This window comes from Pseudomonas pichavaramensis, assembly GCF_050473265.1.
Lineage (GTDB): Bacteria > Pseudomonadota > Gammaproteobacteria > Pseudomonadales > Pseudomonadaceae > Aquipseudomonas.
This window is the reverse complement of the sequence record NZ_JBJKFJ010000019.1, coordinates 1-57,671: the sequence shown is the minus strand read 5'-3', so window position 1 is coordinate 57,671 and position 57,671 is coordinate 1. Positions and strand designations below refer to the sequence as shown.

Here is a 57,671-nt window from a genome sequence, read left to right as displayed (position 1 = left end):
CTGTCGAACGGCTTGCTGATGTAGCAAATTTAAGTCTGCGACAATTTGGACGAGCATTTCGCCGAGAAACTGGCGAAACACCTGCCAAAGCAGTCGAGCGTTTGCGCGCTGAAGCGGCACGACTGCGTCTGCAGAATGGTAGTGAACCAATCGAGCAGGTCGCTCTAGCTGTGGGATTCATCGATCCAGAGCGAATGCGGAGAGCCTTCGTTAAACTGTATGGACATCCACCGCAGTCAGTTCGTCGAGAGAGTAGACTTGTTCGTAACTATTGATTAATAGTCGGCCTATTACTTGGCAGACTGATGACTTGCAATTTAATTCTGTGCAGGCATACGCAGTCGAGCATGCGCTATTGTCAAGAGTTGCTTCTAATTGAGATGGAATGTTAGCCAGCAGCGCCGTGGAGTACAACGCGCAGCAATTGGTCTGGGCGGCCAGCTATCTCATCGCTAACCATTGCACCATCAAAGTGGAATGCTCAGAGGATGAGAATGCCCATAGCTCACCAATCCCTCATCCCGCGAGGTCATACCAACATAGCCCAGCTCCCGTCGGGCAGCAGCATCGCTCACAATAAACTCTTTACCGATCATGCGCACCATAGAACGGGATAACGGCGGATCATCGTCTCTGTGGAGAATGGCCCAAGTGGTGTCCATCAACCGTCCTGCGATCGACGCCAGCCAATAAGGCATCGAACGCAAGCCCTCGACGGACAGACCTTGCACGCTGGCAATGGACGCGACGAACTCACGGAAGGTTTGCACCTGCTGATCGGAAATAAAGTAAGCGCGCCCCCCCTCGCCGCGTTTAAGAGCGCACTGAACTGCCTCAACGACATTGTCAACGTGGCAAGTAGAGAACGCATAGTTGCCGCGATCGATAAAGGCAAACCGGCCTGACTGAATCGCGCGAGGAATCTCGCGGCTAAACGGATCTCCCGGCCCCCAGAGCGCCGGTGGACGCAGAGCAATAGTACGAAAAGTCGGGTTGTTAGAGGTCAGCACCATTTGCTCAGCCTGTGCCTTACTTGCTAGGTACGCGGAAAAATGTCGTGTATATATCGGAGCACTCTCATCTGCATGGCGGACGATGGAGCCCGATTCGTCCATGATGACGCCTGCCGCGCTCATGTGAATAAAATGCGCAGCCCCAACTCTCTCTGCTGCTGCCAGCAGCTTTGCTGTGCCATCCACATTGGTACGAAAAATTGGCTCAGACGGCCCTGAGAATCGAAACAGCGCCGCTGCATGCACCACAGCATCAAGCGCTGGCAGTACCAGTGGCGCGCTACTTTCTAAGTCACCATCGATCGGCTGTGCGCCGAGGTGTCGTACTTTTCCACAAGCCGATGCCGAGCGCGCAAGTGCATATACTTGGTGGCCAGCTGCTAGAGCAGGAATCAAGCGACTACCCAGTAGGCCGGTGCCTCCAGTAACGAGGATATTCACGGTTAATCTCCTATCTCTAGAGAGCATACGGTGGCAGTGATTCCTTGTGCTGGTGCACGGACTATTCTCACAAGATCTGCAGGGGCCTTCATTGGCGATCCTGAAGCAAAAGGCGGTTGAGGATCGTACGCCATGTAGAGTTGGAGTTTTTGTGCTATCTGGTCACCGAGAAGAAGAGCAGCAACAATAATACTCCCAACAATGCCCGAGGTAACCCCCCCCCCCACACACACTCACGAAACGACAGTCAATAATGACACGATCATTATAAAAGGCACCTGGTTCAAATTCTGTGCTGGTCATTTATCGCACTCTTTATTTTGAACCTCACCGAATAGTGGTTGTTGACTTGCAAGCAAGGTGGCCACTATTCGGTGGGTGTTAGAGGTCGTGCGCGACAGCAGCGAAGTTGTGCCTGCGTTTGACCTGCTCAAATTAAGTTTATGGAGCAGATTCATTCCAGATGTCGCGATGCAGCTTCCAAGTTTCGTCCTTTTTCAAAAAGATAAGTATCTGCTTGCCACGGTATTTAAGCTTCCCACTGCGATCACGAATATCAGTATCCGATACTTCAGTAATGACCTGGTCGTTACCGTAGAATTCGTAATTACTGAAGGACACAGTGTTAGACTGAGTAACGGGAAATGCTTTAGTTAAGAAATCCACAATTGCCGTGGCCCCGACGACTCGGTTACCCCCTGGAGGCAAAAGCGTACCATTTTTCGTATAGAGGCGACCTATTGCCTCATAATCACCGCGGGCATAGGCTTCCGCCCATCGGGCGTTCTCGGCTTTGATGGCAGCTTCAGCTTGAGGATTGAGTCCACTTGCAAGCGCAGGTCCGACAAAAATGAAAGTGGAAAAATAAACTGCAGCCGCAGCTATGAATGGACGTATCTGGCGCACTTTTTTATATCTCCATAAGTTAATAAAATGAAGGCGATTAAAGTTTTCAGAATTGCTCCCTGGGTTTCTGGGGCAGATGCTTGTAAATATTTAGAGGTGGGTAGTTTCGCCTGCCTCTGTTTTAATTTGCTCAACAGATTTCTGATAATCTTAAGCCGGTGCTTATCAGGTCTCAGCGAACACCAGGAATAACTGCCAACCCCTTAGAGGCGTTTGGTAGGTATTTGTCTACCTTTGCAACTATTTCTGGCCGCGCATCTCTTGGATGACCGTGGTAAGGTGGAGCGGGATCGTATTCAATCAGCAATTGTGTGAACTCGGCGGCCTCTTGACCACGCAACTTCGCGGCCACGCGAATTGCGAAGTCGATGCCAGCAGTTACACCACCGCCGCTCATGAACCGGCCGTTGTCGTCTTCTACGAAGCGATCCGGAACCGGAATTGCACCATATTCAGACAGCTTATTGACAAATGCCCAATGGCAGGCACTTCGCTTGCCTTTAAGAATGCCCGCTGCGGCGAGCACGAGCGACCCATTGCAAACCGACGTAATGTGCTTGGCACCTTCAGCCAAGCGCCGAATCTGTGTTAGGTACTCGGGTTGCATCGGAGCTGATAAGTCAGAGCCGCCAGGAACCAAAATTAAGTCAGTCTTCTCAATATCGGCCAGTCGTTCGGTATTGCCATACACGACTCCGAATTCGAGGGTCACGTTGCCTCCATTCAGGCTCGCATACCTGACGTTAGTATTTTGTAGCCGGTGAAAAATCTCGCTGGGGCCGGCGAAATCGAGAAGAGTGCCGCCGTCGTAATTTACAATCAGAATATCGAGAGGTTCATTTGGGGAAAGTGTGCCTGTTGGTGAAAGTTTTCCTGTGTTACCAACCTGCGCAAACGCTGGAGCGGCATTTCCCAGTAACACTCCGCCAGCAACGACTGCGCCGATCGCGGCCATACCTCCTAACCTTAAGGCGTCACGCCGGGAATAACCTGCTTCACTCGCCTCTTTGCTAGCGTCGTTAATTTTTCCATCATTGCTCATGGTATTCTCCTTAAATTTTGGCCCCTCCACATAAATAGATGGAGCGCACCTCGGATGCCGCCGTGGCAAAAAGCACGGAGGGAACCCGGTGAAAGTTTGGATAACCCTTGATGAAAACTTAAAGCTGCGAGGCTCCGCCATCAACAACAAGTTCAGTGCCGACGACATATGACGACTCGTCACTGGCAAGGTAGAGCGCTGCGTATGCAATATCCTCTGCCTTACCCATGTGACCAACCGGAACCGTTTTCGCCAGTTCCTGCTTGATGTTTCTCACCACCTCTTCAGACAACCCCCATTTGCTAATCAAAGGTGTGTCCGTTGCGCCTGGAGCGATGGCATTAAACCGAATTTTCCGGTCCAGAAACTCGTAGGACCAGCTACGTGCTAGTGATCGCACGGCTGCCTTCGCTGCTGCAGTCAACGAGATGCCATGCTTACCAGTTTGCGCAGTAAACGAGGTGTTCAGAATAAATGAAGAACCTTCTCGTAAGATTGGTAGTGTTGCCTGGAGTGTAAGCACAACTCCCTTAACGTTGATGTCCATGATCTCGTTATAGAGTTCCTCCGAGATGTCATTGACAGGTGATGGAAATGCTCGTCCCGCGTTTGCAAACACTACGTCCAAACCGCCAAATTTCTCCTTCATCTGAACAGCAACCGCCTGCATGTCAGTAATCAACCTAACATCACCTTTGAGAACGAGTGCGTTTTCGCCGAGTTCGGCTTTTACACGGTCAAACACGGAATCATCGCGGCCAGTAACCGCCACACGAGCACCTTCGGCCAGGAAGAGTTTGGCGGTTGCGAGGCCAATCCCACTGGTGCCTCCGGTGATTAATGCAATTTTATTTTTAAGCCTCATCTTTATTTCCTTTCTCTGTTTCGTTACTGATCAAGTCAATAGTTCAAAGCACGACTGCACGGGCCTAGCTTTGATCTCGAGTACAGATTGTGGAAGGCCTAATTCGTGTCGTAAATGACTTATATCCCTCAAAAAACGACAGGCGACCACAGACTATGAATTGGCGAATTCCGGCAGGTAACGGTTGTGCTAGAGGCCATCAGTTTATGACGCTGTCTCCAGCGGGGTGCTTCACAGCGACTTGTTGGCCCTGCTCAGCCGATTGAGCGACTCGGCGTTCTGGTCAGACTCCAAGACACTATGTCGCCATGGGTTGTGGCTGCAACGTGTAAGCCTAACTGCAGCTCAATTTCAGACTTCCACGGCAACAGTGAGAACCTCATGCGATCGTCAAGCACCGCGTAGCGCCCGCTGGAAAGCGTGACGGAACGCCGGTAGATGCCAGTTACACGCTGTCCATCGGACACCGGTAGATGCTCCGGTCTGTTTAGGCGGCAATGTTCTTCGCAGCCTGCGCCAGTTTTCGTCCGCGCAGCGTCGCCAGCAGGTTACGGGCAAGGATGACGTCGCCGCGCTCGCCCAAGGTGCGCAAGGTCTTCTCGGCATCGGCATGAATGGTCTAGGAGCCGGGCTGTACCTCGTTGGCCCGGCCTAGCTGCAGTCGACAGCAGGTGGCGTTGGCGTTGTAGCTACGGTTCGTTGTAGCGTTTGATCTGTACCTGGCCATCGTCCTCGGTCTCACGCTGTATGATGCGATCCAGGCTCGTCCACCGCTCCTGTTCCACCTCGCGCTGCAAGGTCTGCCGGATCGCCGCCCCGGCGCACTTGGGCCAGCCATTCCTGCGCCAGCGAACCGACCTGCTTGACGGTCAGTTCCCCGTACTGGCCCAGTGAGGGCTTACCGCGCTCGCCGGCGTTCGTGCGGTACTGAAGGATGAATACCTTGCGGCCCGTCGGTGTAATCTTGCAGAGGAAGCCGGGAACGAGGGTGTCTCGCAGTTCGACCGGCTGTGTCTGGGGTTGTGCCACATCGACTGCGGACTTTGTGAGTTTGACTTGGCCATAGCTGACTCCTTGGGAAGACCAGTTTCCAGGAGCCTCTTGAGAGCCAAGCGGACGGAAGCCGGGTCAAATTTCAGAAAGCACTGGCATAGGATGAGCTCGTGTAAGTTATTGATAGACCTGCTACAACGAGCTGTGGCGTAGTCCATCGAAGTTCGGTGCTGGAGTCATTGTGAAATAAAAAGCCAGCCTTTCGGCTGGCAACGGGAAACAGCAATCATATTCGCAGAGGGTGTTTAGTTGCCGGTGAAGCGCCCGGCTCTGCGCTCCAGGAAAGAGCCAACTCCCTCCCTGAAATCATCGCTCTTCAGGATCGGCAACAAATCTGGAATTAGGCGATCCATCGCAATTTGCTCACCTTCGTTAATCGATATCCGAGCATTTTTGATCGTTGCTGCCACCGCCAGTGGTGCCTGCTGAGCTATCCGCTCAGCGATCTTCATGGCTTCGTCAAATTGCTGGCCAATGGGGTAGACCGCCTGAACTAACCCCATCCGATAGGCGTCATCGGAACCGAATTCGTCTCCAGTTAGGAGATAGCGCATCGTATTGCCCCACCCGATATTTTGAGCAAATCGAATAGTTGCGCCGCCCACGGGATACAAGCCACGTTGGACTTCGATCTGGCCGAACCGACAATTGTCAGCCGCAACCCGAATATCGGCTGCGAGCATCAACTCCAACGCCAACGTGTAGCAGATCCCGTGAGCAGCAACGACAATCGGCTTGCTCACTCGACGCGACTGGTCGAGGCCGAAAGGATCGCAGGTGCCAGGTGGCAGATCAGGAAAGCCTCCCTTGGTGAACTGAACAGCCCACTGCTCCAGCTCAAGCCCTGCAGTGAAATGCTTTCCTTCTCCGTACAGCAGTCCACAGCGCAATGTTGGGTCTGCATCCAAGACACCATAAGCCACAGCTAGCTCAAGATAGAGATCAATGTCCATCGCGTTCATCTTCTCGGGGCGGTTGAACCCGATGCAAAGAACATGGCCACGCCGTTCTACTTTGACTTTATCGACCATCACACACCCACTCGAAATTCATCGTTAATTCGTTGTTGTTGGCATTCATGACTTCCAGGACAGGAAGGGTCTACGAAACTAGGGTCAATTCAGTTGACTAAGAGCTGGCACAGACCCATCAGCGCGCAGTGGAATAGCCGCCATCAAGCGGGATAACGGTGCCGGTGATATAGGCCGAAGCCGTCGACGACAGGAAAATTGTAGTGCCGGCAATGTCAGAAGCCAGACCAATGCGGCCACATGGGATGGTCTTAGTGAGCTCGTCGGCGTGATCCTTGATCATGAACTCGATCATCTTGGTCTCGAACGGGCCGGGGGCAATTGCGTTCACATTGATGTTGACGCGAGCAAGATGCGCGGCGAGATGGCGGGTCAGATGATGCACTGCCGCCTTGCTCGCCGAGTACGAAAAGTTGTCGTACTCAGGGGTGGTAAGGCCATCGACCGAACCGATATTGATGACACGAGCTGGGTCTTCGCTGGTGCCAGCGGCCTGAAGTGCAGTGCCGAGCTTTTGGGTCAGGAAGAAGATGGACTTAAGGTTGATGTCCATAACCTTGTCCCAGCCGCTTTCGGGGAATTCACCGAATTTAGCGCCCCAGGTGGCGCCTGCGTTGTTCACCAGAATGTGTAGCTTGGGCTCGCGAAGCAGAAACTCTTCGGCAAAGAGATTCATCTGTTCAGAGGAAGACAGGTCGGCGGGAATACCTACCGCTTCTCCATGCTGCTTCAGCTCGGCCTCTGCCTCTGCACATGCCTCCGCCTTGCGCGAAACCACATAAGTTTTAACGCCAGCCTGCACGAGGCCTTTGGCGATCATCAGGCCAATGCCGCGTGTACCTCCGGTTACTAAGGCGACCTTGCCTCTTACATCGAAAAGACTGTTTTTGCTAGTCATACTTTTGCTCGCTATGTGTTGGTACTGGTAGTGCATCTCAACACGATGGTAAATAGTGAGATTTTTAATCTATGGAAGTAATGAGTACACGTTGAAGCCGTTGCATGTAACGGCGGTGGTGTTGATCCACAATATCCAAGTCAAAATGGCCGCCTGAAAAACGGGTCGGCCATTCAGCCAATTGAAAGACATCAATTCAATTGAGTTTGGTAATGAGATTACCACCGTCAAGCCATCAACGAATACCGGACTGGCGTAAGGCTGCGGGTGTGTAAGCATTCTCACGGAGGTCTGGAGAAAAGTCCCAGGCTTTAGGCTCTTCATTTTTCAGACCCATCGCCAAATAACGACCACTGATTAGGTCATGAACACTTTCAACCGTGTACCAAGGCAATTGCCTATGAAAGAAGTATTGAGCGTGAGCTTCTGCCATGCGCCATAGGTTACCTCGTCCGTCATAGTGATCTGCTATCGAGACAAGCCATGTATCTTCATCAATATAGATATCTCGCTTAGCATATATGTGGCGCTCTCCAGTTTTTAGGGTGGCGACAACATGCCAAACGCGATGAAGCTCATAGCGCGTAAGATCAGGGTTCAAGTGGCCAGGCTTGATGATATCAGCATATTTCAGACTTGGATCATCTAGCTTGTAGCTATTATACGGGATGTAAACCTCCTTCTTGCCCTCTAGCTTCCAGTCGTAACGATCAAGCGCTCCGTTATACATATCGAAGTTATCGGAAGTTGTCAGGCCCTCTGATGCAAATCCTGGCCCGTCATAAGATACCTGGGGGGCGCGGCGAACCCTGCGCTGTCCAGAGTTATAAAGCCAAGCCATTCGAGGCTCACGAACTTGATCGAGTGTTTCATGCACGAGCAGTACATCGCCGGCCAGACGCGCCGGGAAAGTAATACGGTGCTTGAAGTAGAAGAGGATATTGTCAGGCGGGTTCTTCATTTCATAGAACGGAAACGCTTCTACATCGAATCCAACAGGTGTGTAGGTTCCGTTGACTTGCGGAGTTACCTGGATAAATTGTCTCCGGACTTTACTTACATAGTGAGTAATATGGTTCCACATCGCCTCCGCTCCGCTCTTGGGGGCAGGGAAAGGGATGCCTTTGTGATAGTTGTTAACTCCGTTACCGCCTTCAATCAAAGTGACTGAGTTAACGTTAGCTTTGGTTGCTGCAAGCCAATCGTCAGGAAAACTCGCGGAGCGGTGGGTTGGATATACTGGCATGCGATAGCTATCTGGATAGCGCTTCAGCATGGCTAGTTGGCCAGGAGTCAACCGGTCTTTGTACTGTTCAGCGTTTGCAGCAGTGATAGTGAACAGCGGCTTCTCATTTTTGAATGGATTACTGAGAAATCCCTTTCCATCGACTGGAGAGGCGTCTTTCGCCAATCCACCAGTCCAGGCTGGGATTTCCCCGCTCGCATTACCACCAGCTTCGGCGCCAACCGGTGTCAGATTCTGGCCGATTCCAGAAACCTCAGCCAATGCGTTGCAGGAAACTAGCAACAGAGCTGTAGCAATCGCGCTAAAATTACTTATTGTTTTCATGATTTAGTCCGGATCAGAAGGTTATGCCAAAACTAACTGCGATAAAGTCTCGATCAACTAATGTGTTGTAATCACCGCCAAAGAAGTTTGTGTATGAAATGCCAGTGGTGTAGGTGTTGCGATAGTCGGCATCAACTCCAATACTTATCGCCTTAGATCCCTCATTGAAACCAGGGCTATAGCCGTCCACGTCGTGAGTCCAGGAGATATTCGGCTTGAGGTTCACGCCAGCGAATACATCGTTGTAATCGAATATTGTACGTACTCGATAACCCCACGATTGGCTTGTGTAAAAGCCATGCTTGTCACCATTTATGCTGTAGGAGCCATAAACTGGATCCCGCCCATAGTTCAGGCTCGTGGGGCTGGCCGATGACATACCGCTAATAAATGTTGCTCCCAGCTCCCCAACCAAAATGATCCGATCAGCCATCAGGGCTTGATCAAAGAAGTGCGTCAAGGTGCTTTGGATCTGTGTAAATTCCTTTCTGCGATACCCTCGGTTTTCCGAGCCTGGGCTCGACTGGATTGGGGAAACGGCTCCACCTGCAATATGGTTTACGAGGGCGTAGGTCAGGTCAGGCCCATTCAGTTGAACCGGCATGTTTGGGCGGTAACTAAGCTCTCCAGTCCAGGCAGTTCCCGTAGGCAATGAGGTAGAGAAACTAAGACCGTAGAGTTGGATATCTTCTGGGTACTCCAGAAAATAGCTACTGTTACCCAAGACTGTGGATTGAGCTAAACCAATACCGCTTCCTGGAGCAATGGCTTCAGCATTACCGATAATTCCAGGCAGAGAGGCGTGCACTGAAGCACTAGCTGTTCGCGTGCTGAAGTTTGGGATGTTGCTATGGTTGTTTATGAAATATGCACCCAGTTCAGTATTATCGAGCATCCATCTCAGCGCTATCCCAAACTGCCCGCTATCACGAGCATCACGGTCACCATCGCGCTTGATTACCACTCCTTCACTGGAGATATCGAACCCAGCACCCGCAGCAGCAGCAATTGGCTCTAAAGGAGCGATAGCTGGCGAGCCAACGGCATAGTTGTTGTCGCAGCCATCGGCCACAACATCGATGGAAGAGAAGAAAGTTCCACAATTATCAACTACGGTTTGATCCCACTCCAGTTGATAAAAGGCTTCAGCAGTTAGGTTTTCTGCCAATGACTGAGAAACATAGAACATATTGACTGGGATCAGGCCTTCTTTGATTTCCGCGCCGGGCCTTCTGAAAGCGGAGACATCAATAGGGTTGATTGAGTTTATGCCGCCTTGAATGAAGGTGCTTTCACCCCAGCTCACGACTTGCCGGCCCAGCCGGACGGTGCCGGGCAGATCACCTATGAAATAATTCTTATAAGCGAAAGCATCCAGAATCTGTCCGCCCGAAGACTGTGCGCCTTCTTTCCGGTTGTGATCATAAATATCTTTGAACTGTCGACTTTCGTCTTTCAGCTCGAAGTCATACCAATATTTTCCACGGATGAAAACGCCACCATCACCATACTTCAACTCTAGATCGTGAAGACCCTTAAAAATTTTGGAGACAGTTTCTCCATTCTTGAAGTTAAGCCGACCATCATCGCCCACCGAAGCTTGGCCACGACCACCATTAACATCGCCGATTAGTTTCTTGTCGGAATCGCTGGTAGCCCAACTAGAACCTAATGTCACGGTTGAGTCAAAGCTGCCATCGATTTCGCCAATTTTAAAATTCACACCAAAAGCGGGCATGGCCATAACACTGGCCAAGCTAATTGCTACTTTCAGCCTGAGCAGCGGGAAGCGGCTTTTTGTTTTTTTCATCCACATATCCCCATCGTTAATTATACTTTTTTGGACGCGAAGGTGTTCGTAAGGCGAAGTTAAGTGCCCTATTAATATCTCTGGTTTTTAGTTAAGCATATGCCAAGTTAAGTTAAAGGCTTAGCGGTGAGTATTTAGGAAGTGTCGAATGCCTCTAAAGCTCTTGCGTTCGATTGGTGGCTGCAAGGATGTGCTTTGGCGCAATAGCTATAAAGGGCCGCACAAGAGCTGGAGGTAGAGTATGTGTATAAAAATAAATGCACGTACTCGCATGAACTCGCGTGCGTGGTCGATTTATGATAATCATCTATTTTTATTATTGCCATGACTACCCGGCCTCGGAAGAAGTAGAGACTACATGTCGCAGGCTGTACTCTTTATGTGGTTTGGTTTTACGGTGCTTCGCTTCTCAAGTTAGATAATCGGATCGCTGGTCTGGTGTCCCGTTAAAAAGTAACTTGCGAAATGCTTCGTCAAACTCAAAATCATCAGATTTTAAAAAGAGCCGCCCTTACGAGCGGCTAAAGTTTGGCTAGCGTCGACCAGCCCATTCACATCTAACCGTTAAAAACAGCAGTGCTACACACAACGAGCTTTCTGTCGTGCATAGGGGCTAAAGCATTTTTCAATACTGGCTCAGTTCACTTTCACGACGACCTTGCCTACATTGCGTCCCGCAAAGAGCTGAGTCAGCGCATCTGGGAAATTCTCAATTCCTTCCACGCAATGGTGTTGGCAGTCCAGACGGCTCTGTGCAATCCAGCGACTCATGGCGGCCATAGCAACGGGAAATTTCTCCTCATAATCACCGACCAACATTCCTTTAAGCGAGGCCCGTCGCGTCAAGAGATTCAAGTAGTTGCCTGGCCCCTGCACCGTCCCGAGGTTGTCGTACTGGGAAATCGCGCCGCACACCACGATTCTCGCGCCCAGCTTGATCTGGGCTAGCGCAGTATTGAGGATGTCGCCGCCGACATTGTCGAAATAGACGTCGATGCCATCGGGGCACGCGGCGCGCAATTGGCCCGCCACGTCACCGGCTTTGTAGTCGATGCATGCAGCAGCGCCGAGTTGCTGTTTCACGAAGTCGCACTTACTCGCGCCACCAGCGATGCCAACCACATGGCAGCCCAAAATGAGGGCCATCTGGACCACCATTTGACCAACCGCACCAGCTGCTGCTGACACCACGACCGTTTCGCCAGGTCGGCAGGCGCCTACTTCTAGCAGTCCGAAAAAAGCCGTCATTCCTGGAGCACCTAAGGCAGACAGCTGATAGATCAGCGGCACCGCTGAATCATCGACCACACGAACCTGGTCACGGGTGGTTAAGGCATGGCTCTGCACGCCAAGAAATCCGATGACAGCGGTGCCCTCGGGTAGGCTAGGGTCACGACTGGCGATTACTTGCCCAACGGCTCGTGCGCGCATGACATCGCCTATCGCGACCGGAGTCGTGTACGTTTCGGCGGTGCCGATCCAACCACGCATAGCTGGATCGACTGAGACGTACTGGTTGTGTACGAGAACCTGGCCTTCGCTGAGCTCAGGAGGTGCCTCGTGGGTCACCTGCCAAGTTCGCTCGTCAGGTGCCCCTGTCGGGCGAGTTGCTAGCCGAAGCTGTGTGCAAATTTCCTGTCTCATTTAGATCAACTCCAATCCCACTCAAAGGTTCCACCTGCGCGCTCGCACATCTTACGAAGCACGTCGTCGTAAACGGCAAAGCTCTCCATGCCGGCGATGGGAGACGCTTCCAACACCTCGCGCATTTGTTCTAGCGGCACTCCGTCTAGATCAAAGTCCTGCGTGAGAGCGAAACGTTGGAGGTGGTTCAAGAATTTCGGCGATACGGGTGGCATGGTGCGGTGCACCACGTCTTTCATGGCGTGATCCAATGTCACGAATTTAACCCCGAGGTCTTTGAAGGCCGAGAGGATGTCATCCATCGCATCCATCGCAATCGCAGTGCCATGGATCAGCCAGATGTAGGGGATATCGCGACCGAAGATCCGACGGGCCATCTTCGAGTGGTTGTGCAGCATCATGACTGCGGCATTCACGTAGCTCGTTCGTAGCGCTTGCACACTAGCCATGTCCTTATTCATCAGGGCGCGGGCGTAGGGGACAATCCATGCAAAATCGCCGAACCATGCGGTGACGGGCGCATTCCTATAGCCATTGAGCGCGAGAAAGTCCTCCACTTCGCCACGCTTGGCTTCGGAAGGGCTCGTCATGTCCATGGCGTAGCGGAAGTACCGGCTGGGTGCTTTTTCAATCAGGTCGCCGATGACATCTTCTGAGCGCTTGATGTCCTCGCAATAGCTTTTGGCAGACACCCAATTCAGGCAGGCGTGACAGTGTGTGTGATTGCCGAGGTGGTGACCGCTGTCCACCCAATGCTCCAGCAACTCCTTCAGTCCGCGATCTTGATCCAGCAGAGAGGTATGCGCGAAGCCATAGACACCGCCGATCTGGTGTTTCGCCAGAGTTTGTATCAGTGAGGTTACGATGCCTTCGCGTGTGTAGCCTGGCGGCAGTGGTGAGCCGTCCCAGATCAGCATATCGTCAATGGTGACTACAACTTCAAGCGGCAGCGGCTCTTTGGAGAGGAGGCTCATAAATCTTGTCTCTTGTTATATAGTCCTTGCATAGTAGTGATGGTGCAGATAGTGGACTTGTGTCTACGCGCACTCTTTCTTGCTCCCCAGCGAACTGTGCGCTCGCAAGCAGGACTCCCTCCGCAAGTCTCAGGTTTTATGAGGCCAGAATGTCTGTCAGGAGATGAGCTGTGATGACTTTTAGCTTGGCCAACGAATCGCCCATTCTGTCTTTCTCCACCGAAAGCGTACCGACTGTGTGGCAGCTCGACGCGTGGGAACGCGTTGTTGCCGATCTCCATGGACAGGAGGCTTTTCAGGGCGCGCGAGTCGCAGGCTATCGCGGTAATCTCGTCGCTAGGGTAGGTGGCGACGCCCAGCTCGTGGCGTTTGAGGGAGCACAGGCGGCAAGTTCGCGAAGTGAGAAGCAAGCCAGCTCTGATGGTGTGAGCCGCTACGAGCTCGGGCTGGTAACGAGCGGAGAGTTCGAGTTAGAGCATTGCGGCCATCGGATTCGGCTCCAGCGCGGTGATGGTGTGCTAGTCGACATGTCGCGTCCGCACCAGATGCTCTATCGCCAGCCGCTCTCAGCCACCTTTATTGCCTGCGACCGCACGCTGTTGGATGCAAAGCTGCCGGGGTTGACGCATGCTTGTGGTATCGGCTTTGCGCCAGGTAGTGCAACTCTCGAAGCCCTCTTCGGCTATGCCGACACCGTGCGGGCCAACCTTGGTCGATGGCAGGCCCATGAGTTCGAGCGGGTGATGATGCACTTGCTCGATCTCACGGCATTATTGCTCGATGGGCAAAACGATCTCAGAGGAAGTGCACACACGGCGCAGTCCGCACTGCTTCATCGACTGAAGCAATTCATTCACGCTCACCTGGACGATGAACATCTGACACTCCCCGGCGTCGCGGCGGCCAATGGGATATCGGCGCGCTACATGCAGAAACTTTTCCAGCTAGAAGGCAGTTCTCCAAGGGAATATTTGTTGGAAGCGCGACTCCAGCGCGCACAGATGATGCTGCGTCAGCGCCCCTTGAGACATAAGGTCTCCAGCATCGCGTACTTGGTCGGCTTTAGCAGTGCTAGCTACTTCAGTGCAGCCTACAAGCGTCGGTTTGGTATAGCTGCCAGAGATGATGCCAGGGGCGGGGGCTAGGCCACCGGGAGCGAGCCCCTCAACGCAGCTATCGTGCCTTAATGAGAGCCGACTCCAAGCTACTGACCCCAATAGCTTCTAGAGTCGTTTTTTCTCACGCCATTACCAATGAGTATTTAAATCGAATTTATGTAGGAAGCTTGTGTGTACGAAGTCGCCGACATCCCATCGACGACAGATATCGTAGATCACGATATCTGTGTAGATAACTGCGGGCTTTCGATTTGTTCTGGTTAGCTCTTCGATTTGTGTAGGTGTGACATCTAAGTCTATCCATTGTCAATCAGTAACGATGCAATATTCAGCATATGGATAGCGTTCACGGACGATACTTACCGCTTCATCCTGACAGACCTTGGCTCCTGGCATGGATATGCCATCGCCGTAGAGAAGATCCACAGTTTCAGTCAGCTCCTTCATGGCTTGCACCCATAAAATCTGCTTTTACCGGACACAGAGTTATAGAGTAAGCCCTGATGGAAAATTATTGAGAAAGTATCTTGCATTGTGTATGTGTGCATGTGCGTATTAGATAATGTGCACATAAATTCTTTCCATAAAGGTATTAGATGTTCACGTAATGTGCGGTTGGGCGGGGTGGTAAATTTCCTTGGCAGAAAGCACGTCACGAAGGTGTTTTGAGTTTGATAAGAGTGTCTTGACACCACAAGTGCGACAGGCCGCCGCACCAGACGGCCTAATCTTTGAGGTGGGGTGCGCCTGAGATCCAGGCGTGCAATCTGTGGCAAGTTGTCGCAGATGATTATTTATGTCGATGTGAGCCGCGTTTATTTGTTGGCGAGGTAATTTTCCTTAGCAGGATTAACTTCATGTGACGGGTATCCAGGGGCGACGGTTTTGGTTCCCCAGCACTCGCATGTGTAGCTTGGCTGTGAGCGTCGCAGCAACCGATATATACAACTAAATAGCAAATCAGGCTATCGATTCCTGGTTTTTTCAACTTGTTGATCGGCATGGTAGGACGAGCGCACCAATGGTCCTGATGCAATATTCTCGAAGCCCATCCGGCTACCTTCATCCGCGAGCCAGGAAAATTCGTCCGGATGTACGAAACGCTGAACTGGCAAATGATTACGCGAAGGCTGTAGATACTGGCCAAGGGTAAGCATGTCAACGTCATGCTCACGTAGGCGTCTCATCACATCAATGACTTCCTCATTGGTTTCCCCAAGCCCCAGCATGAGGCCTGACTTGGTCGGTACATTCGGTACTAGCAGCTTGAACTTTTTCAAAAGATCTAGGGACCACTCGAAATCCGAACCCGGTCGTACCGCTTTATAAAGGCGCGGTACAGTCTCGAGGTTGTGGTTGAATACGTCGGGTGGCTCACTGGTTGTTATCTGCAAGGCGACGTCCATACGGCCACGATAATCCGGGACCAAGGTCTCCAGCTGAACACCTGGCGATAGCTTACGGATTTCGCGTAGGCAATCGACAAAGTGCTGGGCGCCGCCATCGCGCAAGTCATCGCGATCGACCGAGGTAATGACCACATACTTCAGGCGCAGGTCAGCAATGGCAATCGCCAAGTTGCGGGGTTCATCAGCGTCTAGGGGCTTTGGGCGACCATGACCGACATCGCAGAACGGACAGCGACGGGTGCAGATGTCACCCATGATCATGAAGGTTGCCGTGCCTCCAGAAAAACACTCACCTAGGTTCGGACAGGACGCTTCTTCGCACACACTGTGTAGTTTGTGCTTACGAAGAATTTGCTTAACACGCTCTACCTCGGGACTGACCGGAATTTGTACTCGTATCCAATCCGGCTTACGTGGAAATTCATCGGTTGGAATGATTTTTACCGGAATTCGAGCGACCTTTTCCGCGCCACGTAATTTAACCCCTACCTCCACTTTCACTTGGGACGCTTGGGATGTTTTTTGTAGTGTGCTCATACGCTCTCCACTAACTCATAACGGCGGCGGGAGGCGACGGTTTCGGTGTTCACGGTGTCTGGGTACGCACCTTCGAGCCCCATCAGTACAGCCTTGTCGCTGCCATGTCCTTTGCCGGTGGCGCCAAGCGAGCCGTAAAGTTCGACTTTGACGCAAGTGATTTTCGCTAGTAGCCCTTCATCGCGCATGCCTTCGACAAAGCGCGAGGCGGCGCGCATCGGGCCGACGGTGTGGGAGCTGGTGGGGCAGATGCCAATTTTGAACAGGTCGAACACGCTTAACGACATGGTTGTTCTCCGATTTCTTATTAGAGGAATTGGCGCAATCTTCGGTTGGACACATATTTTTGTGAGAGCGGATTAACCGCCTCACGCTTGATGATTCGTGGCATCGAATGATTCCCAAATGGAGTCCTAGCGCAGGAACGGATCAGCTCGTTCCTGCGCTTATTGAGTTCAGTAACTCAGCTGCGATACACCGGGAAGTCGCTGCACAAGGCCGCGACTTGTCGGGCGATGTGGGCCTCGACATCAGGATCGCCGAGGTGGTTGAGAATGTCGCAAATCCAGCCAGCCACTTCGATACTCTGGGCCTCTTTGAAGCCACGGCTTGTAATCGCTGGCGTGCCGATGCGCAACCCGGAGGTCACAAACGGCGATTGCGGATCGTTGGGTACGGCGTTCTTGTTCACGGTAATGCCGACGCGACCTAGGGCCGCATCGGCGTCCTTGCCGGTCAGACGCTGCCGGATCAGGCTAACCAGGAACAGATGGTTGTCGGTGCCATCAGACACCACGTCATAACCGCGCTTGATAAATACGTTCGCCATGGCTTGGGCATTGCGGATCACCTGCTCCTGATAGGATTTGAACTCCGGCTCCAACGCCTCCTTGAAGCACACGGCTTTGGCCGCGATCACGTGCATCAGTGGGCCACCTTGGCCACCGGGAAACACGGCGGCATTGAGTTTTTTCTCCAGGTCAGGATTGGACTTTGCCAGAATCAAGCCACCGCGCGGTCCACGCAGAGTCTTGTGGGTCGTTGTGGTGACCACGTCGGCGTAAGGCAGCGGACTCGGGTACAACCCGACCGCCACCAGCCCGGCGAAATGGGCCATGTCGACGAACAAGTAAGCACCGACCTTGTCGGCAATTTGGCGCAAACGCGGAAAGTCCAGGGTTTTGGAGTAAGCCGAGAAGCCGGCTATGATCATCTTCGGCTGGTGCTCGACGGCCAAGCGCTCGACTTCATCGTAGTCGATCAGTCCGGTACGGACGTCGATACCGTACTCCTTGGCATTGTAGAGTTTGCCGGAAAAGCTCACTTTGGCGCCGTGGGTCAAATGCCCGCCATGGGCCAGGCTCATGCCCAGCACAGTGTCACCGGTTTGGAGCAGCGCCAAGAACACTGCCGCGTTGGCTTGGCTGCCGGAATGCGGTTGGACGTTCGCGTAATCGGCGCTGAACAATTGCTTTGCACGGTCGATGGCCAGTTGTTCGACCACGTCGACGTGCTCGCAACCACCGTAATAGCGCTTGCCGGGATAGCCTTCGGCATACTTGTTGGTCAGACCGCTGCCTTGCGCCTCCATCACCCGTCGGCTGGCGTAGTTTTCCGAGGCGATCAACTCGATGTGATGTTCTTGCCGCGCGTCCTCGGCATTAATCGCGGCTAGCAGTTCGTCGTCATAGCCTTTGATCTGGTCGTGTTTGCTAAACATGGTGTGATCCTCTGTTGTTTTCAGGCGTAGTCAGCGATGGACGGGCAGGCACAGATCAGGTTGCGATCGCCAAACACGTTGTCTACCCGGCCAACCGGCGGCCAGTATTTGGCGTCCACCAAGGTGTAGAGCGGGTAAACCGCCTTCTCGCGGCTGTACGGGTGCGACCACTTGCCAACCAGTTCCGCCGCGGTGTGCGGGGCGTTTTTCAGCGGGTTGTCGTCCTTGTCCAGCGTGCCGTTTTCCACCGCACGGATTTCTTCGCGGATACGGATCATGGCGTCGCAGAAGCGGTCGAGTTCTTCCTTGGATTCACTTTCGGTCGGCTCGATCATCAGCGTGCCGGCTACAGGGAACGACATGGTCGGTGCATGGAAGCCGAAGTCGATCAGGCGCTTGGCCACGTCGTCGACGCTGATGCCGCTGCTGTCCTTGAGCGGGCGCAGATCCAGGATGCACTCGTGCGCCACCAGACCGTTGCTACCGGTGTACAGAACCGGGTAGTGCTTTTCGAGCTGACGAGAAATGTAGTTGGCGTTGAGAATTGCCAACTGTGAAGCGCGCTTGAGACCCGCGCCACCCATCATGCGGATGTACATCCAGGTGATCGGCAGAATGCTCGCGCTGCCGAACGGTGCCGCACAGACCGCGCCTTCCTTGCGTTTCATCTTGCCGTGGCCCGGCAGGAACGGCGTCAGGTGCGACTTGACGCCAATCGGGCCGACGCCTGGGCCGCCACCGCCGTGGGGAATGCAGAAAGTCTTGTGCAGATTCAGATGCGAGACGTCGCCGCCAAACTTGCCAGGCGCGCAGAGACCAACCATGGCATTCATGTTGGCGCCGTCGATGTACACCTGACCGCCGTGGTCATGAATGATGTCGCAGATTTCGCGGATCCCTTCTTCGAAGACGCCGTGGGTCGACGGGTAGGTGATCATCAGCGCGGCGAGGTGTTCGCGGTGCTCGATGGCCTTGGCGCGCAGGTCTTCGATGTCGACGTTGCCAAGAGCATCGCAGGCGGTCACCACGACTCTCATGCCAGCCATTTGCGCGGTGGCCGGGTTGGTGCCGTGGGCAGACGACGGGATCAGACAGATGTCGCGACGGTCTTCGCCACGGCTCCGGTGATAGGCGCGGATGGCCAGCAGGCCGGCGTATTCGCCTTGGGAACCTGCGTTCGGCTGCAGCGAGACCGAGTCGTAACCGGTGGTAGCGCAGAGCATCGCTTCCAGTTCATTGGTCAGTTGCTGGTAGCCGGCGCTTTGCTCGGCCGGAGCGAAGGGGTGCAGGGCGCCGAACTCTGCCCAGGTCACAGGGATCATTTCACTGGCAGCGTTGAGTTTCATGGTGCACGAGCCCAGCGGGATCATGGTGCGATCCAATGCCAGGTCCTTATCCGCCAACTTGCGCAGGTAGCGCATCAGCTCAGTTTCCGAGTGATAACGGTTGAACACCGGGTGAGTGAGGATTCGAGATTTGCGCACCAAGGCCACTGGGATGGTGCTTTGCACGCTCGCAGCAAGAGTGGCGAAGTCCGGCAGCGCGCTGCCTTCAGCCAGCAAACTCCACAGATTCTCAACGTCGGCCTGGGTGCTGGTTTCATCGAGAGACAAGCCCAGACGTTCAGCATCCACTACGCGCAGGTTGATCTGTTGTGAATGAGCCCGCACGTGCAAGGATGAGGTTTGCCCGCCAGTTTTGATCGTCAGGGTGTCGAAGAAATTGACTTGTTCGACGTTCAAACCCAAAGTGCTTAAGCCTTTGGCCAGAATCGCGGTGAGGTGATGCACACGCTGAGCGATCTGCGTCAGGCCTTTCGGGCCGTGGTATACGGCGTACATGCCGGCAATGTTGGCCAGCAGCACTTGTGCGGTGCAGATGTTGCTAGTGGCTTTCTCACGGCGGATGTGTTGCTCGCGGGTTTGCATCGCCAAGCGCAGCGCCGGCTCGCCGAAGCGATCCACCGAGACACCGACTAGACGACCCGGCATGTCACGCTTGAACGTTTCCTGGGTGGAGAAGTACGCGGCGTGCGGGCCACCGAAGCCCAGTGGCACACCGAAGCGTTGCGCGCTGCCGATGGCCACGTCAGCGCCAAATTCGCCCGGCGCGGCCAGAAGGGTCAGGGCCAGCAGGTCGGCGGCCACCGCGACCAGCGCATTGGCGGCGTGGAATCGCTCGGTCAGCTCGCGATAGTCGAACAGATCACCATTGCTCGCCGGGTATTGCAGCAATGCGCCGAAGAACGGCGTTACGTTGCTCAGATCACGCTCGTCACCCACCACTACTTCGATCCCCAGCGGCTCGGCACGGGTACACAGCACGTCGAGGGTCTGCGGGTGGCAATGCACGGAGGCAAAGAACGCCTGGCTACCTTTGTTCTTGCTCAGGCGTTTGCAGAAGGTCATCGCTTCAGCAGCAGCGGTGGCTTCGTCGAGCAGCGAGGCGTTGGCGATTGGCAGGCCGGTGAGGTCGCTGATCAGGGTTTGGAAGTTCAGCAGTGCTTCGAGACGACCCTGAGAAATTTCCGGTTGGTATGGGGTGTAAGCGGTGTACCAGGCCGGGTTCTCCAGCAGGTTGCGCAGGATCGGCGACGGCGTGTAGGTACCGTAGTAACCCTGGCCGATGAAGGTTTTGAACAACTGGTTTTCGCCAGCGATGGCTTTGATTGCGGCGAGGGCGTCAGCTTCGCTCAGGCCGTCCTCGAGACCGAGCACGCTGGTACCTTTGATACTGTCCGGAATCACGCTCGCAGTCAGCTCTTCCAGGGATTCAAAACCGAGATTGAGGAGCATGGCTTGCTCGTCATCGGCACGAGGGCCAATATGGCTAGCGATGAATTCATTACAGGTGTCGAGGAGCGCAGTCATGGGACATCCTCACTCCCCGGCCTGGTCTTGGATCAGCTGGTTGTAGGCGACCTGGTCAAGCATCCGTACAAGTGCAGCCGGCTCAGCAGGTTGAAAGCGGAAGAACCAGCCTTCGCCGAACGGATCTTCGTTGACCAGTTCCGGGGTATCAATGAGCTTTGAATTTGCTTCGACGATGTCGCCAGCGAGTGGCATGCCGATGGTGCTAGCGGCTTTGACGGATTCAAGTACCGAGACCTCAGCGCCGACTTTGAAACTTCCCAACTCCGGGACCTGGACGAATACTACATCTCCAAGCGCCTGCTGGGCGAAGGCGGTGACACCGACAGTGACAGTGCCGTCAGCTTCGATACGCAGCCATTCGTGATCTTCAGTAAAACGCAATTCGCTCATATCTAATCCTCATTGTTCTGACTCATCCACGGTGGGGGTGGATGGCGGTAGGCAGACTCGACTCCGGTAGCGAGCGCGTCCGATGAGGAATATGCAAGGGCAATGCCAAATATAATTATTGTTTTAAATCAAATGGTTAAGGTGTTTTTAAGTCGTTAATTGGAACTGTCCGTATTGAAATAAATACATTATCCGGGCTGGCAGAAAGCGAAAGCCGAGGTAGACGGGCGCAAAGGTTTCGTCGTGGTTTCGATACTGCGTATTGATTTGCGCACAATGTTCTTTGGAGCAACGACCATACACCCTGCCCAAGACTTCAAGGCCTGCCGGGAATACCGTACTTGCGCAGTCGGATGGCAATCGCACTGTGTGAAGTCTGCAAACGCCCCGCCAGTAACCGGCTGGAGGGATAGCTGCTGTACAGCTGCTCAAGGAGGTTTTTCTCAAAACCTGCGACAGCTTCCTCCAAGCTCGTTACCTCTACAGTGCTCTGGCGCTCCACCGCCGTGCGCGCAATGTCCAGATCGTCGAGTTCCACCACAGAGGTTTCACAAATGGCTGCCGCCCGAAAGATCACGTTTTGCAGCTGTCGCACGTTGCCCGGCCAGCGATTGCCGAGCAGGGCGGGAAAGGTGCTGGGAGCTAAGTGGCAAATCGGACGCTGGATCTGCGTACAGGCCTGCCGCATGAAGTGCTGGGCCATCAACAGGATGTCGTTGCCGCGCTCGCGCAGCGGCGGCACCTGCAGATTGAGCACGTTGAGGCGATAGAACAGGTCCTCGCGAAAATCGCCTTCGCTAACCATTTTTTCCAAGTTGCGGTGTGTCGCACTGAGGATCCTGACGTTGACCTTGACCTCTCGATCCCCGCCAACCCGACGGAAACACCCATCGCTCAGAAAACGCAGCAGCTTAGCTTGCAGATACGGCGACATTTCCCCGATTTCGTCGAGGAATACCGTACCTTGATCGGCCAGTTGAAGCAGGCCAAGCTTCCCGCCCCGTTGCGCGCCGGTGAAGGCGCCCGCGGCGTAGCCGAATAGCTCACTCTCGGCGAGATTCTCTGGCAATGCCGCGCAGTTCAACGCCAGGAACGGCGCGTCACGCCGACTGCTGATCGCATGACAGGCGCGGGCCACCAACTCTTTACCCGTGCCAGTTTCGCCTTGAATCAGCAGCGGTGCATCGAGCACCCCCACGCGATGGGCGCGAGCCTTGAGTAGATGAATGGAAGGAGAATCACCGAGCAGCGCATCAAACCCATCGGCGGGGTCATGGCGCAGCGCCGACAGACGCCCGACGAGTCGGCTAGGCTGGTAGAGCGTTATTAAAGCGCCGGCCTCAGTGATCGGCATAGCATCGAGCAACAAGGTCTGGCCACCGAGGCTGACCTCCCGCATCGGCAAGCGAAAAGCGTGTTCGATCAGCGACGTCAACAAATCAGAATCATTGAACAGCTTGGCCAGTGACTCGCCTGCCGGCTCGCGCCCACACAAGGCAATCAGCGCAGGGTTGGCCAGCAGAACATGGCCGCATTCATCCACCGCCAGCACCGGGTCGGAACTGGCAGCAAGCAACGCATCGAGCTGCAAGTGTCGACGCTGTCCAGGAAGGAGGTCGACCACTTTCACTGCCTGCACGCCCTGCACCCCGAGAAGGGCCTCTCGCAACTCTTCCAACACCTCGACACCAAGCGTCGGAGCATCAATGTAAACGTTCGGCGGGACCATCTCCACTGCATCCAAATTGAAACTGCGCCCGCAAAGCAGGGCTAGGACTTCCTGGGTGATACCTACTCGATCGATGAACGTGACGTGGATACGCATAGGTGACCTGACGAGGGTGCGTTTGACTGGGCGAAAAGCGGAGTGATCTGAGAGGCGAAACCTCATGCCAGAAATCTGTACGCCGTGCTGCCGAGCGAAAATTCATTGACAGGCAAGACAATAGCCTATAATTGTACTGGTACATAAGGTGTTTTGTACCATAAACCTTGATGATGTCGGAGCAAGCATGACCATTCCACTCGAAACCCACCTGACTATCGGCGGCCTGATTTTTCCGAACATGGATCAGTGCGACTTCACCGGCCCGTTCGAAGCGTTGGCGCGTGTGCCAAATTCGACCTTTTTGACTATCTGGAAGGACAAGGAGCCTGTTCGTGATCTCTTCGGAATGCTGTTGCTGGCTGACACGACGTTGGATGAGGCTCCACAACTCGACGTGCTGCTTGTTCCAGGCGGATATGGGCAGGAAGACTTAATGCACGATGAGGTCGTGCTGTCTTTTCTCCGAAAGCAAGCAGCAAACGCAAAGTACGTTTTCTCAGTTTGTACCGGCGCATTGTTGTGCGGCGGGGCTGGGCTGCTTGAGGGGAAACGCGCGACAACCCATTGGACTGCTATGGAAACACTCCCGTATTTTGGAGCCATCCCAAGTGATGAGCGTGTTGTCATTGACGGGAAATTTGTCAGCGCTGGCGGAGTGACTTCCGGGATAGATGGTTCGCTGGTACTGGCTTCGCTGTTGCGAGGAGACACGGTAGCCCAGGAGCTACAACTCTATATGGCTTACGATCCGGAACCGCCATTTCAGGCGGGCTCACCCAAAAGCGCCCCCTCAAATGTCTTGCGCGCGGTCACAGAGCGGGCAGGGCCAATAACGGCCAAGCGTCTCGGAACTGCTCGCGCTTATCAAGCCGCACGAGCCAATAAAGCATTGGCCGAAGCTTAGGTTCACGGCGGGGGGAGCTTTCTACACGGAGAGCGAGGCGATCAATGCCAACCAAAGTACTTGGTGGCATTGATCATTGCTTCTCGCTCAAGCGGAGAGTGTCGTTGCCACTGCGTGGCGCGCAGCGAGAAGTGCGTCAACAAACACGATGCTCTGTTGCGGAGTCATTTTTGAGGAAGTGATCCTAATGCCCGACTGGGGGGCGACACAGAAATCACGCCCCGTACGCACGAGCCAACCAGCATCAAACAGCCGCTCAGCAACTGCACGCTCATCGGCGATGGGTAACCACAGATTAAGCCCTGCACCTCCAAGCACGCGAAAACCCTTTTTCCTCAGCAAAGTAAGCAGCGCTGTATGGCGCTCGATATAAGCTGCGCCGCCTGTGCTGAATTTTCTGCGCATCGCTGGGCTAGTGAGAAGCTGCAGAGCCAAACGTTGCAAGAACGTACTAACCCAGCCCATTCCAACAGCCTGTCTGTTTTCGAGGCTCTCTACTGTCTGAACGTCCCCAGTTGAGACTGCGAGTCGATAGTCAGGCCCCAAAAATTTGGATAACGACCTGACAACGAGCCAGGGTCCATCATCCCGAACATGCCAAGGGTTGTAAGGGGCAAGCTGTAGAAGGCTGGAATGATCGTCATCTATGAACAGAACATCATCGGCATTGGCAGCGATCTCTTTCAGTGCCAATGCGCGCTCTTTCGAGGTCGAGACGCCCGTTGGATTCTGTGCACGGCTACTAAACAAAACGGCTTTTACGCCCCCATCGAGCGCTGACTGCAAGCTTTCTGGTAGGATCCCGTGCTGATCGAGCGCAAGCGGTACCAGTTCAAATCCCATCAAGCGCGTCAAGGCTAGCAAACTCATATAGCCGGGATCCTCTACACCAATCTTGTCACCCGGAACGAGCCCGGCCGCGTCGAGGGCGCGCTCGATCAAATCGAGAGCGCCGGCGGAAACAAAAATGCCCTTATCCACGGGTACATCGTCTGCCGAGAAGCATTCCACTGCCCATTTCACGAATTCTGGGTTATTCCGCTGCTCACCATAAAGATGATTCTCCAGATTCATCCGAGAGAACGCGTCGCGAATATCGTTCTCGTCGGGAAGAAAGGCTACATCAGGGTTGCCGTCACGCACTGACATCATCTGAGGGAGGCCGGATTCGGATGATGGGCCGGGCGAAGACTGGTTCGCGACGATCGAACCGCGTCTCCCATCAGACACCACCAAGCCTGCCGTCTGTAATTGACGATAAGCAGCAACCACAGTGTTTTTGTTGACGCCTAGGTCAGCGGCAAGGCTGCGCACAGTGGGAAGGCTTTCACCAGGCTTGAGACGATCATCCAGGATGGCCTGCTCAATCGCACGCCGAATCGATTCTGCCTTGCCTTCAGCAATTTCATGGGGTTGCAGCTTGAACATTCAAATCCTCGACTAACTTTTTGCGATCGCTCAACCCTTTCGAGAGGGGTGTTAGACGAACGACAGGTTCCTTGGCACGTAGACATACACTAACTCGAACTGGGACAAATCTACACAAAAAACGCACCGTCACGATGCGTGAAGTCAAACGCTAGGACAAAAAAAGGGCGCGATTCATGCCGAGCACATGCGGTCGTATCCGATTGCGACCGTTTGTGGCTTTGCTGTTGACCTACCTGGCGATCCGGTATAGATTCGACTGGTACAAAAAAAATAACGTACCAGTACATGGCTGTTTGTCCCGTCATGTCTAGGTTCGGCTTCTTGTTTCCTAACAAAGGAATCCCATCGTGCCCCTAAGTCTGCGTGACCCCATAGAATTGACGCGACACCTGGTTTGCACCGATACGATCAATCCCCCCGGCAATGAAGACGAGCTCGTGGATGCTTTGGAGCTGGCGCTAAAGGCACTGGGGCTTGCAACGCTGGTCCAATCGATCGATAAGCGACGGTCCAATCTTCTTGCATGGAACGCTAAGGCGTCCGGATCGAGATTGTGTTTCACAGGCCATCTCGACACAGTCCCATTGGGGGCTGCCCCATGGACCCAACAGCCATTAGGTGGCGAGGTGATAGGCGATCGTCTTTACGGTCGCGGCTCTTCAGATATGAAAAGCGGTATCGCAGCGTTCCTTAGCGCGCTGGAAAGGTTCAAGGCTACGAATGGTTTTATGCCGCCAGTTTTGGTCGTACTGACCGCTGGTGAGGAGACTGGCTGCGAAGGGGCTAAGCGCTTACGTGAGCTTGACCTGCCTGGCATGGACGTTGGTGCACTGCTCATCGGTGAGCCCACCTCGAACCGATGTGTTGTTGGCCACAAAGGCGCACTCTGGCTAACAGGCAAAGCAAACGGGAAAACTGCGCACGGTGCCATGCCTGAGCTTGGTGAAAACGCTATCTACCACACTGTAGATGCGATCCAAAAATTGCGGCAATTCGACTTTGATACTCCGGTCGATCCACTGCTCGGCAAGCCGACCTTGAATGTTGGCACGATCACGGGAGGCATGAATGTCAACTCAGTTCCCGACATCTCCGCCTTCACCATCGATATTCGCACCGTATGCGGGATCTCGCATCACGATTTATGCGGCAAGGTTGGAGCCCATATCGGCGATAATGTGCAGCTCTCAGCGGATGTCGATGTTCCGGCACTTTCGAACGATCTTTCAAACCCATGGATTCGCCAGGTAACAGAAACTGTCGAGTCAATTACTGGTGAGAAATCACAGGCACGCACCGTTGCCTTCTTTACCGACGGCCCTGTACTCAGAGAGGTATTTGGCGACGTACCAGCAATTGTACTAGGTCCCGGAGAGCCCTCTTGTGCGCATCAAACAGATGAATGGTGCAGCGTGGAGCGCATTCATGAGTGCGTAAATATCTATTCCAGAATTCTGGAGGACTGGCAATCGTGAGCACCGTTCATCGAGTATTCCAAGCGGATTTGCGGATCAGCGAAAAATCGTCAGCAGTCGATTCATTCGAAAAGTGCATGGCTGAGAAAAATAGAATGTTGATAACGCTCAGCGTGGTCTTCTTCACTTACTATTTTGCTTTTATCATCGGCGCGGGCTGGTTTCGAGATATCTATGTATTACCGCTGATCGGAGAGCTTAATATAGGAACTGCCTTTGCATTGTCGCAATATTTCTTTGTTGGAGGTCTCGCGTTGATTTATGCATATCGCATGAAGCGCATTGATGCTCAGATAAAGTTGTTTGCCAGCACCTGGGGAGCAGGCCATGAACATAATTAAACACTGTACTTCCGGATGTGGCGCTATGCTAATAGCAGCCCATGCAAATGCAGCAGATTTGGTACCAGAAGAATACAGACCTCATGCGTTTTCTGCTTTTTTGACGGTCATTTTACTGACGTTAGTCATCACCTGGCTGGCTTCAAAGCAAGGAAAAAGCACTCGTGATTTCTACACCGCTGGCGGAGGAATCTCTGGGGTTAAGAATGGTTTGGCGATTGCTGGTGACTATCTATCTGCCGCGGCGTTTCTTGGGGTGTCAGGTCTAATCGCACTCTATGGGTTTGACGGCATCATTTACCTTGTAGGTTTCTTTGTAGCATTAATGCCTGTTCTTCTATTTGTTGCTGAACCATGTCGAAATCTTGGCCGCTATACATTTGGAGATGTACTTGCGTATCGTTATGACTTTCGCATGTCTAAGATCCTGGCCGCAACGTCAAGCGTGGTAATTGTAATTGCTTACATGATTCCCCAAATTGTTGGTGGCGCGGTCTTGCTCTATGCCTTGCTAGGCGTGAAGTATGAGGTTTCCGTCATCGTCGTTGGGGTACTGATGCTCGCATACGTTACACTTGGCGGGATGACGGCAACAACTTGGGTACAAATTATCAAGGCTGGCTTGTTGCTTACCGCTTGTGCAGGGCTAACAGTTCTAGCGCTTTTGCCATTCCATCTCAATATCGCAGCCTTTTTCGAATCGCTGATAAATCAAACTACGCTATTCGATTATCTTGCGGATGGTCGCGCACTTGTTACGGGTGAGGATGCAAAGCTCGTCACGAAAACATTCTTCGAGCCGGGCTTGTACCTGAAAAATCCAATGGAGCAAGTTTCGTTAGGTTTGGCGCTTACGCTAGGTACCGCTGCATTGCCTCATATTCTCATGCGTTTTTTCACTGTTCGTGACGCACAAACCGCACGTAAGTCTGTGCTGTGGGCCATGCTTGCGATTGGAGCATGTCATTTACTCATAATTTTCCTGGGCTTCGCTGCGGCTTATTATGTGGGAAGTCCGAACATCATCGCTGGTGAGAAAGGCGGCAACCTGGCAGCTCCGTTACTTGCGCAGCTCCTCGGAGGCGGATCACTTACGGCATCAGGCAACATACTGCTTGGACTAGTAGCTGCAGTTGCGTTCGCTACGATTGTTGCGGTCGTTGCAGGGTTAACCCTCGCAGCTGCATCCTCGCTGGCGCACGACATCTATGTAGGAGCAATCAAAAAGGGTGAAGCTACAGATCGGCAGCAGATGATTGCAGGGAAACTTGCAGCGGTTATTGTAGGTGCAGTTGCTATTTTTGTGAGTCTGTTAGCCAAAGGGCAAAATGTGGCACAGTTGGTCGCACTTGCTTATGCCGTTGCAGCATCTGCCAACCTTCCCGCCTTGATAGGTACGCTTTACTGGAAACACTGCAACATATTTGGTGTTGTCTGTGGAGTACTTGGTGGAACGTTAACTGCAATAGCTCTTGTACTTGTATCGCCTAACATGCAATACCCATTGGCCATTCGAGCAGCTACTACGCTAGCTATGAATAACCTAACAGAGGAAATTCGGACGCTAAAACTGCGTCTTGATGAGCCAAACCTCAAACAAAACGATATCGATACCCTTACTTCAAAAATTTCCAAGGCGCGCGCAAATCTACAGGCGAACAAGGATAAATTTGACGCTACTGGCACGCAAACAAAAAGCTTGGTTGGTTTGGAAGGTCCGCTGATCAGTTTGAAAAACCCAGGAATAATTTCTGTTCCACTTGGCGCACTCTTTCTAGTGTTGGGATCTTTGCTCTACCGGCGGCGGATAGATGCTGATCAGAAATGGCGGGCTCTAGTGTTTAGACGTGACAGTGGTATCGGTGTTGAAGACGCTGTTAGTCATTAACGTGGTTTAATTTTTTATCATTGTGCTCTTAGAGACAAAAACACATGGAAGTTATTGTAGCGTGCGGTAGCTGAAGGGCCGCATCCCCAAAGTGCACCGCAATCGCACGCTCGAATTACCACTTGGCATCGATGCTGGCTCCCGAATCCTTAAAGGAGCCAGCACCTTTTCCGCGTCTCGAAACACAAGTCAAAACTTGTCTAACCAATGATTTCGTATTCATCATATCTGCGTGAATGATTTTTTGCCCAAGGACTACTTCGCGCAGTGCATCGGCCAGCGGCTGCAACTGCACGCCGCTCATGCCCAGGCTCGCAATGATCTCAAGGCAGCACGTTATCAGGTTTCGAACCGTGGGGGGACAAGTCTCAGGCCGTCGCGCCACTCTTCCGATAATACCACCCCATCAATGCCATCCCAAACTTCGCCACCAGCATGGTCAAGAACGATGATTTGCAGCCGGCCCTGTGATCCATTGACAGCCCTTGCAAGAACGTTAAAGACCTTGCGGACAGCGTCGCGATCTTCGTCATCCAAGCTCGGCTCATCCTCTCCAGAGTCCTCATCATTTCGCTTTGTCGCACGCTTGATTGGAAAATAGACTTGGCTGGGCTGGTCAAAAATCAGTAGGTGAGGTACCGCATGATTTTCAGACTTGAGGAAGAAGAGCTGCAGGGCCAGAAGCATTGCGATGTGATAAGCCAGCCAGTTTGCACCGCTGCCGATCTCCCACAAGAAATCGTCTCTTCCCTCGTGACGAACCTTGATGGCGAGGTCTTGGATCGAGAGGGCGATCTGAGCGTCTTCCCACTCTGCATCGAGGTGGGGAGTGATGCGGGCACAGACTTGGGTGATGTAGTTCAAAATCTGAGCCGTCTTTTGCCTAACGGCCTCGTCTGAGACCTTGGGCTCTAACAGGCCGATCCGCTCTTGCAGAATTTTAATACGCTCGGAGAGATCCGAGTCCTTCTGTGCCTCAGCATAGGTGTTAAGTGATTGCTGAAGGCCGCCCAGGAAACGGTCAATGTCCGTCATCCTCAGAGCATGCTGCGCGACCAACTTGTCCTTCGCCTCAAGGCCCTTGATCTCTGTTTGAATGGCAATGAGCGTCTCACTGTCTTGGCGAATCAGCTCCCGAAGACGGATGATTTCACTCTGGATGGAAGCTGACACCACTGGCGTCTCTGCAGCCACCTGTTCAATTTTGGCCAGTGCTTCACATAGCTCGTCGAGCTGGGTCGAAGCATTTAGCGTTGGAAAGGCCAGCGGGTTCGCAACCTTGCTTTCCTCAGCCAGCCCCTTGAGCCAGCTTGATAGGGAAAGTCGCTGAGCCGTACTGCGAAGGGAGTTGGCGTACGACTCGGCTTCCAGTGTGACCTGCCTGAGCTCATCAAGCTTTTGCTTCGCTGCGAAAAGATTTTCGCTGATGACTGCTTCGCGCGCGCGAAGCGCAGCTAGCACTGCGGTAGTGGACTCTACCGCTGCAGGTGTGGGGGATGCGTCCCTAGAGCTTTTGATTGCGACCTGGCCTAGTTGGGCCAACAGCTTCGGCCATTCGCCGTGAGGCTGAGCATTGGCGTCGATCAGCCCGTACTCGCGGGAGCGATAGAACAACACGTTTGCTTCAGCTTGCCAGCGTTTGGAAACAGCCGTTACTGCAGCCTGTTCAGCCAGCAGTATCTTGAGTTGCTTGCGCAGCTCCTTCAGCTCCCAAACGATTACCAGCGAATCGGAGTCAATTGCCCCAAGAATAAATGGGAAGATGCTTTTCAGCTTTTCACGGTTGCCATAGCTGTCCGCCTTGTAAAAAAGGACGTCCGGGTTGGCCACGATATTCTGAGGCTGAAAGCTAAAGGCCATCAGGTCTCGAAAGCTAGGCCTGGTTTTGAATCCAAATTCACTGCTGTCTTCACCGAAGCCGATATTAGGCAATCCAGATAAGAGACTTAGCTTCTCTTTTACTGCGTCGCGCGTCGTATTCTTTCTATCAACCCTCTCCGGGATCTCAATCTCTTGACCCTCGACGATGAACATATCATTAGTCGATTTCTGATCGCCTGGCTCAGCTCTGGCAATTAGCTTCTTGCCTTCTTCAGTATCTATAAGTATGCCGAACCACGCACACGTTTTGCGGATAGTGCCTACAGGAATGGCGCAGCTGTCAGATGCAAGGCAGTAGTCGATAATAGGGATAACGGCAGATTTACCAGCTTTTGAGGATCCACTGATAATATTGACTTTTCCTGGAGTAAATTTTAATTCGCGATACTTCCCCCCCATTACGGGGCCACAGAATAAGTCTGAGAACCTGGAGTTTCATTAGAATTTTATCCTTAAAATTGCCTGCACTTCCTGCAATGTTAGATCTTTGCACCAGTGGCCAAGTTTCTCGGCGGACCTCATCATGTGTTTGATATCGTCGACATCGATCCTGGGCGCTTTTTGCCGCAACGATGATGCTTCTGCAGTTCTGGTATCAATATTGATTAGGCCACATTGTAATGCAATAGAAATTGACGATAGGCTCAGCTCTTTTAGGAGCAGTATCCTAGTCTGAATGCCATGCAGGATTTCCTGTTCTTTTTTAAACTTCCCTGCAAAAAGTCTCAGCCCGGAAGAAAGTTGAGTACTTGCAGCGACATCCCGCAGCTCTTTTCGATAAATAATCGGGAGAATTATAAATAAAAGCGGCAGTGCCGGAAGTCTACCTGCGGCCTTAGGTGCATAAGCTTCAACGAACCGCCACACGAGTGCTGCTCCAAGAGCCGGGTTTTGGACTAGGTATATGTCCTCGTCAGGGTCTTGAGCGGATCTTCTTATCCCTTTATCCATTCGATAGCTCTTGATCCATTGTCTAGCGCCGAGTTTGGTTTTAGTGCTAGAGGAGTTCTTTGTACTTAGGGTGCCAGCCAATTACTTTGTCGTTCGACAAGTACTGGAAGGTGCCATTGGTGAAGTGTTCAGGGATCTCTTTGCCATTGATTTTTGGCGTAAGTAAACTGCATTCAAGATAAAGAGCCTGGCCTTTATCTACATCTGTAAGCTCAATCTGCGACTTGAGCTTTAATCTGTTGAGCTCCCAGTGATCCAGGAGTCTGTCTTCAAAATCTTTGAACTGATCTTCTACTATTAGTCCCTTCTCAGCCCATTTTATTTTGGTTGCCTTGGTCTGCATGAAGTCAGTCATAGCTTTAAGCTTATCTCGATATTTTCTTTCGATGAGATCGAGTTGACGCATCATCACAGGAAATTCAGGGATGTTGGACTCAACATCCGACGTCTTTGGCGCAGGAGCTGAATAGGTCAACAGATGATCATAGTTGATCGCAGAGCTGAAGGTTGAAAGCCAGTCTGTAAATTCATCCCTCTGGATGCCAGGATGCTTACCTGCGCTGATCAATTCGTCAGATCGTTTTTTTACCCAGCCGATGGCCGCAACACAGGCGTTTTCTAGGAAAACGTCTGGCACCGTAGCCCGAAGGTAGTCCGTGATCGGCTTTACTGGATCACTGTCACCGGTTTCGTAGTCGAATCGGCAAATCAGTTGCCCCAGTTTCTCCAGCTCATAGGAGAGAAACTTCTCTATGTAGCTCTTGCAGCCGGTGGGCTCTTCGGCCTCGTACCTAGCCTTGATCTCGGCGACGACGTTCAGGGCAATTTCCTGCGTGTGCGCGTACTTCAGCTTGTCAGCGAACTCCCCCTTTTTCTTCTGTACAACGTACAGGTGGAAACTGGTGCACGAGAGATCAAGGAAGCCTTTTTCAACCGCATCAATCCAGTTGGCGAAGGTCTTCCAGAGATCGATTGACCAGTCCGAGATAGGGTTGGTCGCGAGGCCGCTCTTAACCTGCTCTGCAGTTACGTTGTCGTCAGGCTGGGCGACATCGACATCGTCCAGCACTTCCAGGGCAACGATTGAGCCCGCAGGAGCTAGGAGTAGACGCAGGCACTGACGAGTGGGCTGTATGGAGTATCCGTAATATTGGCCTGGAGCCGATGCCGGATTTGCTGAGCTCTTCTGCATCCTTACTTCGCTCTTCCTCGCTGAGGGTGACCTAATTGACGCGCCCTCCAAGGGCTGAAGGGCGTTTCTTCACTGTGTACGCCAAGGAATGATATCAGAGAGCCACTTAGATGTTTGAGTTCAAACGATTTAGACTGACAGGCAGCTTCTGGCCGGAAGCGGACGGCTGCGACATGCTCCTTACGCTGGGTTAAGCTGGGTATTGTCCACCTCAGTCAGTGCCTCTCAGCCTAGGACAGACCAGTTTTCTTCAGCTTGGGCGACTCGCTTCAAAGCTGATGATGTGATCATCCTGACTGGGTTGACGTCCGTGCTGGTAGTTACCCGACACCACCACATCCACAAAGCCCGCTTCTCGCAATGCGAATGCCAACTCATCGACGCCCCACCACCGTAAGTGGAACAGATCGAGTTCGGCACCCTGCAGGTTACCATCTCGCCAGTGCTGATAGTGCAAGTGGGAGAGGGTGGTTTGCTTGATGTAATTGATCTCGGCTCGATGGCAGGTCAACGTTAGCAGGTCACTGCCAGCAACCTCCCAGCTGCGAGCGGAGCTTCCTTCTCCGATGATGCCTTGAATTGGATCAACGTCCAGTATCAGCTGTCCACCCGGCTGCAAGTGATCCCAAAATCGCTTGAGCACGGTCATCGCCGTCGCAGTATCCGTGATCAACTGAAACGACCCTGCGGGCATGATGATTGCGGCGAAACGATGATCGTAGCTGAACTGCTCGAAAGTTTGGCAGGTCAAGGAGATTGGAAGCCGCCGATTGAGGCACTCCTGGCGACAGTATTCGAGCATGTCTTGTGAGGCGTCAAAGCCTTCTACGGCCAGGCCCAATTCAAGCAGTGGTATGAAGATGCGCCCGTTGCCAACCGCAGGTTCGAGGATCGGACCATCACACCCCATCAGGCGCTGCTGGTAGTACTCCAAATCGCCGAATGAGTGGCCAATTGGCTTATCGAGGTGATAGATCCAAGAGGCGAGTCGTCCGTACCTGTTTTGCATTTCTTTTCTCCCTAATTCTGGCGATTAGAACGGTTGACGTGTCCTACAGGGGTGTCGAGATATTAATCAACCCTAAGGCCGTTCCAGCGAGCGGGTTTGACCTCACTTTGCATACCACCGTGTAACCACGATTGGAGTCACGCCCACACAGATACATTTTTGAAGGTCGCTGTCGCTGGCAGGGCATGCGGATCGAGCCGTCCGGCGAGCTCTTCGGACCGAGGCGCCCAGAGGTTTGCGTGTAGTCGCATTGGAAGATGTGGAATTGGAGTAGGGTCCCACCCTACGCGCTCATGCACAATGTGGCCGTCCACTGACCATGTGATACGGTCCGGTCGCCAGTCAACCGTGTAAACATGGAAGTCCGAAGTAGCATCGAAGCCGAGGTCGATACGGCAAGGCGACCCCCTATAGCCGAAATTTATTGCTGCGCCATCGTCACCTGGGTTGAAGTAGACGTTGACCAGCATGCTTCGAGGATCATCTCCTGCTAGTTCTATATCAATCTCTTGCCTTGGTGTATCTCGGTGAAGGAAAAAGCCAGTAATAAGGCCAGATCCGCTGGCGGCTTTTATCTCCACTTCAAAGCGACCGTATCCGAACCGTTGTTTTGACGCGAAGGCTCCCGAGCGGTACTGCTTGGTTCCAGTGGCGACCTTGCTGACTGTGAGATGGGCACCGTCCTTATCATGAACGAGAGCATCCTTCGAAAACGATACCAAATTCCCCGGGAACGTCTCGACGAGCGCGGGAAAAGACGACGTCTCTGTAGTCATTTCAGAGAAAACGAGCAGTTCCCCTACGGGCGGTATGGGCCGATTCGAGGATACTCTCGGCTGCCACCCATATTTGGCCGGAAGGATCCAAGGTGACTCATCTAGCAAAGAAATCTGCTGAGGAGGCAAAGGATCAATCCGGTGCGTGCCTTCTGCTCTACCGTCTCGAAACATCCTCAGGCAACGTGGTGTTCCAACAGGGAAAGACTGCACGGGCTCGGTAAGGCGGAGAAGACTGCAGATCGGCTCCCACAATCCACAGCCTGACTCGTCATACGACAGAATCGCGGTGCGTGAAGAAGGTAGAGCTCCCGGCTGAGTCTCGGACCGAAATACTGTTTTCGCTTCTATGAGAAACTTTACGTCATTCCCTGCGGTTGCGGCTTCTATCGCCTCCGGGGCTAGTGGAGCGTCAACGAGGGCGTCGAACATATCGAAAAGCTTCAACAAGTCTTGCGGTCGAATTGCATCTTCATCACCATCAAACACCCGCACTCGCAACCCCAACATCGACAGAGCCATTGCGAGCGCTTCATGCTCTCCGCGGTTAGTCCAGGCCAACACCGACATAGCCCCCGCCCGTTCGGGCGCCATACGGCCTGAGCCTGCATCAATAATCCCCGCTCGCGCTAGGTAAGGAAGTACGGAATATGAATTATCCGAACCGCAGTCCTGTCGCTGCAATATCACCGGCGAGGAGAGAGCGAGTGCACCGAGCTCACCAAAGCGATAGTTTAACCACATGTCCACAGGACCAATCACTGGCATTGCCCGTAACAGTGCCTCCGCCCCCTCACGTGACAAGATGTAGCCGGAGAGAAACCAAAGTCCCCGTACCGGTCGGAAAAGAGCATCGCAGAGGTTAATACGTTCTGCTGTTCCCCCAGCATCTTCATAGGATAGGTACAACAAACGCGGACCGCCCTCAGCACAACAGTGTTGAATGGCTGCACGCCAGCCATAAGATATTGCTGCCGCTGCACCTCTCTTAAACCAAACGTCGTCCTCGAGAACTAGTACATATTTGTCTGTCCCGCGTGCAATGGTCTTCCAAACCTCCACATGCGACCGCGCTACAGCTATCTCCTGCCGCGTCATTTTTATCGGCTCGTTGACGGGAAAGCACTCCTCAAGCCTTGCATCTGGCTGGACGTAGAGTTGGTCACCAATCCGGTATGTCGAGTCGACATCAGCTGTTGCGGCGACGGCGCGGCCATCGCGAGCGTCCACTGCAGCGAAACGTCGCGCTATAGAGGCAAGGGAAACATCGTCGGCGGTGCGGAACCGCCGGAGTTCTCGGACCACGCGGCGCCATCTACGCGGTTGCCGGTCAAGGTTGATAATTAGAATCGAGTTGATCAGTCCTTCACCCGTACCAAAGGCTGAGATTTTCCCCCCCGGAAAAATGCTCACCACGGCATGTAGAAACCGAAATGCAATCCCACGCAACATGCCCGAAGCGTCCCTAAGATTCATCGAAATTTCCTACTCCAGATAGCCGCCTCAGTGGGAGTTCATATTGCGCCAGTTGCGGGCGTCATTACGGTAGGAAAGCTCCCAACGTGTTTCCGCAATGGCCTCCCAGTTATTTAACAACTCAAAGTCGAGAGGAGCCCCCTTAATCATCAGGTCACGTGCGTGCGCGGCTAACGACGCGGTGAAATTTCCGGGGCCAGTCGTCTCTTGGATCTCTGGCAAGCGAGCCGTGGCTAAAAGCTTCTCAGTCGAGCGGGACAGCGCTCGCTTCAGTATGGGGTGATGGGCTGGCGCAGCTATTGGATCGTTGTTGACATAAAATATGCGTTCAACTGTCGATAGATCCCTTCTCCAGATCTCTTGCGCTGGCACCATGCTACAAGATGGGATGTCGTAGCAAAGCGGTTGAACCTTAAGTGCGCTGTCATGGAAAAGGTATCTCCAGTTGTCTCCAAGCAGTACGTCATCTGCATCGACATAAAGTCCACCTTCTGCAACCAAGACACACATCCGCAAATAGTCACAGCGCATTGCCGGATGTCGGCATCGCGCGAATGCCTCTTGCTCGGGCGCTCCATACCACTCAGCAATGTACTCGGCCGCGGATACATCGTTAAACATCCGAAACTCAAAGCCCTCCGCGCGAAGCCTCTTCCAACTGTTGATACAGGCTTGAACGTCTTCCGGCACATCATGCGGATCGTGCCAGTACTGTATGAGTTTCTTCGGAATACTCGAAGCCAAGTTCGATCCGGCAACATTCGAAGTTTCCGCGCGATCCAGTTGATGCAACGTGAGGTTTCGGATAAAGGTGGATCGCAGCTGATCGTCCTCCTCGAATTCCAGAGGGTATGAATCCATATTTTTCGCTTACTCAGTAACAGTCATGCAACGGATTGGAGCACCTGACTGATGCCCTTCCAGCGTGATGCGCGGCGCACCTACCGCTAGGCTCTGCCCGGTTAGCGGGTCGCCAAAGTTGAAGAGTCCGCGACCGCCTTGTATGTTTGATATCGCTGCGAATCCTTTAGCAGATATGCCCGCCCTTCAACCACAAACCCGTCCAATCCATGCTCCACGCTGTAGGCATCAAGATCAGCAATGTTGTTGATGAAGCCTTTCCCGCTGAAATTCAGAGACGTGTTACACAATACCCCGTACCCAGTGCGTTTTTTAAACGCGACAAGCAGGTCATAAAGTCTTTTGTTGGTTTTGGAGGTGACGGTCTGGAGACGGGCCGTACCGTTCACATGCGTGACGGCTGCTAGGGCGTTCGTCGTTGCTCGATGAGTGAAAAGCATGTGTGGACTTTCGTGTGCACATCCGAACAACCTCTCTGCATCATCCAGGAGGCATACAGGAGCAATCGGACGGAACTGTTCGCGCTGCTTGATCTCGTTCAGTCTAATTCGTGTGCTATCTCGGAACGGGGCAGCCAAGATAGACCTGTTGCCAAGTGCGCGTGGGCCGATTTCGTATCGGCCGCTTACCCATCCGAGGATGAGGTCGCTCGCCAGCATCTCGGCAATTACAGCGGAATCTACATCTTGGGTGTCATATCTCTCAGTATTGAACACGTCGAGCGCATCAAAAGCTAATCCAGCATAGACATCCCATTCGATCTTCGGATTGCCAGTAAAGCGGAACTGCGCATCGACGGCCGTGCCTATGGCGGCGCCGGAATCATTGGCGACCGGGGGCACGAATATCTCCGAAAAAAGGCCAGTTTCCATCCATTTCGTGTTCCAGTCGCAATTCAACCCGCATCCACCGGAAATAATCAGTGGAAGCTTTTTCTTCAAGTGAGTTTTTGCGAACCGATAGAAGATATCGAATAGCGCATCGCTATAAATCCCTGCAAAGTTTCTAAACTCATGGTCTTCCAGACCCACATTGAAGTGAGGCGCGCTCTCAATGCTCTCATAAGAACTCAGTGCTTGGCACGGGCCGCCGAGAAGAAAATGAATCAATTTCTTCTCTTCAGCGGAAGGCGTGCTCCGTTTTGAGTATGATGCCAACGCCATGAGTTTCCCTGCATCTGAATGCCGGGGATACGCTCCAGTTTTTGGAAAGGTCGGATCTGCCAAGCCATAGAGTAAACCGTAGCGATTTCCCGGCTGATCTAGAACATCGGCAACCAGTGTGATGTTAAGTTCTGAATCAATTTCGTAAAAAGCACCGAGGCCGCCCTCCCAGACTAATGCATAGCAAGGGGTTCCTTTTGGAAAATTAGACATACCAAAGGCGCAAAGTAAGTGTGCGCGTTCGTGTGAGGATGAAAAGTACTTCACATCTCGTTTTAGGAAACGTCTTTGGCTTATGATGACGTCGTTATCGGACACTCCACGATATCCGACATTTGTTTTCGAGCCATATAGATACTCATTATGATCGCGAGGCCACCACCCCCCAGCGCAAATGACATCTGGGACGTCTTCTAACTCACCGATCGCATCCAGAACATCCGGAATAGCAAGTGACGAATACCGATAGTTCGAATTTTTTTCCGCTTCGATAGACATTATCAAACGTCCATCTTGAATTAGTGCAATGGCGCCATCGTGGCCTGGGTTATATGAGAGGACTTTCACGTGCTGTCAATCTCGTCATCCGTAAACATCTACTTGCATGATGGCGCTTCCTTTTAGTGGGGTGAGCGCTCCACGCACCCTTTATGCAGCAGAGTAGAACCGTAACACAGTTATAGTCATGCCGGCTTGCCGGGACAACTTGGTGCTGAGCACGCAAGCTGGCAGCTTTCCTTTGAGCGCTCGCGCTTTCCCCACTAACGGCATCCATGTGCGGATGCCGAGATGGGACTTATATAGCGCACACCACGCTGACTCACCACGCTAAACCTCCAACCTAAGCCCCCTCAGGAGCTGTTGAACAGCGCAAGCCTCCTATTTGATCTGCGTCGATATGCGTGCAACCCATCAGTTTGAGGAGATCTCTTTGCACATGAACCGCGCTGGAGAACACGCCAAGGGTATGCTTCTGTTACCTTGGCTGTGAGCTACTAGTGCAGCGGGAGACAAGGATGCTATGCACACATTTCACACCAAGTTATGTTGCTTACGTACATGCCCGGTTCGCGATGGACGTCCCTGATGCGCTCGGGGTGGTAGTGATCCTTGATGCAGCCAGCCGGAATATCCTCATGAATGACATAGCAGGGGGTGAGTCCATGCCGAGGTGCTTGCCTGTCACGTTCTGTCCCCACGCGGACAAAATCATGTTCGCCACTTCAACTCTCTGTCTGGGGCGGATAAGGGCAAAGGGGATGTCCACCTCAAGCACGGTGGGTACTCCAATATCGCGAAGCCTCCAGCGATAATCCTCTCCATATCGGTCAAACCGGGTCAGCCTGGCAGCCAGCGACATTAGGTATTCGCTACCATTGATCGAGTAGTGTCCGAAATCATCAAGCATTCTGCGATCGTCCCCGGTCAGCCAGATTTTTCCTTTCTCACTGGTGCTTCGGTTGCCCAGCTCATCAATCGCTTTCTGGAGTTGATAGGGGGCGACGTCGTGGAACAGCTCTCGAAATCTGGCTTGGATCCGGTCAGGCTGCTGTCCCTGCAGGCCATGCTCGTAGTAGGAACGGGGGTTCTCGGGGCGGCAGCCATGGAACGCTTTCGCATGGCTGTAATAGCTCGCCAGCGCATCACAGAAGGCGGGAGCGAGTTCTTCGTGGTCAGGCAGCCAAGACAGGTCATCTGACCAGCATTCTGGACGTTTGCGCACGAGGTATCGGCGCACGGCAGGATCTAACAGTTCGCCTGCGTAGAAACGGATCGAGCCGAGCCAGCTGCGGCGATTACGCCAGTCCAGTGTCTGAATCGCCCCTGATTTCTTAGACACCTCCAAGCCAGTCCGTTGTTTCATCTGCTTTCCTTGAGTAAGACCGGCGCTTTGGATGGGCGAGTTCCAGGGGAGCCGGGGCGCCGAGGGCAGGGTGTCTTGCTTCGATGCAGCTAAGAGCAAAGCAGAGCAGTGATTCACTGATAGCCCGTATCAGGAAGCTTGAGCGATATCCTCTTCCAGCTCGCGAACAGCCTTCGTCACTTTGATTTCAAAGAGCCGTTCAGCGCGCGCATCAGAGATGCTCAACGCACCGTCGCCAATCCAGATCGCCAGTAGCGACCTCTTCTGCCCAATGTCGAGATCATCCAGATTGGGAATGTAGGAGTGGCTCTTAGGTTTGCCTCGCTTCAGCTCATAGAAAGTCTTGATAAGTGACTTCGTCTGAATTTTTCCCTCTAGGGAGAAGCGCTGGGTGAGCTTGCGAATGGTGTGATTGACCGATCGTAGCTGCGTCGTCGAAGTAATCTGGGAAAAGTAAGATGCCCAGCCTCGTCGTTTGCCCTCAAAGAAACAGCCGGTGATCCGCAGGTTGACCTTCCACTCGCAGTAGGCCCTGGCTCGCTGTAGGTCTGTATTCGAGTGGGAGGCGGCGACCTTGTGCCGGTAGGCGGTGAAAATCTTCGCGAGGGAGGACTCAAACCTGAGGATGCTCTCGTGGCGAATCTTGATCTGATCTCCGTCGATCTGGTAACCCAGAAAACTGAAAGGCTCAGTAAGATCCGCCACTTTCGACTTGGATTCAGGGCCGAAGTCGTGGGGCGAAAGCCCAAGGCCTTTCAAGGCCGCAATGAGATCATCAGCCACGCGTTTGGCCTTGCCCTTCGGCGCCAAGATCAGAATGTCGTCGACATAGCGCTTGTACCAGATGCGTCGACGGGCCTTGAACTCTGCATCGATGTCCTGAAGGGCGATTTCAGCTAGCAGGTTTGAAATGGCGAGTCCTTGAGGAACACCGACAGTTGAGTCGGGCGAGTCTTTTCGGCCCTTGGATTCGGGCACTGTCGGTGTGGTGATCGCTGATTCGATCAGGTGCCGGAATTGAGGCTTGCGCACCTTTTTCCAGATCGTCGACTTGATCAAGGAGTGGGGAATTGATGGGTAGAAATTCTTCAGATCGATCTTGGCATATTCTGCGTATTTGCCTGACTTCAGTCCTTCCTTCAGGTCATCGATGACTTCTTGGGGCAGCGATAGCTTTGCTGCAGGAAAGACTTCCGCAAGACTGTCGCATAAAGCTCGCAACACGATCCTGTCTCGGGCCGTTGGAATCGAGATCTGTCGAGGGGTGGAGGTAGCCCCCTTGAGAATCAGCTTCTCCTTGTATGCAGTGAAGCGATACGTACCCTCATGAGCCTTGCGAATGATGAAGTCGAGCACCTCAGTCAGGTTTTCGTCCAGCTTGGCGGGCCGCATACGATCAAGGCCAATGGCACCTGATATTTTGATTTTGTCGGTGTAGATCCGCAGCAGTGGCTTGCGGGCAAAATGTTTGTTGAAACTACGCGCAGCACTCATGTGATTGCCCAGGCTATAAGGCCCACGATCAGTGGCAGGGCGTAGAGCGCCGTGGTTGTAATCAGGCGAAGAGTAAGCCAGTAGTAAGCGTACTTGTGCTCGAAGCCTGTCGGGTGGCGACTGCTGAGGTTGCTGGCGAACACCCTGGCAATACGGTCATCGACCTCTCTGTGATTTTCACATTCGGCCAGAAGGTCTGCGTACTGGCTGATCTGTGCCGGTGTGGCAGGATTGCCAGCAGCATTCTGAGCATCCAACACGTTGTAGAGGTTCTGCAATTGCAGGTAGTTACTGCGCATCGCCATGGCACGACCCCGGAAGTCGCGGTTGGTCACTGCGAGGGATACCCCGAGCAGAGCAACGGAAAGCACGGTGGCCATGACATCGGTGTCACAGCCAAGGATGTGGGGGTAGCGAATGGTCAGTACGCACAGAACGGTACTGAGGAAGGCATACCAGACGAGTAGTGTCTGAGAGTGGAAGTCCAACCACTCCAAGCGCTTATGTGCTTGGATGCGCGCCTTGAAGGTAAACCAGACCTTGTCCTTCACCCGTACCTCTCCTTAGAAATTGGGGGAAGAAGGCAGGAGGATTTGAGTACATTGAACATCCCCAGGGGATCAGTGAGCGTGCGCTCAACGGTCGAAACCGTTCATTATCAGAACCGCCCTCGTGTGAGCGAGAGGAAGAACCTGCCTCTTCCAGGGGTGATTCTACAGTGCCATTATCCGCCTTGGAAAGGAGGGAGCCCCGGAGTGGGATGTGTCTGGGAGATCTGAGTCGATTTAGTCACCTAAACATAGCTAGAGTATTGCCCGGGGTGCGGCCAGTGACGCGGAAATCGCGTTATCTATGAGAGGGATTTTGATGTCAAAAGCAGAGCAAGCTTTCCAGTACTCGATTAAGGACGCCGAGGAGCTCCTAGAGCACTTCGACTCACTCAATGCCAACCCACCACCGGCCAATGCTGAGGTACTCAAGCGTGCGGGCCTAGTAATGGCCCTGACCGCCTGGGAAACCTATGTTGAGGATCGGGTCACCGAAGCGCTGGCGATCCAGCTCAAGCTGATCAAGGGAAGCAGATGTGGAGACTTCATGGCCGAGAAGCTGGAGAACGAGCTCAAGCGTTTTCACAATCCTGATTCAACCAAGACTAAGCAGCTGTTTCTGGACTACCTCGGTGTTGACGTCACCACCAACTGGGGCGGTATGAGCACTGATGCGGTAGGAAATAGAAAGGCGCTTGATACTTTGATCAGCAAGCGGGGCCGGGCTGTGCATCGATCCAAGGTACAGAGCACGGGTGCGCCAGCGCCTCACTTGGTCAAGCGGGAGGAGCTTGAGAAGGCTATCCGCCTCATCAAGCTGCTTGTAGAAAAGACGGATAATTGCCTTGATGCGAACATCTGAGCAGTCCACTCGAGCAGCATAAATGAGGCTGTACCCATTTCTCTCTGGCAGTAGGCGTTGGTTCAACCGCAGTGCCGAGCGGTACCATGCTCTGCTCGCGTCCTGCGGTCAGGAGCAGGTTGCCACTCGGGCACCCAGCCAAGGGCTTCGCGCTAGTATGTGCGCGCCAGGCAGCTCAGATCGCCTGTCCGCCGGAGACCTCGATACGCTGGGCATTGATCCAACGATTCTGCTCGCCGAGCAGGCTGGCGATCATCGGGCCGATATCGTCGGGCACGCCAACGCGGCCGAGCGCCGTCATGTCCGCGAACACCTTATTCAGATCCGGTATGTCGCGCACTGCACCGCCCAGAAAATCGGTCTCGATTGCTCCCGGAGCCACAGTGTTGACCGTAATACCTCGGCTGCCCAGTTCTTTGGCCATGTACAGGCTTAGTACCTCCACTGCACCCTTAACCGCCGAGTAGGCGGAGAAGCCGTGATAGGAGACGCGCGTCAGCCCCGAAGAAATGTTGACGATACGACCTCCATCGGCCAGCAACGGCAGCAATGCCTGAGTGAGGAAGAACACGCCTTTGAAATGCACGTTCACCAGAGCATCGAATTGCGCTTCGGTGGTTTCGGCAATCGAGGCCATGTCCCCGTGGCCGGCGTTGTTGACCAAGTGATCGAAGTTTTCACGCTGCCAGGTCTCGCGCAACGCCTGGTGCAGGCGCTGTACGAAGGCAGGGAAAGTGGTGACGTTGCCGGCGTCCAATGGCAGCGCGACAGCCTTACGCCCCAGCGCTTCGACTTCTGCTACCACGTCCAGTGCGGCGTCGGCCTGACTGTGATATGTGACAACCACATCGCTACCCTGACGCGCGATGCTCAGGGCGGTGTTACGACCGAGGCCACGGCTGGAACCGGTTACGATAGCGATCTTGGTCATGGTAAATATCCTCTGCTTTGTGAAGGGGATTTCATTCTGTGATCTACGCGGTAGTCCCGTCCTTATCGGAACCTCGAAGCTTTTTGCCTATTTCTCCAATGGTGAGCAACGTGCCCAAGTTCAGCCTGAGGAAGCACCGATGAGCGCAGCACTGCTGAAGGTCGTTCGCGAATATCTGGATAGACATGTCGGCCCCAATGGCCTTGCCCAAACTCCCATTTCCGGCTTGACCATCATCCGTACGCATGAACCCAGTGGGCTGGATTACGCCATTACCCGGCCTCTCGCCTGTCTCGTCCTGCAAGGCCGCAAGCAGGTGATGATGGGAACTCAGACCTTTACCTTCAGTGCGGGAGATTCCCTGTTGATCACCGCCGATGTACCGACGGTCAGTCAGATTGTTCAGGCGAGTCCCGAGGTACCATACATATCGCTGGTGATCGATCTAAATCCCGCCTTGCTCACCGAGTTAATGGAGGAGATGAAGTCCGCTCCGAGTCCTGAGGCGGAAGCAATAAAAATAGAACCGACTGACACTGAAGTCGTTGAAGCAGCGCTGCGACTGATACGCTTGCTGGATCGACCGGTTTCAGCGACGGTGCTGCATGCCTCGTTGATGCGCGAGTTGCACTACTGGTTGCTTGCTGGGCGGCATGGTTCGGCAATCAGTCGTTTAGGCTGGCCGGACGGCCATGCTCAGCGTATTACGCTTGCAGTGGCGGTGCTGCGTAGCGAGTTCAACCGCCCGTTGCCGGTGGAGCATCTGGCCTCCGTAGCCGGCATGAGCACATCCTCATTCCATCATCATTTCCGCAAGCACACGTCGCTTACGCCATTGCAGTTTCAGAAGCAGCTACGGTTGATAGAGGCGCGTCGTCTTATGATCGGGGAAGGGGCCTCGTCCAGTACCGCGGCATTCGCCGTAGGTTATGAAAGTGTGTCGCAGTTCAGTCGCGAATACCGCCGCCTATTCGGCATGCCGCCGGGCCGGCATACGGCTGGAGTTTGCTGACCACCGCCGCCCCCGCTCCCTTTGCAGCCTCTCTTCGCGATGGAGCCAGAGGCGCCGAAAATCGACCTTCTGCGGCCACCGCTATTGAGTGTTGTCCCACGGCCGAAGGATGCTGCTCTGCATCTTCAACCCAGTAATGCAGTCAGCGCCGCTTTTCTGGCATCTGGTATCAAGTGCCATATTCCGGAGACCAGTATCGGTTGCCGAGTTAATTGCCTTGAGGAAAAGAGGATAGGATTATTTAGGGGGCAGACTGACCGCTCCTGGCCGGAAGCGGCGAGTGAAGGGGGGAGAGCGCCCGGTAGCGGATTGCCGGGCGTTAACGTTGGTTGCTGCTAGAGAGGCAATCCGTATTCGATACGCCCTATCAGGTTTAACACGATGCGGTGGCCGTTGGTTGGTTGTAGAAGCTCGAGTGGGGATTTCATGCCTGCTGCCATTGCTGGCGATGTCAACCAGCGCGCAGTTTCGGTCGCGCTGAAGGCGAAGAGTTTGAGAGCAGAGCCTAGTACTCTCGCCATCGAATCCCCCTGTCTGATCCACTCATCCAATTTTGGTGTTGGCATTGCGCATCGCCTCTCATGGGCCTCGCAGCGGGCGCTTAGCCAGCCATTGCGCTCTCGGATTAGACCCGGGGCGCCACATAGCTCGCAGATGGATTCCGACAACCTTTCTACGAGATCAACTACAGCTTCGATGTAGTCGTCACCACCGTGGTAGTAGAAACGAAGCCCCCCAAACTTCTCTTTCACCTGCGATGCAACGACTTGCTCTGAGTCCCGATAACTGGAGTGTTCCTGGATCAGCTCGCATGCTGCGTATATCAGCGTGAACCAGCCGTCCTGACACTCAAAACCGAACAAGTAAAGGGATCCCGGCCCCTCCGTGTGCAGTAGCTTTGGATAGCGAGTGCACAGGTAGGATTCCAACTGTTTATTCATATACGTTTCCTATTCCTGGCATCCGATGATGCGTTGTGGCCTCAGAACCAAGAGTCTTCAAGTGCAAAGCCGTGAGGTTTAAGGACTTCGTTGATTGCACCACAGGTACGCTCACAGCTGCGCAGTTCGCAATCGGTAAAGGACACTGTGAGGGCAAGCAGCCAGGTCAGTTCATGCAGGTAAATCTCGCGTGGATCGCAATACCAGACCTGCACTATCGAGACGCTTGGGTCTTGGAAGTGGAAATCGTTGACCAGTTGCAACGCTCTCTCTCTATCGCGCCAGTCGTTCAGGCTGATGGCATACGTTTTCTGCCAGTTGTCCGCCAGCATGCTGACTTCGCTCAGGGCGCTTACACCGGCCAGCGGAAGACCCGAGGCGTCGAGCTCTCGCACGTAGAAATCCCGGATTCTGGGGTTCGAGATGCAGTTTCTGACTTCGGTCAGGGAGATGCTACCGGTAGCTTCGCGCAAATTGGATTTCAGCCGCTCGGCGATTCCGGGTTCGTTGATCATCTGTAGCTGCACCATTGGTATCAGCCTTCCCATTTCGGTTCTCCTGGTGCGAATTTGGTCGTCCGTGATCCGAGGACGGCATTCGGTGGCCGCGTTTGGCCATACGATTTCGAATCCGGAACGGCAGGGCCGAATTCGGACGTTAGGTGTCCAAATTTGGAAAGGAAAGGCCGAAGTGGGAAACACTCTCGAGGAGAGTGGTGTTCATTAAAGCGAAGAAAATAAGGGGAAATTACCGAATTTCCGTCGAAAACGACCAAGTTTCCTTGGCCATGTTTTTTTCGGTTTTCTTTATGAGATACTTTTTATCGAGCTGCGGATTTGCGAGCAAAGGCGTTGTACGTCACTTCGTTCCTCCCAGCGCGGCTCGCTTTTTCGGCGCTTCGCTTGAAAAAGAAAGGCGTACTTAATACGTCAATAGCATTGACATAAAAATAATAACAAGGTGCTCATCATGGATAGAAAAACAGCGAGGCTGTGCCTCCGAATCACCCCCTCCGACAAGAAAGCCATCGTCGCGAAGGCTCGTAATCTTCATCTCAGCACGGCCGATTGGCTGATCCGCTCTGCCCTGGACCGCGAAATCATCCCCCCGAGATCAGTGTGGGATGCGCAATCGATCAATCAGCTCTCGCGTATTGGCAATAACCTCAACCAGTTGGCCCACTGGGCCAACTGCGGAGTGCATATGGATGAGGAGGCTCTGCGTGAAATAGCGGTCGAGTTACGAGCTTTGCGGGGACTTCTGGATGATTTTTAAGGTTCGCAAGCATCGTTCGAAGCAGCATTTGCGCAACCTCGTCCGGTATCTTCTGTCTCGCAAGGGAAAATCGAATGAGCGGGTTTTGCGACACGAATCGCTCCTCGCATTACCCATGCTGCCCGGCGAAACTCCGCTCGGCTACGCCAAGCAATGGGCTTCCGAGCTGTGGTCATTCACTGCCCAAGAGCGTGTCGGGAAAAAGCCTCCGGAGGATTATTTTGTTCATTCGGTAATGAGTTTTTTCCCAGGTAATGCTGAACATGATGCAGATCAACTCACTGCCGAGCAGGCTGTTGAGCTTGCGAAAGAGGCGATGGCTGAGGTGGCTCCGGGAGAGCGGCAAGTTTTGTACGTTGTCCACGGCGATAAAGCGCATTTGCACGTCCATATCGTTTTCTCAACCGTCGAGCTTGGGGGGCGCATCTGGAACCCTCGGATGGATTTCCGCTTGTGGGAGGCTTCGGCTGCTCGATTGGAAGTAAAACACGGCCTGTACCAAGTCACGGTCGGGCGAGCGGGAGGGGAGCCCGCTCGGAGAAAATCGCCGTCTTCCAATGAGCTAAATATGGTTCTACGTACTGGACAGTCTTCTGATCGGATGTTGTTGCGGCAGGTGCTAGATGCGGCGATGGCAGGCAAGCCTACATTTTCCAAGTTCTGGCAGCGCCTGCTGGATGCCGGTGTGACACCCATGCCCCGTATCGCCAGTACAGGAGGAGTCTCCGGAATCTCGTTTCGCTATGGTACGGGGCAACCAATGAAAGGGAGTGATCTTGGGAAAGGTTACTCCTGGAGCTCGCTCGCCAAACAGTTGCACTTTGCTGGCTCTCAACATCTTCATCTGCTTCGACCTTATGCTGCCGAGCAGCAGGTCGAGAGCGGAGAAGCTCAAATTGCCTCCAGTCCTGAAGAGCCACCTGCCTCAACTATCGAAACGCCGTACAGGCTCTCCCAGTTCATTGCGAAACCTACTGCCGACCGCATCGACTGGGTCTGGCGGAACCGTCCGACACGGACTGCATTCGTCGAGGCACCCAAGGTTTTTCTAACAACGTCCTCTCACCAGGCGGTTTATCAGGCCATCGCTGAGCGGGCTCAGGCTCGAGGGGCTAAACAAATGGTCGTCAGAGGCAGCGAGGCGTTTCGAAGGCGGCTTTGGTACGAGTTATCGCTGCGAGGTATTTCGACCGAGGGCTACGTGCCGACAGAGGCAGATAAATTGAGATTGGAGTGGTTAGAGAATGAGCAAGCTGAAAATGGCCGAGGAAATCAGCCAGAGAGAACTAAGACACCGAACGGAGGAGATGGCCCTGACGTTGGCGACAACGCTCGACAGAATGCGCCAAGCGAAAGTATCGACAAGCGAAGAGTTGGCGGAAGTCATGTATCCCTTGCTCCAGGCGATGACGTCTCTGGCGCTAGAGAATCAGGTGCTACTCAAGGAAATGCGGCTGCTGATGAGCAACGAAATGAAGCAGACGAGAGACGAAATGGCGGAGATGCGTACGTTGATGAGGGATCTCAAGAGCTTGCTCGTCGACGCGAAAACCAGCCGCGGGTGATTTCAGACCCATGCCCGACACCATACCTGAGGCGAGCGACTCGTTTAGGTGACGCTGCGCAATGGCGCCAAGGCATTCAGCCTGCGTTAGTTAGACAAGAGTGGCGATCAGCCCTAGATATGCTGTGGGAGCTGGAGCGTCGTTTTACGCATTGGCGCGTTACTTTCGGCATCCCCGGGGAGGATCGGATTGGTGAATTGACCCGTAGTGACGAGCTCTCACCCAACTGGTCGAACTTGCAAGTGCTCAATAGTCAGGGCGCCAATGTGCAGCTGTCTCTCACTTCGCGTGGCAGTTGGCTGCATCTAAACGGGGTGACTGAGCGTGATCTGGTGCGGCTACGAAGCGAGGGTATCGAACCGACCGTCCTGTTTGCTATTGGCGGTGTGACTGAAGTCTATGTGCATGTGAATTACGGTATCGAAAATCGGCTGGTCATGAGGCGTTTAGCCGAGCAAGTCCAGGTAGGGCTCGATGCTGTCGTGCAACCGCATATCGGTGCGGTGACATTCCCGCTTCCAGGGTTTGATTGTTGGCAGGGCGGACGCTTGCAGCATTGCAGCAATGTTCGTTTCGATTCAGCAACGATAGGTGCGCAGCTATCCGTGCAGTTAAGCGCGCTGAAAGGAGAAGTTGGGCGTACACGATCGTTAGTTCCACCCGTTACACATGATGCTGAATTGCCAATATCGATAGCTCAAGTAGTCCAGCGGAAGGAAAATTCGACGTCGGAGGATTCGCCTCGCCCGGGTGGGTATTGAGCGAGGCGAGGTTCTTAGCGGGGACGCGATACCGGCGGCTTCCGTTTCTCCTTGTGACAGTGAGGCTTACGGCGCTGCAGTTGTTGGTATTGCTCCCATGAGACATGGGAGAGGTCGACGTCAGGGTTGATTTGCGCGATTTTCTCCATACGGAGAGGCAGAGCGAAATGTTCACCATAATTGATCGTAACGTCATCCTTGGTGCCATGCCCAATGAGTTTCTTGATCATCATCTCTTGCACGCCAAGCTTGTTGCGCAGCGTGTGGACGAATGTGTGACGGAAGCTATAGAGGCACGCGCCTTGCCCTTTATAAAGGCCGCATGCCGCCAAATATCCCTGGTCCTTTGCGCCTTGACCGCTGAACCAGCGAGACGCTGTCCGCGCAAAACCATGCTTTCTGTCATAGGGGAGCTCGGGAAATAGCGGGCGATATCGTCCGCCTTCGTTGCGACGCATCTCAACGAAATCTAGAAAGCCGATATCTACTAGCTTGGGATGGATTGGGATATCTCGAGCGCTAAATCGGTTCTTCAGTCGCTGCTCTGGCCCTTCATCAGTCACACGCATGACCGGTATGTTGTCTACTTTGAAAATATCGCCTGCGTAGAGCTGGCATATCTCACCTGGGCGTGCACCGGTGAAAAGGCCCAGCAGCGGAAGCCAGAAACAGTAGCTGAAAGGTGTCCATTGGAGTTTCTCATTGGCGTTGGTGGTGTAGATACGGCTATTGAAAATGCCTTCCAACTCCGGAGGGGTAAACGTCCTGTAGTGCGACTCAGTGGTTGAAAGGTTGGGCAGCATGACTTCGTGCAGAGGCAGGCGCCTGGGCAACCATTTTGATTCGTCGCAGAAGGTGATGAACTTCTTCAGGAGATTGAAGTAGCGATGGATGGTTTCGCCACAGATGACATCATCTGGCGAGATTTCTGTGAGCAAGGGACTATCAGGCGGTAGTAGCTCCAGCGTGTTCTTTTTCTTGAATTCGAGAGACTCTTTCAGCTTTGTAAGGTCCTGCAAGCTAAGCGAGCTAACAGCTCGGTCTCTCCCGAGGAGGTCTATGATCTGCTGTAGTTGGGATCTATTCTTGTAGGCAGTGCCATGCTTCCAAGCACCGTTTACCAAAAACGCACGGTGCATTCGTTCTGCAGCTTGCTGGAGAGATAGCGAAGGAGGTAGAGGATCTTGAGGCAGCGAGGCCGGTGGGACTCCGAGGATGGCCTGTAGCTGGTCAGGATTATTCAGCAGCTGTTGAAGTTTGGTCGCGATGACCGCAGGGTTAAAACTGGGGTGTTGCGGTAGGTTAAGCGTTACGTAGTTTGTACATTGCATCTAGGCTCCAGGTTGCTCCGTTGTGGGGCCATCCGGAGACATGTTTGATGGCCGGGCCTAGGTCTTGCCAGGCTTGAGCTCGAATATAGTGCTGGTTTTTAAGCTGTCAATATGTTCCGGTTAAAAATATTACTATTTGTATATTGACGTCTTTACAGCCTCCGGCTGGTAAGTGCTGTAGCGGTGTCAATACTTAATATATAAAAAAATCCTAGTGCTACATGCGGCATAAAAAAGGCACCTCGCGAGGTGCCTTGTGGCGGATCGGGACTGGCTTACTGAAGCCAGCTTTCAACGGCATCAGCGCCAAACTCTTGCTTCCAGAGCTTCAATACTTTGTGGTTGCCGCCTTTCGTCTCAACAACTTCACCGGTCTTGGGGTTCTTGTAGATTTTCACTTTACGTTCGCGGCGCGGACTACTGCTTTCGGCTGCGGTGGGGCGTCCGAGACGCTGCGGATCCAGCAGCGCGATCACTTCTCTGAGGCCGACTCCGTACTGAGCCATGAGCTGACGCAGCTTGTTCTCGAACTCAATTTCGCGCTTCAGGCCATCATCATCCTTCATGGCGTCGAGTTGCTTGAGCTGTGCTGCGAGCTGAGCTTCTAGGGCTTTAAATTCTGCGAGTTTGGACATGTGATGGACTCGTGTGGAGGGGGTGTATAAATCTTAATCGACGATTGTGAAAAACACGACCTACTGAGCTACCGTTGGCTCAGAAAGACTCCGGACAAAGATGCTACGCACACATTTCACACCGAGTTATGTTGCTTACGTACATGCTCGGTTCGCGGTGGACGTCCCTGATGCGCTCAGGGTGGTAGTGATCCTTGATGCAGTCAGCCGGAATATCCTCATGGATGACATAGCAGGGGGGCGAGTCCATGCCGAGGTGCTTACCTGTCACGTTCTGCCCCCACGCGGACAAAATCATTTTCGCGACTTCAGTTATCTGTCTTGGGCGGATAAGGGCAAAGGGGATGTCCACTTCAAGAACGGTGGGTACGCCAATCTCGCGAAGCCTCCAGCGATAATCCTCTCCATATCGGTCAAAGCGGGTCAGCCTGGCAGCCAGCGACATTAGGTATTCGCTGCCATTGATGGAGTAGTGTCCGAAGTCATCAAGCATTTTGCGATCATCCCCGGTCAGCCAGATTTTCCCTTTCTCACTGGTGCTCCGGCGGCCCAGCTCATCGATAGCTTTCTGGAGTTGATTGGGATCGACGTCGTGGAACAGCTCTCGAAATCGAGCTTGAATTCGGTCTGGCTGATGTCCTTGCAGGCCATGCTCGTAGTAAGAACGGGTGTTCTCAGGGCGGCAGCCATGGAACGCTTTCGCATGGCTGTAATAGCTCGTCAGCACTTCACAGAAAGCAGGTACGAGATCTTCGTGGTTAGGCAGCCAAGACAGGTCGTCTGACCAGCATCTGGGCCGTTTTCGCTCAAGGTTTCGGCGCAGGGTAGGATCTAACAGCTCACCTGCGTAGAAACGAATCGAGCCGAGCCAACTGCGACGATTACGCCAGTCAAGTGTCCGTTGTTTCATCTGCTTTCCTTGAGTAAGGCCTGAGCCATGGGGCAGCTCGTTACAGGCGATCCAGGGCGCTGAAGTTACGGCAATAGCGTTTTGATGCAGCGAAGTGAATCGCCAGAGGTTTTCTAAATACCTTACAGACGCTTTGCGTGACGTCTATCTCGTGGACAGCTCTGACGGCCTGTTGTGGCCGATAGTGGCCCGTTTTCACCGACTGCAACCGGCCAAAAAGCGGCCGTTTGGTCCTGAGTCACGCTCTAACGACAGTGCACTGCAATCTATCGTACGACCCGCACAACAATTACTGGGCAATTGTTGTTCTGCACCGTTTCAGCCAGCCGATCAGAAAGATTCCTCTGTCTCACTAACGAGGACATGTGGCCAGCGTTGCTGGCCACACTCTCCAAGTTAAGCGACCGCTGGCGCTTCTTGTTTCGCTTTCTGCAGTGCGGACTCATCTACCTCCAGCACGCCGGAAAAGAAGATCGAATTTTCGGACGTAGGACGTGGATGGCTGATGTACGTCAAATAATCCGCTATGAGCTTCAACTGAGGCGGAATAGATAGGTACGCAAGCAACTCTTGAGCGGTAGGCTGTTCTCCTGACCAGAGTCTACAGATGACCTTTCTCACCTTTTTCTTACCCTTCTCCCAGTGGAACTCAGAAATGGTGCTTTCGTCGAAGAATTTGCTCAACGCTGAGTAATCGGAAACGTAGACACCGTTCACGGGCGGCCGGGAGTAGTTCATAGAATTCAAAATCATTGGCACCACCGTTAGATCGGAGAGCTTCCGACCGAACAGCGACTCGACTACCTCCGGACGGGCCCTTAGGCCGCGCTCCAGGCGTTTGACCTGTTTGACTGTGTCGTCGATAAACTTGCTATAACGCAGAGCCTGCACCGCATGATTGCCCGACAACAAGGTATTCTTACATTCGATCAGGAACAGCGTGTCGTCCAGCAAGAGCAAGGCATCGTATTCGTACTGAGCGTGGTCGATGCTGAAGCTGGTAGTCTCACATTGGTAGTCCCGCGCCTGGAAAAACGAGACGACTTTGTCTTCAAAACCCTTCCCTTTTTTCTCAAACTGAGTCTCGAGCGAGCTCAACCTCGAAAAAAGAACGTTTGGAAGGTTGCAGGTGATAAGGACATCTGCAAGCAGTGAGTATTTGCCATCTTTCGAACGGATCAATGGTGAGTCGTAGAGATCACGGCTGTCCTGGCCGAACGTCAAGTGATGGATGAGTGTTGGAACGCACATGTCGGGAATCTGGTAATCACTGAAACCCTGCTCCAGCTCCGCTTTGTCGAATGTTATCAAGCAGGTGTCGGCCTGTTTAATCTCTGCCATCAGCTTCAGCGAGCAGTAGCCTCTCACCCACTCCCGCAGAGTCAGGCCGTGGTAGCGCTCCTGATCTGAGAAAACATCAAATGACAAAATCTCAGTCAGTGTCGTAAGGGCAATCCCTTCTTCCTCTGAAACGAATGGTCCACTTGAGAGGCTTGGCGCTGCCGCTCCTTTGGCCATGACGGGCAGGCGCTGATCCTTCCCTTGCATAAGCCGAATAGTGTTCTGCATCGCCCAGGAATGAAGCCTACGATTGGCCAGGAAGTCGTAAACCTCCGCCTCAGAAGGGGCACGATGAAAAATGAGAGGATCCGGGAACTTAGAGTAAAAGCCTTCTGGAAGAGTGTCGCGAGGAATCCCAGCATTTTCCATGCTGGTTATTTCGCCGCCAAAGAAAAGCGTGCGGTTCGCGATATCTTCAAGAGCGTTCCAGGTCATCGCGTAGAGCTGAATAGAACCGGCTTTGAAAACATGCTCATCGAAGATCGCAGCTTTCGACGGAGCAACCAGTTTGCCTCCAGAGAGCAATTTGTGCTCAAAAGAGAGCATTTTCAACGTCAAGCTCAGAGTGCCGATGATGTTGGAAAAAGCAGCATCCGAATTCACTTCATTACCGTCTGGCAGTTTGACCATTGTCATTTCTGGCATCGCAAACGGCACTTTGGCTTTGGCCTTCGCCTTAATTTCTGCCATCGCCTGTTGAGCGGCATCATGGAGCTCCCTGAGCTCTCGCGATGCCCGCTCAATATGACTCCAGAATTGGATGTCTTCAGGAAATTTGGAGATATCACACTCAGGGAGAGACGAGCGAGTTTCGTCGAAGCACTGCTCAATGAGTTGAATCTTGTCGTTGAGACCCTGAGCGAATGCCTGCGCCTGCGTATGCTGGCTCCTCATAGCAGTAGCGTTCAGAAGCGAATCGTAAAACTTGTTGCGCTTTACGCGATCCCCTCGCATCTGAAAAGCACCAGGCTGTTCCAGTTTCGCTGCAAAGGCTGCTGTCACCTCCTCGGTACTGAGGTGTTCTAAGGCTTCAAGGGCTTTTGGTAGGTCAAGCTTTTCAAGAGCATTTTGCAGCTGTTTACGATGATCGTCGTGATCGGCACTCATTGATCGTCCTTAATGTTCGGTGTCAGGGAAAGTCATCATCGCCGTCCAGCTTGTTCCTCCCTGAACATAATCAGGGCAAACGCCCGGGGAGGAGACTGCCTCTCCGGCTTAACTCGTGAGCACCATACATCTATCGAGGTGATTAAAAAACGACGGGGAGCGACACCGCGTAGATTCATTTGCGTTCATACGGACACCGCATTAATTAAGCGCCTTCACCCCAGATTTGACAAGCAGTACCCACAGTAGCAAATGATGTCTCACCAAGAGACTACTAGTGGCCGGTAGCTGCTGCTTACGGACATCCGCTTCCCCTTGTCGGTCCATAGGACGTTCAGAGTGGCAGTTAGCCACGCACCTGTTAGTATTTCCTGTAGGACATGTCATGCTCACGGAGAGACGCGATGTCAAGTCCAGAGAAAACAAGAACTCTGTCGGTACGCCTTATGCGAGAAGAGCGGGGGCCTGATGCCGCTCTGAAGATTGCCTACATGCCTGACGGTGGAAAGGGTGCGTTGCGGCAGTACGCTTGGATAGGGATCGAGGAGGCTGTGCTCTTTGTTGGCCAGCTCTATACGAATCCGCCTTCCTGGCTTCCATTTGTGGCGGAGCATATAGATGGCAACGCGGATCAGATCATCTCGAGTGGCGCAGGTGCGCTCCTGATACTTCCTGTGCGAGATCGCCTTATGGCGATCTGCTTTGGCCACATCCACCTTGCGCTAGATGACGACGCATTTGAGCGCCACTTCGGCCTGAAGGTAACGCTCAATTCGGTACCCCGGGATGGGATTCGAACGCTGGATTTGGCTACTCCCGACGCGGTGACCTTTCAAAAGCGAGTACAGGCTAGCCGCGATAGTGACATCCAGGATTTCGGCGTCGATATGCTCCGTGACTTAGCGCGCGTCGCCGGCGGTACGCCTCTCAATTCCGACTTTGCAAAATTCCTAGCCGGGCGGGACAGTCTTTCGATCACATGCCGAGTTGGTTCCGACGATCTGTTAGATAAGTGTGAAGAGATCCTTGATGCGTACGGCGCCGATACGTACAAGGAGGATTATGCGTGGGTCGACAACATGCAGACTGTCAGGGACAAAGACACGATTCAGGCCCTGGATGATCGCTTGTTTGAGGCCTTGCAGACCCTGCGTGCTGGTGGTGAGAGCGACCTTCACATGGCGCCACCTGAGGTACTGAACTACGAGGAAGGCTGCCTGCTCCACTACAATGGCTTCGGCGGTGGTGGCACTCAGTTTCATAGCCTTTCCATCGAAGACTACGTAGAAGAGCTCAATCGCTGCGATTTTGAAGGCGATGTCAATGAGGTGTGCGAAAAGCACTACATCCGGGCCAAGACCGCCTCTTCTGAGGTCTTCAACACCCAGTGGAAGGTCTATCAGTGCTTTACGTTCGAGACCACCCTCGGCGAAGGAGAAGAGGAGACAAGCTACGTCCTCTTCTCCGCGCATTGGTACTGCATCGAGCGCAATTTCAAACTGCAGATTGAAGAGCGTTTCCGTCAGATTCCCAAGGTCGAAATAATCGGGCCTACACACTGCAAGAATGAGCGAGAGCTGATCGCTCACTTGGAAGCGACCCGGCACGATTTGTTGTGCTTGGATCAGGTGAAAATCAATCCTCGAGGCGTGCGGTACGCGAACATCGAGCCTTGCGACTTCCTGTCAGATGCCAAGCAGTTCATCCACCTGAAGGATGGCCATTCCTCCGGGCCCATCAGCCATCTTTGGGCACAGGGAATCGTCAGTGCCGAATCGCTGGTCGGCGATGCAGAGTTTAGAAAGAGTCTCCGGAAAGTCGTCAGGCAGCGGCGAGCTAGGTATCTATCACTACTGCCCGCAATCAATGGAAAAGTGACCCGCGCTGAGTACACCGTCGTGTACGGGATAATGCGGAAGCCCTACAAGGACGGGAGCTTGGATCTCCCGTTCTTCAGCAAGGTCAGCCTGCAGGCGGCTGCAGATCGACTAGAGCAGCTCGATATCCCAATTGCGCTCGAGATCATTGCTAAGCCCGCCGGTGAGCTTGGTGCGGAAGGGGGTGATGACGAGTAAGGTGACCGGCCGCTCCTGGCCAATTGCGGCCTATCATCACCGTCAGCATTGGGTCGAACTCTACCGCGTCATAGAAGGTAGCATCCACACCACTTCGGTTCAGTCATACCAAGCACATACTCTGCCCCCGACCGCGCAAGCGAATCCAGCGCGCTACTTTTCGTTTGCGACCGTCTCAAAGGCAGAGCGGGCTGTTATTCGTCATTGAGCAGGGGACCGTCACAGCACTATCCGCTCAACATAATACCTATCCCAGTCGATCAAACTGAATATCGATCCGTCGGGGAAGACGCTAACGTACGTCCGGCTAGCTTCGCTTGGGTCCGGAAAATTAGCCAAGAGATCTTGAAGCGACTCTTGGGAGGATTGGATTACAGATGAAATGGCGCGGAGGACTTGAAAGTCCAGGCCCAACCATGGCTCAAAGCACCAAACGAGGCTGTTACCGATACGCAGATAGTGATCAACGAACGCAAACTTACGGCCGCCAATTTCGACGACAAGAAAACTGTACTCTACTGGCGGGCTTACTTCCGACGTACGCCGAAG

General features: G+C 53.4%; 48 protein-coding genes and 2 pseudogenes (1 of these 50 running past the window's edge). 11 read left to right on the top strand and 39 right to left on the bottom strand.

Annotated elements, in window-relative coordinates; genetic code table 11:
- Nucleotides 1-275: the 3' end of a GlxA family transcriptional regulator gene (locus tag ACJRW5_RS23315; protein ID WP_484572872.1), read on the top strand. It extends 673 nt beyond the left edge of the window; 275 of the gene's 948 nt are visible here — the last part of the coding sequence; its start codon lies off the left edge, out of view; the stop codon is at nt 273-275.
- Between the two features lie 192 nt (nt 276-467).
- On the opposite strand, the gene ACJRW5_RS23310 is transcribed toward ACJRW5_RS23315, so the two are convergent.
- The 12 genes and pseudogenes from ACJRW5_RS23310 to ACJRW5_RS23255 form a co-directional block, all read right to left on the bottom strand.
- Nucleotides 468-1,454, bottom strand: coding sequence for an NAD-dependent epimerase/dehydratase family protein (locus tag ACJRW5_RS23310; RefSeq protein WP_484572857.1), 987 nt, complete (start codon nt 1,452-1,454; stop codon nt 468-470).
- Nucleotides 1,455-1,895: 441 nt separating this feature from the next.
- Entirely contained in the window at nt 1,896-2,360 is a 465-nt protein-coding gene (locus ACJRW5_RS23305; RefSeq protein ID WP_484572856.1) for a YybH family protein, read from the bottom strand.
- 172 nt (nt 2,361-2,532) lie between these two features.
- Nucleotides 2,533-3,402, bottom strand: a complete 870-nt coding sequence (locus ACJRW5_RS23300; protein WP_484572855.1) for a DJ-1/PfpI family protein — start codon at nt 3,400-3,402, stop codon at nt 2,533-2,535.
- Nucleotides 3,403-3,520: 118 nt separating this feature from the next.
- Nucleotides 3,521-4,267, bottom strand: a complete 747-nt coding sequence (locus ACJRW5_RS23295; protein WP_484572854.1) for an SDR family oxidoreductase — start codon at nt 4,265-4,267, stop codon at nt 3,521-3,523.
- 254 nt (nt 4,268-4,521) lie between these two features.
- Nucleotides 4,522-4,734, bottom strand: coding sequence for a DUF3363 domain-containing protein (locus ACJRW5_RS23290; protein WP_484572853.1), 213 nt, complete (start codon nt 4,732-4,734; stop codon nt 4,522-4,524).
- Nucleotides 4,735-5,068: 334 nt separating this feature from the next.
- Nucleotides 5,069-5,296: pseudogene (locus tag ACJRW5_RS23285) on the bottom strand (Arm DNA-binding domain-containing protein); the annotation flags it as partial.
- Between the two features lie 269 nt (nt 5,297-5,565).
- Entirely contained in the window at nt 5,566-6,351 is a 786-nt protein-coding gene (locus tag ACJRW5_RS23280) for a crotonase/enoyl-CoA hydratase family protein (RefSeq protein ID WP_484572871.1), read from the bottom strand.
- A 118-nt stretch (nt 6,352-6,469) separates the two neighbouring features.
- Nucleotides 6,470-7,249: an SDR family oxidoreductase gene (locus tag ACJRW5_RS23275; protein ID WP_484572852.1), complete on the bottom strand. Its 780-nt coding sequence runs from the start codon at nt 7,247-7,249 to the stop codon at nt 6,470-6,472.
- Between the two features lie 235 nt (nt 7,250-7,484).
- Nucleotides 7,485-8,822, bottom strand: a complete 1,338-nt coding sequence (locus ACJRW5_RS23270) for a DUF1329 domain-containing protein (RefSeq protein WP_484572870.1) — start codon at nt 8,820-8,822, stop codon at nt 7,485-7,487.
- Between the two features lie 10 nt (nt 8,823-8,832).
- On the bottom strand, nt 8,833-10,629 hold the full coding sequence (locus ACJRW5_RS23265; RefSeq protein WP_484572869.1) for a DUF1302 domain-containing protein: 1,797 nt from the start codon (nt 10,627-10,629) through the stop codon (nt 8,833-8,835).
- 636 nt (nt 10,630-11,265) lie between these two features.
- Nucleotides 11,266-12,273: an NADP-dependent oxidoreductase gene (locus ACJRW5_RS23260; protein ID WP_484572851.1), complete on the bottom strand. Its 1,008-nt coding sequence runs from the start codon at nt 12,271-12,273 to the stop codon at nt 11,266-11,268.
- 5 nt (nt 12,274-12,278) lie between these two features.
- On the bottom strand, nt 12,279-13,247 hold the full coding sequence (locus ACJRW5_RS23255) for a polysaccharide deacetylase family protein (RefSeq protein ID WP_484572850.1): 969 nt from the start codon (nt 13,245-13,247) through the stop codon (nt 12,279-12,281).
- A 173-nt stretch (nt 13,248-13,420) separates the two neighbouring features.
- On the opposite strand from ACJRW5_RS23255, the gene ACJRW5_RS23250 reads away from it, so the two are divergent.
- Entirely contained in the window at nt 13,421-14,392 is a 972-nt protein-coding gene (locus ACJRW5_RS23250; protein ID WP_484572849.1) for an AraC family transcriptional regulator, read from the top strand.
- 102 nt (nt 14,393-14,494) lie between these two features.
- On the opposite strand, the gene ACJRW5_RS23245 is transcribed toward ACJRW5_RS23250, so the two are convergent.
- The 8 genes and pseudogenes from ACJRW5_RS23245 to ACJRW5_RS23210 all read right to left on the bottom strand — a co-directional run bounded on the left by ACJRW5_RS23245 (nt 14,495) and on the right by ACJRW5_RS23210 (nt 23,119).
- Nucleotides 14,495-14,665 (bottom strand): DUF6957 family protein, encoded by a 171-nt coding sequence (locus tag ACJRW5_RS23245; protein WP_484572868.1) that lies wholly within the window; start codon nt 14,663-14,665, stop codon nt 14,495-14,497.
- A 6-nt stretch (nt 14,666-14,671) separates the two neighbouring features.
- Nucleotides 14,672-14,812 carry a hypothetical protein gene (locus ACJRW5_RS23240; protein WP_484572848.1) on the bottom strand — a complete coding sequence of 47 codons (141 nt, stop codon included), beginning with the start codon at nt 14,810-14,812 and terminating at the stop codon, nt 14,672-14,674.
- 518 nt (nt 14,813-15,330) lie between these two features.
- Nucleotides 15,331-16,311, bottom strand: coding sequence for a lipoyl synthase (gene lipA / locus ACJRW5_RS23235; RefSeq protein ID WP_484572847.1), 981 nt, complete (start codon nt 16,309-16,311; stop codon nt 15,331-15,333).
- Between the two features lie 26 nt (nt 16,312-16,337).
- A pseudogene (locus ACJRW5_RS23230) lies at nt 16,338-16,598 on the bottom strand (serine dehydratase beta chain); the annotation flags it as partial.
- A 176-nt stretch (nt 16,599-16,774) separates the two neighbouring features.
- Nucleotides 16,775-18,031: a serine hydroxymethyltransferase gene (gene glyA / locus ACJRW5_RS23225; RefSeq protein WP_484572846.1), complete on the bottom strand. Its 1,257-nt coding sequence runs from the start codon at nt 18,029-18,031 to the stop codon at nt 16,775-16,777.
- 20 nt (nt 18,032-18,051) lie between these two features.
- A complete protein-coding gene (gcvP, locus tag ACJRW5_RS23220) occupies nt 18,052-20,901 on the bottom strand; it encodes an aminomethyl-transferring glycine dehydrogenase (RefSeq protein WP_484572845.1) in 2,850 nt (949 codons plus the stop codon).
- Between the two features lie 9 nt (nt 20,902-20,910).
- A complete protein-coding gene (gene gcvH / locus ACJRW5_RS23215) occupies nt 20,911-21,294 on the bottom strand; it encodes a glycine cleavage system protein GcvH (RefSeq protein ID WP_484572844.1) in 384 nt (127 codons plus the stop codon).
- Nucleotides 21,295-21,610: 316 nt separating this feature from the next.
- Entirely contained in the window at nt 21,611-23,119 is a 1,509-nt protein-coding gene (locus ACJRW5_RS23210; protein ID WP_484572843.1) for a sigma 54-interacting transcriptional regulator, read from the bottom strand.
- Nucleotides 23,120-23,306: 187 nt separating this feature from the next.
- On the opposite strand from ACJRW5_RS23210, the gene ACJRW5_RS23205 reads away from it, so the two are divergent.
- A complete protein-coding gene (locus ACJRW5_RS23205) occupies nt 23,307-24,026 on the top strand; it encodes a DJ-1/PfpI family protein (RefSeq protein ID WP_218482281.1) in 720 nt (239 codons plus the stop codon).
- Between the two features lie 87 nt (nt 24,027-24,113).
- Here the strand turns inward: ACJRW5_RS23205 and ACJRW5_RS23200 are convergent, their stop codons facing one another.
- Nucleotides 24,114-25,454 carry an aminotransferase class I/II-fold pyridoxal phosphate-dependent enzyme gene (locus ACJRW5_RS23200; RefSeq protein WP_484572842.1) on the bottom strand — a complete coding sequence of 447 codons (1,341 nt, stop codon included), beginning with the start codon at nt 25,452-25,454 and terminating at the stop codon, nt 24,114-24,116.
- Between the two features lie 350 nt (nt 25,455-25,804).
- Between ACJRW5_RS23200 and ACJRW5_RS23195 the strand changes: the two genes are divergently transcribed.
- Genes ACJRW5_RS23195 through ACJRW5_RS23185 form a run of 3 tightly spaced genes read left to right on the top strand, consistent with a single transcriptional unit; the run spans nt 25,805 to nt 29,161 of the window.
- Nucleotides 25,805-26,932: a M20 family metallopeptidase gene (locus ACJRW5_RS23195; RefSeq protein WP_484572841.1), complete on the top strand. Its 1,128-nt coding sequence runs from the start codon at nt 25,805-25,807 to the stop codon at nt 26,930-26,932.
- On the top strand, nt 26,929-27,273 hold the full coding sequence (locus ACJRW5_RS23190) for a DUF485 domain-containing protein (protein WP_484572840.1): 345 nt from the start codon (nt 26,929-26,931) through the stop codon (nt 27,271-27,273). Before ACJRW5_RS23195 ends, ACJRW5_RS23190 begins: the two co-directional genes overlap by 4 nt.
- On the top strand, nt 27,260-29,161 hold the full coding sequence (locus tag ACJRW5_RS23185) for a solute symporter family protein (RefSeq protein WP_484572839.1): 1,902 nt from the start codon (nt 27,260-27,262) through the stop codon (nt 29,159-29,161). Before ACJRW5_RS23190 ends, ACJRW5_RS23185 begins: the two co-directional genes overlap by 14 nt.
- Before the next feature lie 115 nt (nt 29,162-29,276).
- On the opposite strand, the gene ACJRW5_RS23180 is transcribed toward ACJRW5_RS23185, so the two are convergent.
- The 11 genes from ACJRW5_RS23180 to ACJRW5_RS23130 all read right to left on the bottom strand — a co-directional run bounded on the left by ACJRW5_RS23180 (nt 29,277) and on the right by ACJRW5_RS23130 (nt 42,379).
- Nucleotides 29,277-29,465: a hypothetical protein gene (locus tag ACJRW5_RS23180; protein ID WP_484572873.1), complete on the bottom strand. Its 189-nt coding sequence runs from the start codon at nt 29,463-29,465 to the stop codon at nt 29,277-29,279.
- Nucleotides 29,466-29,500: 35 nt separating this feature from the next.
- Entirely contained in the window at nt 29,501-31,195 is a 1,695-nt protein-coding gene (locus tag ACJRW5_RS23175; RefSeq protein WP_484572838.1) for a DUF3732 domain-containing protein, read from the bottom strand.
- Between the two features lie 285 nt (nt 31,196-31,480).
- On the bottom strand, nt 31,481-31,993 hold the full coding sequence (locus tag ACJRW5_RS23170; protein ID WP_484572837.1) for a three component ABC system middle component: 513 nt from the start codon (nt 31,991-31,993) through the stop codon (nt 31,481-31,483).
- Between the two features lie 46 nt (nt 31,994-32,039).
- Entirely contained in the window at nt 32,040-33,185 is a 1,146-nt protein-coding gene (locus ACJRW5_RS23165; protein ID WP_484572836.1) for an ABC-three component system protein, read from the bottom strand.
- 250 nt (nt 33,186-33,435) lie between these two features.
- Entirely contained in the window at nt 33,436-34,194 is a 759-nt protein-coding gene (locus ACJRW5_RS23160; protein ID WP_484572835.1) for a class I SAM-dependent methyltransferase, read from the bottom strand.
- 137 nt (nt 34,195-34,331) lie between these two features.
- Nucleotides 34,332-36,446 carry a family 16 glycosylhydrolase gene (locus ACJRW5_RS23155; RefSeq protein ID WP_484572834.1) on the bottom strand — a complete coding sequence of 705 codons (2,115 nt, stop codon included), beginning with the start codon at nt 36,444-36,446 and terminating at the stop codon, nt 34,332-34,334.
- 27 nt (nt 36,447-36,473) lie between these two features.
- Nucleotides 36,474-37,307 (bottom strand): glycosyltransferase family 32 protein, encoded by an 834-nt coding sequence (locus ACJRW5_RS23150; protein WP_484572833.1) that lies wholly within the window; start codon nt 37,305-37,307, stop codon nt 36,474-36,476.
- 101 nt (nt 37,308-37,408) lie between these two features.
- Complete coding sequence (locus tag ACJRW5_RS23145) at nt 37,409-38,968, bottom strand: carbamoyltransferase C-terminal domain-containing protein (RefSeq protein WP_484572832.1); 1,560 nt, start codon at nt 38,966-38,968, stop codon at nt 37,409-37,411.
- A gap of 553 nt (nt 38,969-39,521) precedes the next feature.
- Nucleotides 39,522-40,334 (bottom strand): hypothetical protein, encoded by an 813-nt coding sequence (locus ACJRW5_RS23140; protein ID WP_484572831.1) that lies wholly within the window; start codon nt 40,332-40,334, stop codon nt 39,522-39,524.
- Between the two features lie 129 nt (nt 40,335-40,463).
- Entirely contained in the window at nt 40,464-41,828 is a 1,365-nt protein-coding gene (locus ACJRW5_RS23135) for a reverse transcriptase domain-containing protein (protein WP_484572830.1), read from the bottom strand.
- Nucleotides 41,825-42,379, bottom strand: coding sequence for an SLATT domain-containing protein (locus ACJRW5_RS23130; protein ID WP_313243083.1), 555 nt, complete (start codon nt 42,377-42,379; stop codon nt 41,825-41,827). The genes ACJRW5_RS23135 and ACJRW5_RS23130 overlap by 4 nt, the downstream gene beginning before the upstream one ends.
- A 316-nt stretch (nt 42,380-42,695) precedes the next feature.
- Between ACJRW5_RS23130 and ACJRW5_RS23125 the strand changes: the two genes are divergently transcribed.
- Nucleotides 42,696-43,238, top strand: coding sequence for a HEPN domain-containing protein (locus tag ACJRW5_RS23125; RefSeq protein ID WP_484572829.1), 543 nt, complete (start codon nt 42,696-42,698; stop codon nt 43,236-43,238).
- 175 nt (nt 43,239-43,413) lie between these two features.
- Here ACJRW5_RS23125 and ACJRW5_RS23120 read toward each other — a convergent pair whose 3' ends face one another.
- A complete protein-coding gene (locus ACJRW5_RS23120) occupies nt 43,414-44,169 on the bottom strand; it encodes an SDR family NAD(P)-dependent oxidoreductase (RefSeq protein WP_484572828.1) in 756 nt (251 codons plus the stop codon).
- A 139-nt stretch (nt 44,170-44,308) separates the two neighbouring features.
- Between ACJRW5_RS23120 and ACJRW5_RS23115 the strand changes: the two genes are divergently transcribed.
- Nucleotides 44,309-45,181, top strand: a complete 873-nt coding sequence (locus ACJRW5_RS23115; RefSeq protein WP_404586816.1) for an AraC family transcriptional regulator — start codon at nt 44,309-44,311, stop codon at nt 45,179-45,181.
- Between the two features lie 335 nt (nt 45,182-45,516).
- Here the strand turns inward: ACJRW5_RS23115 and ACJRW5_RS23110 are convergent, their stop codons facing one another.
- Nucleotides 45,517-46,122, bottom strand: a complete 606-nt coding sequence (locus ACJRW5_RS23110) for an antitoxin Xre/MbcA/ParS toxin-binding domain-containing protein (protein WP_404586126.1) — start codon at nt 46,120-46,122, stop codon at nt 45,517-45,519.
- Between the two features lie 41 nt (nt 46,123-46,163).
- A complete protein-coding gene (locus ACJRW5_RS23105; protein WP_404586125.1) occupies nt 46,164-46,637 on the bottom strand; it encodes a hypothetical protein in 474 nt (157 codons plus the stop codon).
- Nucleotides 46,638-47,091: 454 nt separating this feature from the next.
- Between ACJRW5_RS23105 and ACJRW5_RS23100 the strand changes: the two genes are divergently transcribed.
- A complete protein-coding gene (locus tag ACJRW5_RS23100) occupies nt 47,092-47,397 on the top strand; it encodes a MobC family plasmid mobilization relaxosome protein (RefSeq protein WP_428205154.1) in 306 nt (101 codons plus the stop codon).
- A complete protein-coding gene (locus tag ACJRW5_RS23095; protein WP_484572827.1) occupies nt 47,387-49,723 on the top strand; it encodes a relaxase/mobilization nuclease domain-containing protein in 2,337 nt (778 codons plus the stop codon). Before ACJRW5_RS23100 ends, ACJRW5_RS23095 begins: the two co-directional genes overlap by 11 nt.
- Before the next feature lie 14 nt (nt 49,724-49,737).
- On the opposite strand, the gene ACJRW5_RS23090 is transcribed toward ACJRW5_RS23095, so the two are convergent.
- The 4 genes from ACJRW5_RS23090 to ACJRW5_RS23075 all read right to left on the bottom strand — a co-directional run bounded on the left by ACJRW5_RS23090 (nt 49,738) and on the right by ACJRW5_RS23075 (nt 55,047).
- Nucleotides 49,738-51,054 (bottom strand): site-specific integrase, encoded by a 1,317-nt coding sequence (locus ACJRW5_RS23090; protein ID WP_484572826.1) that lies wholly within the window; start codon nt 51,052-51,054, stop codon nt 49,738-49,740.
- 275 nt (nt 51,055-51,329) lie between these two features.
- Entirely contained in the window at nt 51,330-51,689 is a 360-nt protein-coding gene (locus ACJRW5_RS23085) for a histone-like nucleoid-structuring protein, MvaT/MvaU family (RefSeq protein ID WP_484572825.1), read from the bottom strand.
- A gap of 103 nt (nt 51,690-51,792) precedes the next feature.
- Nucleotides 51,793-52,599: a hypothetical protein gene (locus ACJRW5_RS23080; RefSeq protein ID WP_484572824.1), complete on the bottom strand. Its 807-nt coding sequence runs from the start codon at nt 52,597-52,599 to the stop codon at nt 51,793-51,795.
- Nucleotides 52,600-52,995: 396 nt separating this feature from the next.
- Nucleotides 52,996-55,047, bottom strand: coding sequence for a hypothetical protein (locus tag ACJRW5_RS23075; RefSeq protein ID WP_484572823.1), 2,052 nt, complete (start codon nt 55,045-55,047; stop codon nt 52,996-52,998).
- Nucleotides 55,048-55,451: 404 nt separating this feature from the next.
- Here ACJRW5_RS23075 and ACJRW5_RS23070 point away from each other — a divergent pair, with 404 nt between their 5' ends.
- Nucleotides 55,452-57,122 carry a DUF6119 family protein gene (locus ACJRW5_RS23070; protein WP_484572822.1) on the top strand — a complete coding sequence of 557 codons (1,671 nt, stop codon included), beginning with the start codon at nt 55,452-55,454 and terminating at the stop codon, nt 57,120-57,122.
- Nucleotides 57,123-57,671 lie beyond the last annotated feature (549 nt).

Coding starts and splice junctions, on each gene's coding strand:
- ACJRW5_RS23300 (WP_484572855.1), bottom strand. CDS start 3,402: ATGAGCAATGATGGAAAAATTAACGACGCTAGCAAAGAGGCGAGTGAA.
- ACJRW5_RS23295 (WP_484572854.1), bottom strand. CDS start 4,267: ATGAGGCTTAAAAATAAAATTGCATTAATCACCGGAGGCACCAGTGGG.
- ACJRW5_RS23280 (WP_484572871.1), bottom strand. CDS start 6,351: ATGGTCGATAAAGTCAAAGTAGAACGGCGTGGCCATGTTCTTTGCATC.
- ACJRW5_RS23275 (WP_484572852.1), bottom strand. CDS start 7,249: ATGACTAGCAAAAACAGTCTTTTCGATGTAAGAGGCAAGGTCGCCTTA.
- ACJRW5_RS23265 (WP_484572869.1), bottom strand. CDS start 10,629: ATGAAAAAAACAAAAAGCCGCTTCCCGCTGCTCAGGCTGAAAGTAGCA.
- ACJRW5_RS23260 (WP_484572851.1), bottom strand. CDS start 12,273: ATGAGACAGGAAATTTGCACACAGCTTCGGCTAGCAACTCGCCCGACA.
- ACJRW5_RS23255 (WP_484572850.1), bottom strand. CDS start 13,247: ATGAGCCTCCTCTCCAAAGAGCCGCTGCCGCTTGAAGTTGTAGTCACC.
- ACJRW5_RS23250 (WP_484572849.1), top strand. CDS start 13,421: ATGACTTTTAGCTTGGCCAACGAATCGCCCATTCTGTCTTTCTCCACC.
- ACJRW5_RS23240 (WP_484572848.1), bottom strand. CDS start 14,812: ATGAAGGAGCTGACTGAAACTGTGGATCTTCTCTACGGCGATGGCATA.
- lipA (WP_484572847.1), bottom strand. CDS start 16,311: ATGAGCACACTACAAAAAACATCCCAAGCGTCCCAAGTGAAAGTGGAG.
- glyA (WP_484572846.1), bottom strand. CDS start 18,031: ATGTTTAGCAAACACGACCAGATCAAAGGCTATGACGACGAACTGCTA.
- gcvP (WP_484572845.1), bottom strand. CDS start 20,901: ATGACTGCGCTCCTCGACACCTGTAATGAATTCATCGCTAGCCATATT.
- gcvH (WP_484572844.1), bottom strand. CDS start 21,294: ATGAGCGAATTGCGTTTTACTGAAGATCACGAATGGCTGCGTATCGAA.
- ACJRW5_RS23210 (WP_484572843.1), bottom strand. CDS start 23,119: ATGCGTATCCACGTCACGTTCATCGATCGAGTAGGTATCACCCAGGAA.
- ACJRW5_RS23205 (WP_218482281.1), top strand. CDS start 23,307: ATGACCATTCCACTCGAAACCCACCTGACTATCGGCGGCCTGATTTTT.
- ACJRW5_RS23200 (WP_484572842.1), bottom strand. CDS start 25,454: ATGTTCAAGCTGCAACCCCATGAAATTGCTGAAGGCAAGGCAGAATCG.
- ACJRW5_RS23185 (WP_484572839.1), top strand. CDS start 27,260: ATGAACATAATTAAACACTGTACTTCCGGATGTGGCGCTATGCTAATA.
- ACJRW5_RS23180 (WP_484572873.1), bottom strand. CDS start 29,465: ATGAGCGGCGTGCAGTTGCAGCCGCTGGCCGATGCACTGCGCGAAGTA.
- ACJRW5_RS23175 (WP_484572838.1), bottom strand. CDS start 31,195: ATGTTCATCGTCGAGGGTCAAGAGATTGAGATCCCGGAGAGGGTTGAT.
- ACJRW5_RS23170 (WP_484572837.1), bottom strand. CDS start 31,993: ATGGATAAAGGGATAAGAAGATCCGCTCAAGACCCTGACGAGGACATA.
- ACJRW5_RS23165 (WP_484572836.1), bottom strand. CDS start 33,185: ATGCAGAAGAGCTCAGCAAATCCGGCATCGGCTCCAGGCCAATATTAC.
- ACJRW5_RS23160 (WP_484572835.1), bottom strand. CDS start 34,194: ATGCAAAACAGGTACGGACGACTCGCCTCTTGGATCTATCACCTCGAT.
- ACJRW5_RS23155 (WP_484572834.1), bottom strand. CDS start 36,446: ATGAATCTTAGGGACGCTTCGGGCATGTTGCGTGGGATTGCATTTCGG.
- ACJRW5_RS23150 (WP_484572833.1), bottom strand. CDS start 37,307: ATGGATTCATACCCTCTGGAATTCGAGGAGGACGATCAGCTGCGATCC.
- ACJRW5_RS23145 (WP_484572832.1), bottom strand. CDS start 38,968: ATGTCTATCGAAGCGGAAAAAAATTCGAACTATCGGTATTCGTCACTT.
- ACJRW5_RS23140 (WP_484572831.1), bottom strand. CDS start 40,334: ATGAAACAACGGACTGGCTTGGAGGTGTCTAAGAAATCAGGGGCGATT.
- ACJRW5_RS23135 (WP_484572830.1), bottom strand. CDS start 41,828: ATGAGTGCTGCGCGTAGTTTCAACAAACATTTTGCCCGCAAGCCACTG.
- ACJRW5_RS23125 (WP_484572829.1), top strand. CDS start 42,696: ATGTCAAAAGCAGAGCAAGCTTTCCAGTACTCGATTAAGGACGCCGAG.
- ACJRW5_RS23120 (WP_484572828.1), bottom strand. CDS start 44,169: ATGACCAAGATCGCTATCGTAACCGGTTCCAGCCGTGGCCTCGGTCGT.
- ACJRW5_RS23115 (WP_404586816.1), top strand. CDS start 44,309: ATGAGCGCAGCACTGCTGAAGGTCGTTCGCGAATATCTGGATAGACAT.
- ACJRW5_RS23110 (WP_404586126.1), bottom strand. CDS start 46,122: ATGAATAAACAGTTGGAATCCTACCTGTGCACTCGCTATCCAAAGCTA.
- ACJRW5_RS23105 (WP_404586125.1), bottom strand. CDS start 46,637: ATGATCAACGAACCCGGAATCGCCGAGCGGCTGAAATCCAATTTGCGC.
- ACJRW5_RS23100 (WP_428205154.1), top strand. CDS start 47,092: ATGGATAGAAAAACAGCGAGGCTGTGCCTCCGAATCACCCCCTCCGAC.
- ACJRW5_RS23095 (WP_484572827.1), top strand. CDS start 47,387: ATGATTTTTAAGGTTCGCAAGCATCGTTCGAAGCAGCATTTGCGCAAC.
- ACJRW5_RS23090 (WP_484572826.1), bottom strand. CDS start 51,054: ATGCAATGTACAAACTACGTAACGCTTAACCTACCGCAACACCCCAGT.
- ACJRW5_RS23085 (WP_484572825.1), bottom strand. CDS start 51,689: ATGTCCAAACTCGCAGAATTTAAAGCCCTAGAAGCTCAGCTCGCAGCA.
- ACJRW5_RS23080 (WP_484572824.1), bottom strand. CDS start 52,599: ATGAAACAACGGACACTTGACTGGCGTAATCGTCGCAGTTGGCTCGGC.
- ACJRW5_RS23075 (WP_484572823.1), bottom strand. CDS start 55,047: ATGAGTGCCGATCACGACGATCATCGTAAACAGCTGCAAAATGCTCTT.
- ACJRW5_RS23070 (WP_484572822.1), top strand. CDS start 55,452: ATGTCAAGTCCAGAGAAAACAAGAACTCTGTCGGTACGCCTTATGCGA.